Origin of the sequence: Niabella soli DSM 19437 (assembly GCF_000243115.2) — a bacterium.
Lineage (GTDB): Bacteria > Bacteroidota > Bacteroidia > Chitinophagales > Chitinophagaceae > Niabella > Niabella soli.
The window spans coordinates 1,499,026-1,556,458 of sequence record NZ_CP007035.1; the positions used below are offsets into that span (position 1 = coordinate 1,499,026).

General features: G+C 45.2%; 55 protein-coding genes and 2 tRNA genes (2 of these 57 running past the window's edge). 33 read left to right on the forward strand and 24 right to left on the reverse strand.

The genetic code is table 11. From position 1 onward, the window contains the following. Together NIASO_RS06420 and NIASO_RS06425 are read right to left on the reverse strand one after the other, a co-directional pair. Nucleotides 1-1,238, reverse strand: partial view of a tetratricopeptide repeat-containing sensor histidine kinase gene (locus tag NIASO_RS06420; protein ID WP_008585074.1) — the 5' portion only. It extends 697 nt beyond the left edge of the window; only the first 1,238 of its 1,935 coding nucleotides appear in the window; the start codon lies at nt 1,236-1,238; the stop codon falls past the left edge of the window. A 183-nt stretch (nt 1,239-1,421) separates the two neighbouring features. Beyond that, a complete protein-coding gene (locus tag NIASO_RS06425) occupies nt 1,422-2,612 on the reverse strand; it encodes a pyridoxal phosphate-dependent aminotransferase (RefSeq protein WP_008585072.1) in 1,191 nt (396 codons plus the stop codon). Between the two features lie 276 nt (nt 2,613-2,888). On the opposite strand from NIASO_RS06425, the gene secDF reads away from it, so the two are divergent. Both secDF and NIASO_RS06435 read left to right on the forward strand, forming a co-directional pair. Next, a complete protein-coding gene (secDF, locus tag NIASO_RS06430; protein WP_008585070.1) occupies nt 2,889-6,032 on the forward strand; it encodes a protein translocase subunit SecDF in 3,144 nt (1,047 codons plus the stop codon). A gap of 119 nt (nt 6,033-6,151) precedes the next feature. After that, nucleotides 6,152-7,189, forward strand: a complete 1,038-nt coding sequence (locus tag NIASO_RS06435) for a DUF6807 domain-containing protein (RefSeq protein ID WP_008585067.1) — start codon at nt 6,152-6,154, stop codon at nt 7,187-7,189. Between the two features lie 440 nt (nt 7,190-7,629). Here the strand turns inward: NIASO_RS06435 and NIASO_RS06440 are convergent, their stop codons facing one another. Continuing rightward, nucleotides 7,630-8,628 (reverse strand): hypothetical protein, encoded by a 999-nt coding sequence (locus NIASO_RS06440; RefSeq protein WP_008585063.1) that lies wholly within the window; start codon nt 8,626-8,628, stop codon nt 7,630-7,632. A 476-nt stretch (nt 8,629-9,104) separates the two neighbouring features. Here NIASO_RS06440 and NIASO_RS06445 point away from each other — a divergent pair, with 476 nt between their 5' ends. Both NIASO_RS06445 and NIASO_RS06450 read left to right on the forward strand, forming a co-directional pair. Further along, nucleotides 9,105-9,773 (forward strand): metal-dependent transcriptional regulator, encoded by a 669-nt coding sequence (locus NIASO_RS06445; RefSeq protein WP_008585061.1) that lies wholly within the window; start codon nt 9,105-9,107, stop codon nt 9,771-9,773. Next, nucleotides 9,766-11,661: an Nramp family divalent metal transporter gene (locus NIASO_RS06450; protein WP_008585058.1), complete on the forward strand. Its 1,896-nt coding sequence runs from the start codon at nt 9,766-9,768 to the stop codon at nt 11,659-11,661. Before NIASO_RS06445 ends, NIASO_RS06450 begins: the two co-directional genes overlap by 8 nt. Before the next feature lie 339 nt (nt 11,662-12,000). Here the strand turns inward: NIASO_RS06450 and NIASO_RS06455 are convergent, their stop codons facing one another. The 5 genes from NIASO_RS06455 to NIASO_RS06475 form a co-directional block, all read right to left on the reverse strand. Continuing rightward, complete coding sequence (locus NIASO_RS06455; protein ID WP_008585056.1) at nt 12,001-12,414, reverse strand: DsrE family protein; 414 nt, start codon at nt 12,412-12,414, stop codon at nt 12,001-12,003. Between the two features lie 12 nt (nt 12,415-12,426). Beyond that, nucleotides 12,427-13,398 carry a c-type cytochrome gene (locus tag NIASO_RS06460; protein ID WP_008585054.1) on the reverse strand — a complete coding sequence of 324 codons (972 nt, stop codon included), beginning with the start codon at nt 13,396-13,398 and terminating at the stop codon, nt 12,427-12,429. Between the two features lie 36 nt (nt 13,399-13,434). Further along, nucleotides 13,435-14,067 carry a hypothetical protein gene (locus NIASO_RS06465; protein WP_245605235.1) on the reverse strand — a complete coding sequence of 211 codons (633 nt, stop codon included), beginning with the start codon at nt 14,065-14,067 and terminating at the stop codon, nt 13,435-13,437. A 139-nt stretch (nt 14,068-14,206) separates the two neighbouring features. Further along, a complete protein-coding gene (locus tag NIASO_RS06470) occupies nt 14,207-14,845 on the reverse strand; it encodes a rhomboid family intramembrane serine protease (RefSeq protein ID WP_008585050.1) in 639 nt (212 codons plus the stop codon). Between the two features lie 77 nt (nt 14,846-14,922). Then, nucleotides 14,923-15,396, reverse strand: coding sequence for a 23S rRNA (pseudouridine(1915)-N(3))-methyltransferase RlmH (locus tag NIASO_RS06475; RefSeq protein WP_008585049.1), 474 nt, complete (start codon nt 15,394-15,396; stop codon nt 14,923-14,925). A gap of 107 nt (nt 15,397-15,503) precedes the next feature. Between NIASO_RS06475 and NIASO_RS06480 the strand changes: the two genes are divergently transcribed. Further along, nucleotides 15,504-15,577 (forward strand) — tRNA-Arg (locus NIASO_RS06480). A gap of 148 nt (nt 15,578-15,725) precedes the next feature. On the opposite strand, the gene NIASO_RS06485 is transcribed toward NIASO_RS06480, so the two are convergent. Next, entirely contained in the window at nt 15,726-15,944 is a 219-nt protein-coding gene (locus tag NIASO_RS06485; protein ID WP_008585047.1) for a helix-turn-helix domain-containing protein, read from the reverse strand. 308 nt (nt 15,945-16,252) lie between these two features. On the opposite strand from NIASO_RS06485, the gene NIASO_RS06495 reads away from it, so the two are divergent. Both NIASO_RS06495 and NIASO_RS06505 read left to right on the forward strand, forming a co-directional pair. Beyond that, nucleotides 16,253-16,612: a hypothetical protein gene (locus NIASO_RS06495; protein ID WP_008585045.1), complete on the forward strand. Its 360-nt coding sequence runs from the start codon at nt 16,253-16,255 to the stop codon at nt 16,610-16,612. A gap of 455 nt (nt 16,613-17,067) precedes the next feature. Next, nucleotides 17,068-17,436 carry a hypothetical protein gene (locus tag NIASO_RS06505; RefSeq protein ID WP_008585041.1) on the forward strand — a complete coding sequence of 123 codons (369 nt, stop codon included), beginning with the start codon at nt 17,068-17,070 and terminating at the stop codon, nt 17,434-17,436. Nucleotides 17,437-17,541: 105 nt separating this feature from the next. On the opposite strand, the gene NIASO_RS06510 is transcribed toward NIASO_RS06505, so the two are convergent. Next, nucleotides 17,542-18,894: a 3-keto-disaccharide hydrolase gene (locus tag NIASO_RS06510; RefSeq protein WP_008585040.1), complete on the reverse strand. Its 1,353-nt coding sequence runs from the start codon at nt 18,892-18,894 to the stop codon at nt 17,542-17,544. A gap of 206 nt (nt 18,895-19,100) precedes the next feature. Here NIASO_RS06510 and NIASO_RS06515 point away from each other — a divergent pair, with 206 nt between their 5' ends. From NIASO_RS06515 to tnpA, 4 genes are read left to right on the forward strand one after another with little or no spacing between them, the layout of a single operon-like run. Beyond that, nucleotides 19,101-20,420: a Gfo/Idh/MocA family protein gene (locus NIASO_RS06515; RefSeq protein WP_008585039.1), complete on the forward strand. Its 1,320-nt coding sequence runs from the start codon at nt 19,101-19,103 to the stop codon at nt 20,418-20,420. Between the two features lie 26 nt (nt 20,421-20,446). Further along, nucleotides 20,447-20,863 carry a hypothetical protein gene (locus tag NIASO_RS06520; RefSeq protein ID WP_008585037.1) on the forward strand — a complete coding sequence of 139 codons (417 nt, stop codon included), beginning with the start codon at nt 20,447-20,449 and terminating at the stop codon, nt 20,861-20,863. 2 nt (nt 20,864-20,865) lie between these two features. Further along, nucleotides 20,866-21,261, forward strand: a complete 396-nt coding sequence (locus tag NIASO_RS06525; RefSeq protein WP_008585035.1) for a thiol-disulfide oxidoreductase DCC family protein — start codon at nt 20,866-20,868, stop codon at nt 21,259-21,261. A 12-nt stretch (nt 21,262-21,273) separates the two neighbouring features. Further along, nucleotides 21,274-21,714: an IS200/IS605 family transposase gene (tnpA, locus tag NIASO_RS06530; RefSeq protein WP_008585033.1), complete on the forward strand. Its 441-nt coding sequence runs from the start codon at nt 21,274-21,276 to the stop codon at nt 21,712-21,714. A 146-nt stretch (nt 21,715-21,860) separates the two neighbouring features. On the opposite strand, the gene NIASO_RS06535 is transcribed toward tnpA, so the two are convergent. From NIASO_RS06535 to NIASO_RS06545, 3 genes are all read right to left on the reverse strand, one after another. Further along, nucleotides 21,861-22,238: a VOC family protein gene (locus NIASO_RS06535; RefSeq protein WP_008585031.1), complete on the reverse strand. Its 378-nt coding sequence runs from the start codon at nt 22,236-22,238 to the stop codon at nt 21,861-21,863. Between the two features lie 101 nt (nt 22,239-22,339). Next, entirely contained in the window at nt 22,340-22,762 is a 423-nt protein-coding gene (locus NIASO_RS06540) for an acyl-CoA thioesterase (protein WP_008585029.1), read from the reverse strand. Between the two features lie 4 nt (nt 22,763-22,766). Beyond that, nucleotides 22,767-23,177: a DoxX family protein gene (locus NIASO_RS06545; protein WP_008585027.1), complete on the reverse strand. Its 411-nt coding sequence runs from the start codon at nt 23,175-23,177 to the stop codon at nt 22,767-22,769. A 200-nt stretch (nt 23,178-23,377) separates the two neighbouring features. Between NIASO_RS06545 and NIASO_RS06550 the strand changes: the two genes are divergently transcribed. Beyond that, nucleotides 23,378-24,010: a hypothetical protein gene (locus tag NIASO_RS06550; RefSeq protein WP_008585025.1), complete on the forward strand. Its 633-nt coding sequence runs from the start codon at nt 23,378-23,380 to the stop codon at nt 24,008-24,010. A gap of 1 nt (nt 24,011) precedes the next feature. Here NIASO_RS06550 and NIASO_RS06555 read toward each other — a convergent pair whose 3' ends face one another. From NIASO_RS06555 to NIASO_RS06570, 3 genes are all read right to left on the reverse strand, one after another. After that, entirely contained in the window at nt 24,012-24,314 is a 303-nt protein-coding gene (locus tag NIASO_RS06555) for a hypothetical protein (protein WP_008585024.1), read from the reverse strand. An 11-nt stretch (nt 24,315-24,325) separates the two neighbouring features. Further along, on the reverse strand, nt 24,326-24,784 hold the full coding sequence (locus NIASO_RS06560) for a hypothetical protein (protein WP_008585022.1): 459 nt from the start codon (nt 24,782-24,784) through the stop codon (nt 24,326-24,328). 409 nt (nt 24,785-25,193) lie between these two features. After that, nucleotides 25,194-25,280, reverse strand: a tRNA-Leu gene (locus NIASO_RS06570). 515 nt (nt 25,281-25,795) lie between these two features. On the opposite strand from NIASO_RS06570, the gene NIASO_RS06575 reads away from it, so the two are divergent. Both NIASO_RS06575 and NIASO_RS06580 read left to right on the forward strand, forming a co-directional pair. Beyond that, nucleotides 25,796-28,480, forward strand: a complete 2,685-nt coding sequence (locus tag NIASO_RS06575) for a 4-alpha-glucanotransferase (RefSeq protein ID WP_008585018.1) — start codon at nt 25,796-25,798, stop codon at nt 28,478-28,480. Nucleotides 28,481-28,508: 28 nt separating this feature from the next. After that, complete coding sequence (locus NIASO_RS06580) at nt 28,509-28,994, forward strand: GNAT family N-acetyltransferase (RefSeq protein WP_025298763.1); 486 nt, start codon at nt 28,509-28,511, stop codon at nt 28,992-28,994. A 139-nt stretch (nt 28,995-29,133) separates the two neighbouring features. On the opposite strand, the gene deoC is transcribed toward NIASO_RS06580, so the two are convergent. Together deoC and NIASO_RS06590 are read right to left on the reverse strand one after the other, a co-directional pair. Further along, nucleotides 29,134-29,802 (reverse strand): deoxyribose-phosphate aldolase, encoded by a 669-nt coding sequence (gene deoC, locus NIASO_RS06585; RefSeq protein WP_008585014.1) that lies wholly within the window; start codon nt 29,800-29,802, stop codon nt 29,134-29,136. Nucleotides 29,803-29,859: 57 nt separating this feature from the next. After that, on the reverse strand, nt 29,860-30,099 hold the full coding sequence (locus NIASO_RS06590; RefSeq protein WP_008585011.1) for a GDCCVxC domain-containing (seleno)protein: 240 nt from the start codon (nt 30,097-30,099) through the stop codon (nt 29,860-29,862). A gap of 207 nt (nt 30,100-30,306) precedes the next feature. Here NIASO_RS06590 and aspS point away from each other — a divergent pair, with 207 nt between their 5' ends. The 17 genes from aspS (at nt 30,307) to NIASO_RS06675 (ending at nt 50,042) form a co-directional block, all read left to right on the forward strand. Then, the gene (gene aspS / locus NIASO_RS06595) at nt 30,307-32,136 is read left to right on the forward strand and encodes an aspartate--tRNA ligase (RefSeq protein WP_008585009.1); all 1,830 of its coding nucleotides are present in this window, start codon (nt 30,307-30,309) and stop codon (nt 32,134-32,136) included. Between the two features lie 489 nt (nt 32,137-32,625). Further along, entirely contained in the window at nt 32,626-33,333 is a 708-nt protein-coding gene (locus NIASO_RS06600) for a DUF4397 domain-containing protein (protein WP_008585007.1), read from the forward strand. Nucleotides 33,334-33,423: 90 nt separating this feature from the next. Beyond that, nucleotides 33,424-33,984, forward strand: a complete 561-nt coding sequence (locus tag NIASO_RS06605) for an RNA polymerase sigma factor (RefSeq protein ID WP_008585005.1) — start codon at nt 33,424-33,426, stop codon at nt 33,982-33,984. Between the two features lie 9 nt (nt 33,985-33,993). Further along, nucleotides 33,994-35,316, forward strand: a complete 1,323-nt coding sequence (locus tag NIASO_RS06610) for a hypothetical protein (RefSeq protein ID WP_008585003.1) — start codon at nt 33,994-33,996, stop codon at nt 35,314-35,316. A 227-nt stretch (nt 35,317-35,543) separates the two neighbouring features. Further along, nucleotides 35,544-37,043: a bifunctional ADP-dependent NAD(P)H-hydrate dehydratase/NAD(P)H-hydrate epimerase gene (locus tag NIASO_RS06615; protein ID WP_008585002.1), complete on the forward strand. Its 1,500-nt coding sequence runs from the start codon at nt 35,544-35,546 to the stop codon at nt 37,041-37,043. A gap of 153 nt (nt 37,044-37,196) precedes the next feature. Then, nucleotides 37,197-39,437, forward strand: a complete 2,241-nt coding sequence (locus NIASO_RS06620) for a sodium-translocating pyrophosphatase (RefSeq protein WP_008585000.1) — start codon at nt 37,197-37,199, stop codon at nt 39,435-39,437. A 384-nt stretch (nt 39,438-39,821) separates the two neighbouring features. Next, nucleotides 39,822-41,303: a Fe-S cluster assembly protein SufB gene (sufB, locus tag NIASO_RS06625; protein ID WP_008584998.1), complete on the forward strand. Its 1,482-nt coding sequence runs from the start codon at nt 39,822-39,824 to the stop codon at nt 41,301-41,303. An 88-nt stretch (nt 41,304-41,391) separates the two neighbouring features. Further along, complete coding sequence (locus NIASO_RS06630; protein WP_008584996.1) at nt 41,392-41,796, forward strand: four helix bundle protein; 405 nt, start codon at nt 41,392-41,394, stop codon at nt 41,794-41,796. A gap of 39 nt (nt 41,797-41,835) precedes the next feature. Further along, nucleotides 41,836-42,585, forward strand: coding sequence for a Fe-S cluster assembly ATPase SufC (gene sufC / locus NIASO_RS06635; protein WP_008584994.1), 750 nt, complete (start codon nt 41,836-41,838; stop codon nt 42,583-42,585). 133 nt (nt 42,586-42,718) lie between these two features. Next, nucleotides 42,719-44,023 (forward strand): Fe-S cluster assembly protein SufD, encoded by a 1,305-nt coding sequence (gene sufD / locus NIASO_RS06640; RefSeq protein WP_008584990.1) that lies wholly within the window; start codon nt 42,719-42,721, stop codon nt 44,021-44,023. Nucleotides 44,024-44,181: 158 nt separating this feature from the next. Further along, the gene (locus NIASO_RS06645) at nt 44,182-45,426 is read left to right on the forward strand and encodes a cysteine desulfurase (RefSeq protein WP_008584988.1); all 1,245 of its coding nucleotides are present in this window, start codon (nt 44,182-44,184) and stop codon (nt 45,424-45,426) included. Nucleotides 45,427-45,516: 90 nt separating this feature from the next. After that, nucleotides 45,517-45,957: a SufE family protein gene (locus tag NIASO_RS06650; protein WP_008584986.1), complete on the forward strand. Its 441-nt coding sequence runs from the start codon at nt 45,517-45,519 to the stop codon at nt 45,955-45,957. A 122-nt stretch (nt 45,958-46,079) separates the two neighbouring features. Continuing rightward, nucleotides 46,080-46,391, forward strand: a complete 312-nt coding sequence (locus NIASO_RS06655; RefSeq protein WP_008584984.1) for an SUF system Fe-S cluster assembly protein — start codon at nt 46,080-46,082, stop codon at nt 46,389-46,391. A gap of 51 nt (nt 46,392-46,442) precedes the next feature. Further along, complete coding sequence (locus NIASO_RS06660; protein WP_008584983.1) at nt 46,443-46,910, forward strand: RrF2 family transcriptional regulator; 468 nt, start codon at nt 46,443-46,445, stop codon at nt 46,908-46,910. 147 nt (nt 46,911-47,057) lie between these two features. Beyond that, on the forward strand, nt 47,058-47,270 hold the full coding sequence (locus tag NIASO_RS06665) for a hypothetical protein (RefSeq protein WP_008584981.1): 213 nt from the start codon (nt 47,058-47,060) through the stop codon (nt 47,268-47,270). Nucleotides 47,271-47,422: 152 nt separating this feature from the next. Next, a complete protein-coding gene (locus NIASO_RS06670; RefSeq protein WP_008584980.1) occupies nt 47,423-49,417 on the forward strand; it encodes a tetratricopeptide repeat-containing sensor histidine kinase in 1,995 nt (664 codons plus the stop codon). Then, nucleotides 49,404-50,042, forward strand: coding sequence for a response regulator transcription factor (locus NIASO_RS06675; RefSeq protein ID WP_008584979.1), 639 nt, complete (start codon nt 49,404-49,406; stop codon nt 50,040-50,042). Before NIASO_RS06670 ends, NIASO_RS06675 begins: the two co-directional genes overlap by 14 nt. Here NIASO_RS06675 and NIASO_RS06680 read toward each other — a convergent pair. From NIASO_RS06680 to NIASO_RS06690, 3 genes are all read right to left on the reverse strand, one after another. Further along, nucleotides 50,039-50,971 (reverse strand): NAD-dependent epimerase/dehydratase family protein, encoded by a 933-nt coding sequence (locus NIASO_RS06680; protein ID WP_008584978.1) that lies wholly within the window; start codon nt 50,969-50,971, stop codon nt 50,039-50,041. The genes NIASO_RS06675 and NIASO_RS06680 overlap by 4 nt on opposite strands. A 6-nt stretch (nt 50,972-50,977) precedes the next feature. Further along, nucleotides 50,978-52,060 (reverse strand): 3-phosphoserine/phosphohydroxythreonine transaminase, encoded by a 1,083-nt coding sequence (gene serC, locus NIASO_RS06685; protein WP_008584977.1) that lies wholly within the window; start codon nt 52,058-52,060, stop codon nt 50,978-50,980. Between the two features lie 128 nt (nt 52,061-52,188). After that, a complete protein-coding gene (locus tag NIASO_RS06690; RefSeq protein WP_008584976.1) occupies nt 52,189-52,434 on the reverse strand; it encodes a hypothetical protein in 246 nt (81 codons plus the stop codon). Nucleotides 52,435-52,613: 179 nt separating this feature from the next. Here NIASO_RS06690 and NIASO_RS06695 point away from each other — a divergent pair, with 179 nt between their 5' ends. Then, on the forward strand, nt 52,614-53,063 hold the full coding sequence (locus NIASO_RS06695) for a SufE family protein (RefSeq protein ID WP_008584975.1): 450 nt from the start codon (nt 52,614-52,616) through the stop codon (nt 53,061-53,063). Between the two features lie 11 nt (nt 53,064-53,074). Beyond that, entirely contained in the window at nt 53,075-53,830 is a 756-nt protein-coding gene (locus tag NIASO_RS06700) for a class I SAM-dependent methyltransferase (protein WP_008584974.1), read from the forward strand. Between the two features lie 92 nt (nt 53,831-53,922). On the opposite strand, the gene aqpZ is transcribed toward NIASO_RS06700, so the two are convergent. The 3 genes from aqpZ to NIASO_RS06715 all read right to left on the reverse strand — a co-directional run. Further along, nucleotides 53,923-54,636, reverse strand: a complete 714-nt coding sequence (gene aqpZ / locus NIASO_RS06705) for an aquaporin Z (RefSeq protein ID WP_008584973.1) — start codon at nt 54,634-54,636, stop codon at nt 53,923-53,925. 131 nt (nt 54,637-54,767) lie between these two features. Further along, a complete protein-coding gene (locus tag NIASO_RS06710) occupies nt 54,768-56,297 on the reverse strand; it encodes a sulfatase family protein (RefSeq protein WP_008584972.1) in 1,530 nt (509 codons plus the stop codon). 298 nt (nt 56,298-56,595) lie between these two features. After that, nucleotides 56,596-57,433, reverse strand: the 3' portion of a protein-coding gene (locus NIASO_RS06715) for a vWA domain-containing protein (RefSeq protein WP_245605237.1). Its footprint extends 104 nt past the window's final position; only the last 838 of its 942 coding nucleotides appear in the window; its start codon lies beyond the right edge, outside the window; the stop codon is at nt 56,596-56,598.

The following is a 57,433-nucleotide window of genomic DNA, read 5'->3' on the forward strand; positions in this document are numbered from 1 at the left end:
AGCACCAGCATCCCCAGGAAAAAGAAGCGCTGGTTTTTTATTTTCACCAGTTCTGTTTGCCGGTCTGCCTCCAGTTTATCAACGCGGGCGCGCTCTTTTTCGGTAGCGTATAAAGCTTCCATTTCCCGCACATGACGATTGTTACTTTCGATAACAATACTATCATTATAATTCTTAAAGAGCTTACTGTATGCCAATGCAGAGTCGGGCCTCCCCGCCCGTTCATTCAGTTTCATCAATCCTTCATAGGCTGTTTTTTGCTGCCCCAATACGCCAATGGCCTTTGCTATTGCTATGGCATTGAAAAACATCTGCCGGGAACTGTCGAACTGTTTGGATTGCAGGTAGGCGTTGCCCAGGTTATTGTAGGTATCTGCCTGGTACAACCGGTCCTTTATTGCATCTGTAATTGCTTTTGCTTTTTTAAATAACGTGATGGCTTCCGCCACCCGGCCCTGCTTCCTGCGCACACTTCCAATGGAGTTATAGTTGATGGCAATCCCTTTAAGGTCCGCTATTTTTTCATCAAAAAGCAACGACTCCTGGTAGTATTTAATGGCAGAGTCAAACTTGCCGGTAAACTCATATACCTCGCCAATATTATTGTAATTCATGGAAATGCCTAAATAATTATTGGCTTTTTCCGACAACACCAATCCCCTCCGGAAATAAGTGATGGCATCCGCATAGTTGCCCAGCACCGTATGAATGTTACCGATGCTGTTTAAGGAAACGCTTGCGCTGAAATCATCCCCGATCTTTTCAGCAAGTCTTAAGGCTTCAAGATGTTTGGTGAGCGCTTTTGCATTTTCGTCAACCCGGCGATACACCACGCCCAGGTTATTTAAAGCAAAAATTTCCGTTTCGGTATCGTTATGCTGCTGCGCCAGTTCCAGGCTTTTGGTGTGGTTGTCCAGCGCTTCTGCATATCGTGAAAAGTCCCGGTTATAAACCCCGTATGCATTTAACAGTCTGGCTTCACCGGATGTATATTTCAGCTTTGTTATTAAGGCAAATCCCAACTTAAAAAGCGTATCAATCGCCGTGTTTTTTCGGTTCCTTTTTGCAAAAGCAATTATCGTGTCCACCTTCGCCTTGCTGTCCGGCATTTTCAGAATATAAGCCACTTCCTGTGGAACGCCGCTCCCCGTCTGCGCTTTCGCCTGTCCGCAATCGGCAAGCAGCAGTTTCACCAACACCGTGGCAACCAGCACAAAAAAATATACCCAGGCTCTCATGTTTTTGTAAAGCAGAAATTTTCGAATAGCCAATCCGGTCTTAAAAAAACCCGGCAACACTCACCTTGCCGGCAACAGACAATCAACCCTCTTCACTTTGTTATCTACCTAAAGTTACAAAAAAAGGATGCTGACTAAATCAGCATCCATAAAAAATAAATATTATATAATACGTTTTGCTTTTTATTTAAGCGCGGCGAGGGCCTTCTTAATCCGCTCCCAGCCTTGTTCTATCTTTTCCAGGCTGTTTGCAAAAGAGAAACGCACCCCGTTGGGCTCTCCAAATGCCGCGCCCATTACGGAAGAAACATGTGCTTTGTTCAATAAATACATACAAAGATCTGCGGAGTTGGCAATCGTAGTTTCCCCATCCGATTTACCGTAATAATAGCTCATATCCGGGAAAATATAAAAAGCGCCATCCGGCTCGGTACAACTGATGCCGGGAATGTCTTTTATCAGTTCCATTACGCGCTGCTTTCTCCGGGTGAATTCTTTTGTCATTTCCACAGACGGAGCAAGATCCTGTGTAAGCGCCGCCACCGTTGCTTTTTGAGCAATGGTATTGGTACCGCTGGTCATTTGCCCCTGCAATTTTTCCATTCCCTTTGCTATTTCAACCGTTGAGGCGGTATAACCGATCCGCCAGCCGGTCATCGCAAATCCTTTCGCCAACCCGTTAACAAGGATCACCCGGTCTTTTATTGCATCAAACTGGGCGATACTTTCGTGTTTGCCTACGTAGTTGATATACTCATAGATCTCGTCAGAAATGATATAAATATTCGGGTGCTTTTTGAATACTTCCACCAGGCCTGCCAGTTCTTCTTTACTGTAAACGGCCCCGGATGGATTGCAGGGAGAAGAGAACAGGAATGCTTTTGTATTAGGAGTGATCGCTTTTTCCAGCTCATCCGGCGTGATCTTCAATTTATTCTCGACCGTGCTGCGGATCTCCACCACTTTGCCCCTCGCGATTTTTACCAGTTCGGAATAAGTTACCCAGTAAGGAGTAGGGATAATTACCTCCTCTCCTTCGTCCACCAGGGCCAGGATCACGTTTGCAAGGCTTTGTTTAGCTCCGGTTGAGATAACGATCTGTTCGGGTTTATAATCCAGGTTATTATCTCTTTTCAGCTTTGCACAAACCGCTTCACGGGCATCCAGGAATCCCGGTACGGGAGAATAGTGGCTCCAGTTGTCGTTAATTGCTTTTATTGCCGCGTCCTTTATATGTTGCGGAGTATCAAAGTCCGGTTCGCCAAGACTTAAATCGATCACATCAATACCCTGGGCCCTCAATTCCCGGCCCAGTTTGGCCATTTTTAAGGTTTCTGGTTCGCTAAAACGTTGTAAAAGAGAAGATAACGCCATTTTCTTTTTTTAAAGATTTATTTTTTAAAACAATTCCCGCCCGTAAAATGTATCCGGGCAGACCCGCCCCATGGATCGGGCAGGCAAATTTACGGTATGCAAAGACAGTTTCGAAATGAAAAGGCGGAAAAATCGAAATATTCTATAAAAACCCGCTATCATTAGAAATTTATCAGTAGAAAAACCGTGCATAAAACGAAAATCAATTTAACCCTATATACCTTATATTTGCAGCCTTTAAAATCCTAGAGGACAAAGATTAAATAACAAAAACGTATGCAACTTAAAGGACTGGTTAGATTTTTTACAATCTTACTTATTATCTATTCACTCTACCAGCTATCATTTACATGGTTTGTTCGCAATCACGAAAAGAAACTGGAGACGATTGCCAACCGGTATGTAAATACCAATTACGCAACTGCTGCCCAAAAGTATCCTTCCAACAAAGATTCGCAGGAAGTATACCAGGAAAAACTGAACCACATTTATAACGATCGCTTAACCCGCCTGAAGGATAGCACCAAAGACGAAACCATTACCTATGGTATCACCGGTGCTATCAGCTATCAGAAAGCAAAGGAAGAAGAACTGAACCTGGGTCTGGATCTGCAGGGGGGTATGAACGTAACACTTGAAGTGGAAATGTCGGGCCTGTTAAAAACACTGGCCAATAACTCCAACGATCCTAATTTTCTGAAAGCCCTGGAAAACGCAGACAAGCGCCGGGCCAACAGCAATGCCAACTTTATTAACCTGTTTGTTGAAGAGTTCAAAAAATTGAGCCCCAGCACCCCATTGGCGGCTGTTTTTGCAACGGCCAATCATGAAAGTATTAAGGTTACGGATAGCGATGATAAAGTGGTCCGTTTTCTGCAGGAGCAGGCAAGAGCAGCCTTCGACAATACTGCCAAGCTGATCACTACCCGTATCGATAAATTCGGTGTGGCGCAACCCAGCATCAACCCCGACCCGGTAAAGCAGATCATTAATGTGGAATTACCCGGTGTGCAGGATAAAGAAAGGGTTCGCAAGAACCTGCAGGCTTCCGCCAATCTCCAGTTCTGGGAAGTGTATAATATTTCAGAATTATGGCCTAACCTGCAAAAAGCCGATGAGCTTTTCTTTGCACAGAATTCCGGCAAAGCGGCAACCGACAGTACTGCGAAAACAGATTCCGCTGCCACTCAGCACGCTGGTGCTGATTCAGCAAAAGCTTTGGCAAGTGATACTTCCAAAAAACTGGAAGACCAGTTAAAACAATTAGCAACCGCTGATAAGAATGCAAATAAACCGGCAGCAGCAACCACTAACCAGGAAGCCGAAGCCAAGAAACACCTGTGGGGCTGGCTGTTACCGGCAATGGACCAACAGGGCCGCCTGGCCGACATGGGGCTGATTGGGCAGGTGAACATTAAAGATACTGCCGCCGTAAGAGAGATCCTCGAAAGCGCGGCATTAAAAGCCCAATTCCCTTCAGAAGTAGCCTGGATGTACGGTATCCCCGAGCGCGTAGGCACCGGCAATAAAAAAAGTAATATGGTGGCGCTGTATGCCATCAAAACTTATGGAAAAGACAAGGCCAAACTGGAAGGCGAGCATGTTACGAACGCCGGGTATGATTTTGACCAGACCGGTAAAACAAATGTTTCCCTGGAAATGGACGCCCTCGGTAGCCGTATCTGGGCAGACATGACAAGGGCGAATATCAAAAAACATATTGCCATTGTGGTGGATAACCAGGTGTACTCAGCACCGGTAGTAAATGATGCCATTGAAGGAGGCCGTTCCAGTATCTCCGGGAATTTCACCCAGGAAGAGGCAAAGGATCTGGCCAATATCCTGAAGATCGGTAAACTGCCCGCTCCTGCCAAGATCGTTTCCGATGAAACCGTTGGGCCTACATTGGGACAAGCGGCTATTAAGGGCGGACTGATGTCCTTTACCCTTTCATTCATCGTAATCTTTATCCTGATGCTGATTTACTATAACACCAGCGGATGGATTGCCAATATTGCGCTGATCCTTAACCTGCTGTTTACCGTTGGAGTACTGGCCGGCTTGGGGGCCACACTTACTGCACCGGGTATTGCCGGTTTGGTGCTGACCATTGGTATGGCAGTGGATAGTAATGTAATCATCTACGAACGTATTAAAGAAGAGTTGACAAAAGGCAAAGGATATATTACCGCCATCAATGAGGGGTACAGCCGTTCGCTTGCGCCGGTACTGGATGGGCACGTTACCACGTTAATTACGGCATTCATCCTGTATTATTTTGGATTAGGTCCTGTAAAAGGATTTGCAACCACTCAGATCCTGGGTCTGCTGCTCTCCTTGTTCTGTGGAATTTTGGTGAGCCGCTGGGTGACCGACTGGTTTACTAACAAAAACCATCACCTGAAATACTTCACCAGCCTTAGCCGCAGTATCTTCAAACACAGCGCTTTTAAATTTATCGAGTTCAGAAAAGTAGCTTATGCCATTTCTGTGGTGATCCTGCTGCTTTCGGTAGGTACCATCTTCCACGGATTTGACTATGGCGTTGAATTTGATGGGGGCCGCTCCTACCGTGTTGATTTTGGTAAAAAGGTAAACGTAGAACAGTTGCGCGATGACCTGAAGAAAACCTTTGACAATGAGAATCCAAGCATTAAAACGGTTGGTGATGAAAGTGCCCTGGATATCACCACCTCTTACCTCATCAAAGACCCCAATAGTCAACGGGCCGATTCTATTGTAGTGCAAAAACTATACAACGGGTTGAAAGCCTATCTACCGGCCGGCACCAGTTTTGCGCAATTCGACAACCAGTATAAATTAAGCTCAAAAATTGTACTGCCCACGATATCCGACGACCTGAAGAAGGGTGCCGTGCGAGCTACAATTCTTGCGCTGATCGCGATCTTCCTGTACATCTTCCTGCGGTTCCGCGACTGGCGGTATTCCCTTGGAACGATCTTCTCCCTGTTGCACGATGCGTTGGTGGTATTGATCGTATTCTCCTATTTCAGGGATCATGTACCCTTCCCGCTGGAAATTGACCAGCATTTTATTGCGGCGATACTAACGGTGATCGGTTTCTCTATGAACGATACGGTGGTAGTATTTGACCGTATACGGGAAGACGGACGATTGTACCCCGGCCTGGATCAGAAGCAGTTGGTGAACAAAGCGATCAATGATACGTTAAGCCGAACCATTATGACCTCCCTTACCGTATTCATTACAGTATTGATCCTGTTTATATTCGGGGGCGAAGCCGTAAGAGGATTTGCCTTCGCCATGCTGATCGGTGTGGTAACCGGTGTATATTCCTCCATCTTTGTTGCGGCGCCGGTTCTGGTTGACCTGAAAGGCGGCTTAAAAAGAAACAAGCATAAAGCCGTAACTGCCAAGGTTCGCCCGGAGCATAACTAAATATAAATTCTTACATATTTTGCAAAGAAAGCTGTCTCTTAAAAGGCAGCTTTTTTTTATTGCCCTTTCATAATTATCATATATTATATTTGCCCAACACGATTGATAAAATCTTTTATATGAAATATCTTCTTTCAGCACTGCTCACAATTTTATCGTTTATGGGGAACGCCCAGTCCGGCAAAGGGTTCCGGCTGGTCGCCGAGCCTGCAAAAAAACAGGTGAACGTATTGTACGATGGTAAACTACTGACGGCTTATTGTTATACTGATAGTATTGCCAAGCCCTTTTTATATCCGGTGAATACACTCAACCATATTACCGTTACCCGGGGCTTTCCGGTAAAATACATTCCTGGTGAAAGTACCGATCATCCGCACCATGTGGGCATCTGGTTAAATTATGAATCCGTAAACGGCATCGATTTCTGGAATAATTCATCCGCTATTCCTGCCAGTAAAAAAGACCATTATGGTACGATTATTCACAACCAGATCATCAGCCAGTCTGCCGCACAGAATAAGGCGCAATTACAGGTAACCGCTACCTGGGTCAATCATTCCGGCGAACAATTTCTTAAGGAAGCCACCACCTATTATTTCGAAGTGCAAAACGGTGTTTTTCTTATCACCCGCTCCACCACCTTAACGGCGCTGAATAAGCCCGTTGTTTTTAAAGACGTAAAGGACGGGTTCTTTGCCATCAGGGTAGCCAAGGAGTTGGAAATGCCCGCTACGGAAACCAAAACATTTACAGACAACCAGGGAAATGTTACCAGGGTTGCGGCCTCCGGGAAGAATGTGGCTACGGGGATGTATTATGCCTCCAATGGATTAAAAGGTGATGCAGTATGGAGCAGCCAGGGTACCTGGGCGATGCTGAAAGGCGTTAAAGACGGCTCCCCTATTACCATAGCGCTATTGGATCATCCTTCCAATACCGGCTACCCCACCTACTGGCATGCCCGCGGTTATGGCCTGTTTGCCCTGAACCCTTTGGGAAGATCTGTTTTCAGCAATGGAAAAGATTCGCTGAACCTGACGATGCAGCCGGGGGAAAGCAAAAAATTCATCTATCGGATCCTGATCGCCGGAAAAGATTTAAATGAGACCGAAGTAAAAAAATCAGCCGATGCTTTTGCTAAAAGCCGCTTTTAATTCCTGGGATGCTGTTATAGTAATAAATGCTCAACGCCATCGCGATAGAATTATCGGAACACGAATACGCGCCGTTGGCACATTGGATTCGTGACTATTCCCACAGCTAACGCTGCGGGCTATGTACATTATGCCCTCCGGGCACTTTAGCACCAACTACGGAAAGATCAGTTGTGTCCACACGATAGGCCACGGCGGGGAACATAGCTAATGTATTTTTATGGCCCCTTCTATCTATAAAATTCTATGTGCCTATCCGCTGTGCGGGACAAGTTATGGTTAAACATTTCGTTGTATCCTTAAATCATCCTGCAACGCAGAACGATGGAACGGTGCCCGCCTCTGGAGGATTCGTGGCAGCTTTTAATCTTATGTGTCTTCACTGTCTATCCATTAAGGAAGACCGTTAATTTTACATTCAGTTTTCAACATTTATTATTTCACTTCGTTTTCTTGGCTTTGGAAACAATTTGTTCGGATTGCGGTTCTTTCTTTTTCTCTTTCTTTTTTGGGTAGGTTCCATTGAAAGAGCACTGCAGCGCGCCCATTCTTGAGCCACAGCCCTCTACTTCCTGGAGCGACACATTATTATCCTCAAAAATAAATTTCAAAACACAGGGATCGCCGCCCTGCCGGTATTCTGCTGTTGTAGGACTGGTGAAGCGAGCTTCCCCTTTTAACTCCCCAATACATTCCTTGTTATTCTTTTCAAGATGGATAAAGAAATAAAAGCGGCCCTCCCTTTTACTGTCCCGTATCGCAATCAGGTTCATTTTTCCTTCTCCGTAATCACCGGAATATTTTTCCTTTCGCGCCAGCGTGTCAATCGGGTTCATAAGATCGGTAGCGCCATCACCCAGGCTGTCTGTCATGATCAGTATAAATTTCCTGGCAGCCTTATTAAACACATAAACATCATTGCCTGTAATTTCAATACCATTGGGTAATTGCTGGCGCACACTTTTACTGATATTCAAACGCGGGTCAATCGTCACCGTAATGGACACATCTGTATTTTTGGTGATCCTCATTACCGGCAATCCGGCTATAAATTTCTTTTCTTTATCATAGGCTGTAAGCAGCAGGCTTTTTTGTGTATTGGTGATACCGCGCGACAGCAGGTAAAAATCACCGTTGCCCGCTTCGATCGTTCCCACAGGATAAAATTTAGGGCGGCCGTTTTTGCCAAATACTTCCGTTGTCAGTGAGTCCGGCACAAACTGGCTGAAAACCACCGGGGCGATCAGCAGCGAATCATTTTCTTTTCCAGGAAACGAAGAGTCCGAATAAGAAAACGGCAGCGTCAGTTTGGGATAAGCAGCCATAAACTCTTCCATATTCACCTTATCATCCCCTGCCATACTTTTCTTCTTTTTCCCACCGCACGCCAATGTAAACAAGATTGTAATCAGCAACACGCCATATAAAGGTCTGTTCATATCCAACAATTATATAACAAAATAACTAAAATCCCCGATCATCGCCGTAAAAATACAGGGACGGACGCATAAATTTAAAAGATTGCCACAAATACCCGCCTGAACGGACGAGCAGGCCCAAATGAATCAACTGTTGTCCCTGAATAGATTAATCATTTTGTTCGTGTACTCTGTACAACAAAACCGTTGAAATTAATTTTTTTGGCCCGCAGATTACGCATCCCGATAAATCGGGAGCCAACGGCGCGGCGCGGATTACCCTTCATTCTTCGGCGATATTCTGCGGGAGACCTTTGACCCGCTGATCTGCAGGGATCATTTTCGTTGTATCCTTAAATCATCCTGCAACGCAGAACGATGGAACGGTGCCCGCCTCTGGAGGATTCGTGGCTTAGCCAACTTATTCGCTCGCCCTGCGTAAAATAAGTTTTCACAGATGATCATAATTATTTAGATTTGTCTAAATTTTTATTTAGATGACATTAAATATAACCTCCACGGAGCAAAACTATATAAAAGCCATCTACCACCTGGAGCGGAACGGGCGGCCTGTAAATACCAATGACCTTGCTACGCAACTCGCCACTACCCCCGCTTCCGTCACCGACATGATCAAAAAGTTAAAACAAAAAAAGCTGATCAACTACAAAGCCTATTATGGTTGTACCCTAACGGAAAGCGGCCGGAAACAATCGCTGCTCATCATCAGAAGGCACCGGCTATGGGAATATTTCCTTTCAAAAAAATTGGGATTTAACTGGGACGCCATCCATGAAATTGCGGAGGAACTGGAGCATGTGAGCAATACCGAGCTCATCAATAAGCTGGACGCCTTCCTGGGCTATCCCGAAGTGGACCCGCACGGCGACCCCATCCCCGATGCAAACGGGAACATCGCAACAACGGAGCACACTGTCCTGGGCGGCGGCAGTTTAGGCAAGCGTTATGTGGTGGCGCAAATCGGGAGCCAGTTACCCGCAGTACTGGAACTATTAGACCAGAAGCACATCAAAATAGGGACGGTTATAGAAATAAAAAAACGTTTCGATTTCGACCAGTCGCTTGAAATAAAAACAGGCAACAAGCAACTCACACAGATCTCAAAAGAATTAGCGCAACATATTTTAGTAAAAGAACATGAATAAGCAGCATTCCGACCTCTCATTGAGTGAAGTACACGAATCAGTTGACACCACCGGCAAACCGCGGTGGCGGCGCATCCTGGCCTTCTTTGGCCCGGCCTACCTGGTAAGCGTGGGCTACATGGATCCGGGCAACTGGGCCACCGACCTGGCCGGGGGCAGCCAGTTTGGTTACAGTCTTTTGTGGGTGTTACTTTTAAGTAACCTTATGGCCCTGCTCTTGCAAAACCTGTCGTCCAGGTTGGGCATCGTGCGTCATAAAGACCTGGCCCAGGCCAACAGGGAGGCCTATCCAAAGGGTGTTAATTTTATTTTATACCTGCTGGCAGAGATCGCCATAGCGGCAACGGACCTGGCAGAAGTAATAGGCATGGCCATCGGCTTGCAATTATTATTTGAGCTGCCGCTGATGTACGGCGTGCTGGTAACTGTATTGGATACGTTCCTTTTGATGTTCCTGCAGCGCTTTGGTATGCGCAAACTGGAAGCCTTCGTAATCGGGCTGATCTTTATCATTGCCGTATCTTTTCTCATACAACTGCTCGTTGCCCAGCCGGATCTTAAAGAAGTCGCTTCCGGCTTTGTACCGCGGCTGCAGAACGATACCGCGCTTTATATTGCCATTGGCATTATCGGCGCCACGGTAATGCCACATAACCTGTACCTGCATTCAGCATTAGTACAAACAAGGAAATTCAAAAACACGGAAGATGGTATCAAAAAAGCGTTAAAATACAATTTATGGGATAGCACAGTGGCATTGAATATGGCCTTCCTCGTTAACGCTGCTATTCTTGTTTTAGCCGCAACGGTCTTTTTTAAAACGGGCCGCACCGATGTTGCCGAAATTAAACAGGCTTATGAATTATTACCCAGTCACCTGGGCAGCACTGTGGCATCAAAACTTTTTGCAATTGCCCTGATCGCCGCCGGGCAAAGCAGTACGGTAACCGGCACGCTGGCGGGGCAAATCATTATGGAAGGCTACCTGAAATTGCGCATCAACCCATTGGTACGCCGCCTGCTGACGCGCCTGATCGCTATTGTACCCGCTGTTTTAGTGCTGGCGCTTTATGGAGAAGAGGAAGTGAACCAGTTGCTCATTTTCAGCCAGGTAGTGCTGAGCCTGCAACTGGGCTTTGCCATTATTCCGCTGATCCACTTTGTAAGTGATAAAAAAACCATGGGAACCTTCGCCATCCGCACCTTTACCAAAGTCATTGCCTGGCTGATCACGGTTACATTAATCTATCTAAACGGCCGGATGGTAGTAGAACAGCTTCGCAGTTTCTTTGCCTCCTCCTCATCGTTAGGGTGGAAAGCAGGCATTATTCTGGGTGTTTCAGGTGTTGTATTTTTATTGGTATACACTATAGTTTATCCTTTCACCAAAACAGCCAAAAGGGCCAGCTCTTCGCCCGTGCACCCGGAACCGGCGCCGCTGGAGCTCCCCGGCAACCTGCAATCATTTCCCATAATTGCCGTGGCGGTCGATTTCGGGAAAAACGACAGCCGCCTTATCGGACAGGCGCTTAAACAAGGAACTACCGATACAAAATTTGTTTTAATACATGTAGTGGAAAGTGTTGCAGCCCGGTTTATCAATAAAGAAATAAAAGATGAAGAATCCAAAACAGATAAAATATATCTTGATAACTATGCCCGGCAGATGAAGCAAAAGGGATTTAAAGTAGCCTGGGAACTGGGCTATGGCATTCCATCAAGAGAGATCCCCCGGATCGTAAAAAGCCAGGAAGCGGACCTCCTGGTTATGGGCGCCCATGGCCACAAAGGATTAAAAGATTTTATTTATGGCAGCACCATCAATAATGTGCGGCATAATGTGCAGATCCCGATACTGATCGTTAATAATGACCAGAACGTTTTTTAAAAAATCATTCCCGTAAAAAATAAGCGCAGTGAGAACTGTCCAACAATCAGAAAACAGTGTTCTCAACTTTTCTCTTCGTTTAGGCTTTGAGGCCGCTTTTCCACTTGAGTTTTCATGTGCGTGGCCGGTCAAACGGCCGGAGGCGTTCGTTTGACCCTGACCTTTTTGCTCTGCTTTTGGTCCCGAATGCTTTCGGGAAAAAAGCAGAAAAATATAAAAAAGAATATTTTTGTATCCACACGGTAAGGCAACCATCGGAATGACAGTACTCCGGAAACATTCCGGATGGTCGCTTGCGGACATTCAGCCGATATTACAAAAACGGAGATTGGAGCAATATCAGTGCGACACTTTTATATACCCCCAGCCTTCCCGCTGTTTTGATATAATTTCATAAATGCCATCCGGTACCATTTGCACGCCGGAAATTAATGAGGAACCCTCCATGTTGTTTCTCTTTAATGTTTGCTGGCAAACTTTAAACGATATACCTTTTTCATTTGCCAGTTCACCGACTTCTGTTTCCTGTTGTGATTTTCCCTTAACCACCAGATCCAGCCCCTGGCCATAGATCACAACTTCTAATTGCGCAGCCGGGTTTGCTTTTTTGATCAGGGCAAGTTCACGAATGATTGCCCGTTGATTAATGGTATCCTTATTTGAAAAGTCGAATACCACATTATAGTTTTTATATTGTGCCTGCATTGATCCGGAGAGCATCAATAGCGACATGAGTAAAAGTGCTGCTTTCATTGTAACTCTTTTTTAGATGAATGATTTCTTTTTCCGCGTCAATTGAATAGGGCCAAAGGGTCCGTATTTATGTTGTTGTTCCGAAAAGCTGTCAGCGTAGGGCCCAAAAGGATAGTCAACAGGTTTACCGGCAATATCGGGCCAGTCTTCTTTAAATACTTTTACGGGGCGGGGCTGTGCATTAATGAATGCCGCTACATCCCAGGCCTCTTCATCCGTAAGCCGGCGAATGGTGGCAGACGCATCGAAGGGCATATTTTCCCGCACATATCCCGCAAGCCTCGTAAGCCGGTATAATCCGGCAGCAGTAGTGTAACTGTGTTTTCCCCATAGCGGCGGATAGAGATACCCGCTGCCATCTGCATTGCTAACACCTTCCCCTTCCGGACCGTGGCAGCGCCGGCAATGCTGTGCATATATGTTTTCGCCCCTTCCAGGATCAGCGGCTCTTTGCATAAAAGCAGGGGTTTTTATGCCGGAACCTTTGGGTACAACTCCCTTCGGCACTTCTTTTCCCACCCAATTAATATAAGCAACGATGGCTTGCATTTCATGACTATCAGTGTCCAACGCAAATCCGTTCAGGCTGCGCTGAAAGCAGTCATTTACACGCTTGTAACTATTCTCTTCAGTTCCGCTTCTTTCACGAAATTTTGGATAGGTTGAAGCTACTGCACTGTAATTATTTCCCCATTGCTTTGTGCCTGCATTTAAATGACAGTTTTGGCAATTCATCCCATTCGTAACAGCGGCTATTTTCCCTTTCGGCCCCAGGTATAAGGAGGTGTGCGCAATCAAATCTTTTCCGTAGCGGACCAACGCATCTTTTTCGCTAAACGAAAGCTGCATCGTATCCGGCGGTTGCCAGGTAAATTCCTTCTTGTTGTTGCTCCGCCCCCCCGCCCCGCCTTGTTTCTTATATGGGACGATCCGGATCGCCATTATGACGGCAATGACCAGTACAACGGCACCTGGCCCCTTCATTTTTTTAAACGGGAACATGGTTTCTATACAGCGTCATTACCCGGCAAAGCAATATGCACAACCGTGCTCCTGTGCGCGACCAACGGCCCACACTCCTGACGGAACGAGTTGCACCTCAGGCAGCAAGCCGCTTTTCCAATCGTTCAACACCTCCTCGGCATTTAGCTTCATGGCATCTGCAACTCCCGCGCTGAAAACCGTCATAGCAGCCTGGCAAACACAAAACAGCACGCCCTCGCTTTGCAACTGATCAATACCAATTTCCACTTCACCAAACCCCGGAACTTTATAAGCGCCTTTGGCGGGTTTCCAGAACGGATTCCGGACAGATGGCTTACCTGTAGCGGGGTCATCGGCCTTGAACACTTCACCTAGCTTGTACTTGCTCCACAACCTGTCTTCAAAAGCATAGCCAATACCGGTATGACGCAGGATAACCACCACGCCATTGTCCTTAGCAGGTGTTCCTGTGGCGTCATTAGTTAATAAAAAAACTTTGGGCCATGCGAAAGGGAAAATTTCGTGCGGCTGCGTCACGTCAAATACAATGCGGTGTTTCCCTTTGATATTGTTAAACCATTGATCCGGATCGGGACCGTCAGAAAATACCGGATTTGCTTTAAGTTGTTGTAGAGGAGCTGCAAGGCCGGCCATGCTCAAGGTTGCCATACCAGTTGTTATGGTTCCCAAAAATGACCGCCGATTCGTTGTTAATTGCGACGACCTTTCCATAAAAAAAATTTACCTAAAAGTAAAGTAGATTAACCGGGCAAGACAATCCCTTATTTGAGGTATTTTTTTCAGAAAATTAATGTCTTATTTGTTGAACAAAATTATCAAATACATTAAGCTGCCCCTTAAGGCTTACAAATACGATCACAAATACGATCCCGAAAATCGCGCCCCATAAGTGGGCGCCGTGATTAATACGCCCGCCGCCCTGACGGTTGAGATAGGCCGATATCAAAAGATAGATACCCCCAAACATCCATCCCGGGATATCGATAGGAATAAAAAAGAAACGCAGCGGCATCGTTGGGTACAGAATGATACTTGCAAAAATAACAGAGGATACGGCCCCTGAAGCCCCCAGGCTGCGGAACTGGTAGTCATCGCGGTGCTTATAATAATCCGGTATGCTGGATATCAGCAGGCCCCCCACATATAAAACAATATAATAGATCGCTCCGTCTGCACCAAAGACCACAGGGCTGGAAAAGAACATTTCGAGCAGGCCGCCAAAAGAATAGAAGGTGAGCATATTAAAGGCCAGGTGCATCAGATCTGCATGGATCAGCCCGTGCGTAATAAACCGGTAGTACTGGTGGTTCTTTGAAATGGCCGGACCAAAGAAGATCAGTTCATCAATAACTTTGGCGCTGCTGAACCCCCATACGGAAACCGCCACGGTAATAACAGTAATAATTAAAGTAATGCTTAATTCCATCGGCTAAAAATAATTACAATTCGCGATTTTTTCATGCTCATTTTCCATTCAATGCGCTGCATTCAATATTTTACTTTTCACTGGTGATGGTATTTTTCATTTTTCATAATGGTACAGGCCCGGTACACCTGCTCCGCTAAAATAAGCCGTACCAGTTGATGCGGGAAAACCAGTTGTGAAAGGCTCCAGGTAGTATTCGCCCTTTTTTGCACGCTTTCATCCAAGCCGAAAGCGCCGCCAATTAAAAATATGATCCTTCGGGTGCCGGCGTTAGCGCGGCTCTGTAAAAAGCCTGCCAGTCCTTCTGAGGTCATTTGCCGCCCCCGCTCGTCCAGCGCTACCAGGTAATCTTCTTTTGCTATTTTTGGCAGAATAAGTTCCGCCTCCTTTTTCTTCAATTCTTTCGGAGCCAGGTGCGCTGCTTCTTTGGGCACAGGGATCAGCTCCCATTCCAGCTTAAAATAATTCACGATCCTCCCCGAAAATTCCGCCACGCCCTCTTTCACGTACTCATCGTGCCCCTTGCCTACCGCCCAGAATGCAATTTTCATTTTCTTGGAAATTTCTGTAAAACTAGGGGGCAGCGGGAATTAATGACTGGTTTTTTTTGATGGATTTTGAAAAACCAAAGAAAACCCGTATGTTTGCTGCCCCAAAAGGCCCCGTAGCTCAATTGAATAGAGCATCTGACTACGGATCAGAAGGTTTCAGGTTTGAATCCTGACGGGGTCACAAAGCCCCCCGCGTAAGCGGAGGGCTTTTTTATTTGAAAGCGTTTAAAACCCCGTTTTCAAAAGCGGTCAAATAAAAAAAGGAATTAATCTTTAAACTGCAATCAGATTTTATGCAGCACAATAATGAACTTAGAGAGGGAAGTCCATCAATCCAAATGAACTAAATCAGAAAGCGGAATTTCCAATGCTTTGGCTACCCTGAAAAGGGTACCAAATTTTGGATTAACATTTCCTGCTTCCAACCGGGAAACATTTGATTTCTCCATATTAATTTCCAAACCAAATGCATTCTGTGACCAGCCTTTCTCAGTCCTTAGCTGCTTGATCTTCAAGCCTAATTTCTTTAAAAGCTGCTTTTCTGTCACCTGTTATCGTTTGTGATAACAAATTTCAAAACAAGTCATATCTTTGAGGTTATCATAAACAACATCAATCTGGCATCCGATAAAAGAATGCTATATGACGGCCATTCGGAAAATAGAAAAAAGATCATCAGGTCAACGTCCGGTTCTGCCATATTTGTTTTTGCCAAAACAGTGTAATATGACTGCGCCGGCTGTTGATTCCTTTTACGTTGACCAGGATTCTTTGTTTTACCCACCTTAAATTTTTCGGCAACCCCAATTAATGAACCGAAGGGGAAATAAAGTATAACCAAAAAACAAAAACCAATATGAGAATAATTTTAGCGTTGGTGATTGTCGCAACAATTAGCTTAGCCGCTTGCCGTAAGAGAACATCGAACAGCAATACAAATGCAAACAGAGACAAATATTATGTTCAATATGTAGTAACGGTAAACTATGCAGATACTGTAAACATAAAAAATGAAAGTAATCAGTTTATACATCTACCTCTTCCTAATGGGTATTATTACGCATCCTCAACAATAATTGGAACTGTACTCAAAGAATTTGTGGCTAAACTAACTATTAACCATAAATATTATTTTGAAGATGCTCCTTCCGGTGATGAAGTAATAATACTTGTTAGTAAGAATAATAGTCCCTTTGTGCAAAAGCACATGGTATAGAGGATATAATTAATTGTATTACTTATTTTTTGGAATACAAAATAAATTACTAAATAATCAGCGGCTTTCTTCGTAATCTATAAACAAAAAATTAATGAGAGAAACATTACTCGTTTTGTACTATGTAATAATATTCGGGCTTTTTCTATTAGGGGTATTCCTTATAATAAGAGGGATAAAGAAAGACAGACCCCTTTTTACCGCTATTGGTGTAACAAGTATATTAGTCAGTTTATACTTAATTCGTGCAGAGTTGATAGCTTACAACGCTCAGGACTTTATGGATGAAATTCACGAAAGGATAAAGGGCTCTACGCCCGATTAACAAATTTAAAATGCTACTGCCTGAAAAATAAATGCAAAAATCATAAGACTAAACTGTTTCCGCCCGAAGCCTCATAACCTGGGTTTGCACATAGCGGACTTTATACCAGATAAAATTAAATCTGACAAAAATGATTAAATCAACTAAACTAAATCTGCTCGGAGTGATTCTATTTTTTATTTCTTGCGCTCCAATGCCCCCTGCCAAAGTAAATACAACACTACCTGCTTTAACAAAATCAAGATTCATTTCTCTGTCACAAGCAGAAGAAATGACAAAAACAGGTAAATGTAAATATCTGGTTAAGAATAGAAATTATGCTGCTCCGATGGCACTTTCTGCAAAAGGCGATTTAAAACAATGCGCCAAAGGTATTGATGAATGGGTAAAACTGGATGGAGGTAATGCTTATGTACTAAAAAACTATAAATGGGTTTCAGTAGATGGTTATGGCTCGGCTCAACTCCATCTTGAATTTGACACTATGCTTTGTGAATAATAATCCCGAAAACCAATAATATAGAACTTGTAAAACCATTGACCAAAACAAAAAAACCACCGTTTCCGGTGGCTGTATTGTTACTTCAGATGCTTTGTTGTTGATCTACTTCAGCTCCTTAATCTTAATACTCCTGAAAGAAACCCTGTTGCCATGATCCTGCAATAAAATATGCCCCTGCGGTGCCATGCCAAAATCCGGCCAGTTCTTATATTTACTCTTTGCAACAAGCGCTTTATATTCAGCGGACCCCCGCTTATATTCCAGCATCTTCCAGCCATTGAGCCAATGCTGCACCGTATTATCCGGATAAACAATAACCATTCCTTTATTCCACTGGCCGATGGGTTTGCGTGCTCTTTTTTCACGGTTAGAAGTGATCAGATCATACAGGGACGCCAGGGTCCGGTCTCCGTTCACGCCCATCTTTGCATCAGGGTGCCGCTCGTCATCCAATACCTGGTATTCCAGCCCGATGGCAGAGCCGGGCGTTTGTTCTTTTTCAGTTACAAAATACTTTACCCCGCTGTTGGCCCCTTCTGTCAGTTTAAAATCAAATTCGAGTATGAAAGCGCTGTATTGTTTATCCGTAACAATATCACCGCCGTTTTGCGCCTCTCTTCCTCCCGAAGCCAGCACGGTCAGGTCGCCATCTTTAATTTCCCAACCCTTTGAAGGAAACGCATCCTTATGCGCCCCCCTCCAGCCCTTGCTGGTCTGTCCGTCAAACAACAATTTAAAGCCGTTCCTTTTTTCCGCTTCCGATAAATTATTGGGGATCATATTCACCACAAAAGTGCCGTCAAGCGGCGCCGGCTTCAGGTTGGTTGTTTTAATACGTATATTTCTCCACCGGATCTGCCTTCCCTCCTCTTTCCGATCCCGGATACCATGCACCTGCAGGGCAATAAATCCCTTCGGGGTCATATCATCCACCAGGTACGCGCAGGGAATGCCATTCACCCAGGTACGCATCGTATTACCCATACATTCCAGGCGGATCTTATTCCATTGCCCCTGTTTAAACGCCTTCTGTGCGGAGGGGTTCAGATCGAGCGGGTACAACCAATCCCTCCGGGCCTCATCATAAATGCCACCCGTCCAGGCCCTTGATGAAGGATCAATTTCAAACTGGTACCCATGTACCCTGCCGTTGTTATAGTCCGGCTTGCTTTCGCTCCGGAACTGTATGCCGGAATTCATCGTGCTGTCTACTTTAAATTCCAACTCCAGAATAAAATCGCCGTAATCCTGATCGGTTACCATAAACGAGTTGGGTTGACCATATACAGTAGTTCCAACAATCTCTCCTTTCTCAACAGTATATTTTGCTTTACCATTCAACTGTTTCCAGCCCGTAAAATCTTTGCCGTTAAAAAGATTTCTCCAACCGGGGGATTGGGTATAACCCGTTACAAAACTCAACAGGCAAAAGGCAAGTATCCATCTTTGTTTCATATGCATATTAATTTAAATTACTTTTATGGCAATAGGGTCCGTTGTTTTTTAGCTGATGCAAACAAAGAACACCTGCTAAATTAAACGCTTTGCGATAAATGCAACGATCTAACTATTCAAACGTTTTCGTAAAAAGGATTTTGCTTTAAAAAAGCGTTTAAATTAATTGCTTATATTCGTCAATCATACATTTAATTATTGCCATTATGAGTACGAATAGAAGGATCTTTATTAAAAATACAGGACTGGCTGCTGTTGCAGCAGGCTTAGGCACTGCGCTTCCCCTGGAGTTGTTAGCAAGTATAAAAAAAACCGTTTCGCCCAATGATAAGATCGGCATTGGGCTTATTGGTATGAAAGGCATGGGTTGGTCGGACCTGTCCTCAATGCTGCGCGTACCCGAAACCCAGTGCGTTGCAGTATGCGATATAGACGATACCATTATACAACAGCGCCTCGCTGATCTGGCAAAGATATCACCGCTGAAACCCGCCATATACAAGGATTACCGGAAATTATTGCAGAATAAAGACGTGGATGTGGTAATTGTAGGCACCCCGGACCATTGGCATTGCTTGCAAATGACCGATGCCTGTGCGGCCGGAAAAGATGTGTATTGCGAAAAGCCGCTGGCTAACTCTATTTTTGAAGTACAGCAAATGGTAAAAGCGGCCGCCAAATACAACCGCATGGTACAGGCCGGACAATGGCAGCGCAGCCAGCAGCATTTTAAGGATGCCATCGCGTTTGTGCAATCGGGCAAACTGGGACGGATATCTTCTACCAAAACCTGGATGTACCGGGGCGGCTCTACACCGTTACCCGTTGTACCTGATTCCCCTGTTCCCGCAGGCGTGGATTATACGATGTGGTTGGGACCTGCCAAAAAACGCCCGTTTAATAAGAACCGCTTTCATTATGAATTCCGTTGGTTCTGGGACTATGCCGGCGGCCTGATGACCGACTGGGGCGTGCACCTGATTGACATTGTGCTGATGGGAATGAAAGCCGATGCTCCAAAATCCGTAATGGCTACCGGTGGCAAATTTGTATTCCCTGATGATGCACGCGAAACCCCCGACCTGCAAACCACCCTGTACGACTTTGGCAACTTCCAGATGAGCTGGGAACATAACCTGGCAACAGGTGTAGGCTTATATAACATGCAGCACGGGATTGCTTTTATTGGTGAAAACGGCACACTGCTGTTAAACAGGGCCGGCTGGGAAGTGCGCCCTGAAAAGAAAAAAATTGAAGCGGTGGAATGGAAAAAATCTGTTGACAATGGATTAGATCTTCATACAACTAATTTTATAGGCGTTGTAAAATCAAGAAAAAAAGAAGACCTCCATTGCCCGGTGGAAGCGGCTGCCAAAGTGGCTATCGCCAGTCATATGGGTAATATTGCTGAACGCACCGGGCAAAAAATATCCTGGGATAAAACAAAAAACCAGTTTGATGTGGCCGCAGCAACCCAACTGGTAAAGCCCGTTTATCAGAACGGCTGGAAATTACCGGTTTTTTAAAAGCCGTACCTTTATAAAAAGGTATAGTGAAGCGGAAAGTTTTTTACATAGCAATAGTTTTTGTTGCGCTGGCAGGTTGTGCCCAAAAATGGGCAAGCGGCCGACCGGCAGCCTATAATCTTGCGAAAGGCACAAGCGCTTCTTTTAATGGGATCATTATTACTATAACCGACATTAAAGAAAGCCGCTGCCCTATGAATGCAAGGTGCATCCGGGCAGGGGAAGCTATCGCGCAATTCACCATTCACCATAAGCAACAAACACAGACATTTGCTTTATGTACCGGCGCCGACTGTAAACAGACACAAGGAGGCCCAAAAACTATTATTAGTTTTAATGGCACTCAATATGAATTTGACCTAAAAGACATAACCCCCAACCCCACCCGCACGCTGATACAACAGGAACAAAGAGTGACATTCAGCATAAAAAAAGCCGGTTAGTTATGCAGCAACACCCGATAATATTATTTGATGGGGTATGTAATCTTTGCAATGGCGCGGTACAATTTATTATAAAAAGGGATAAACGCGCTCTTTTTAAATTTGCTTCATTGCAGTCTGAAACCGGTAAAAAATTACTGGCGGAATATCATATTCCTGAAAAGTACGATTCCCTGGTATTGATTGAAGATAATAAGGCCTGGTTAAGATCAACGGCCGCATTGCGGCTCTCGCGCAAGTTACCCGGTGGCTGGCCCTTACTATATTTATTTTTAATTATTCCCCGTTTCCTCCGTGATCCTGTTTACGGTTTCATAGCGCGCAACCGTTACAAATGGTTTGGAAAGCGGGAAGAATGCTTGGTGCCCACCGCACAATTAAAAGAGCGATTTATTTAACCATGAAAACATATGCTAATGCCATTTGTAAAAGTATATCTCCATTTTGTGTGGAGCACCAAGAACCGTTATCCTTTTTTAAATTCAAAAGACCTGCGGATTAAGGTTTGGGATCACATCCGTGAAAATGCAAAAAGCAAAGGAATCTTTATTGATACTATTAACGGGCATACGGATCACTGCCATTGTTTAGTTTCTCTGGGAGCAGACCAAACGATTCAAAAGACAATGCAATTAATTAAGGGAGAATCATCCTTCTGGATCAACAAAAGCGAATTAACGCCGGAGAAATTTGAATGGCAGGATGAATATTTTGTAGTCTCAGTGTCCGAATCAATAGTAGACAAAGTCAGAGCCTATATTAAAAACCAGGAAGACCATCACAAGAAAAAAACATTTCAGAATGAGTATGAAGATTTTATCGACAAATATGGATTTGAAAAATATGGCTAGACAATTTGGCTGAAGTCAAAAATAAAATTGACTTTTTTTATACCTCCTGCTAAAGCAGGAGGCAATGTTGAAAAGGAGAGATCAATAGGAATGTGGCTTTAGCCCATTCCATATAAAGGATGCTCTACAATTGGCTTTAGCCAAATTTATTTCATTGAAGTTAACCACCACACATTGCCGAAAGGGTCGCGCACACCCGCACTCAGGCCATAATCTCTTTGCGCCAGCTCGTCTATCACTACACAACCATTATCTACTGCTTTGCGCAAAGTCTCGGCCGCGTCTTCTACATAAATAAAAAGATTGGCCGGGGCAGCATCATATCCTTCTGTAACATCGGCAAATAAAATATTGCAGCCGTTGATCTGTACCTCTGCATGCATTATTTCCCTGCTATTTGCATCGCGGTAACTTTTGAACACTTCACGCGCGCCAAACACGCGTTGCGTAAACCCTATAAAATCATTTGCTTTTACAAGGATCAGGTAAGGCATCAGGGGTTGGTGACCGTTTGCTATTTTCATAGAAATATAGAATATTAAATGTAAAATAATAAAAGTAAAACCGGTCGCCCGCTTTACGCATTAAGCGTTGCCTATTCACCGTTCACGTTTCACGGCTCGCACTACTTAATAATATCGGTAAAATACGGCTCCAGGCGTTCCCGCAATTGTCCCGGCATTACAGCCCGTTTCATCGTATGCGCCTCCATAAAATAAAGCACCACATGCCCTTTAGCCAGCACGGCTCCTTTTTCATTAAAAGCTTCCTGGTAAAAAGTGATGCGGTGCCCTTCGGGAAGTTCATGCAGGTTGGCTGTTACGGTAATCAGGTCATCGTAAGTAGCCGGACGAAGATATTTGCAATGTACTTCAATAACGGGCATTATGATACCCATGCTTTCCATTGCAGCATAAGTAAACCCAAGGTCGCGGATCGACTCCGTACGTGCCACTTCAAAATAGTTAATGTAGTTGCTATGATACACCACTCCCATTTTATCGGTATCTGCGTATCGTACCCTGATTTGTGTAGATGAAGTAAACATAAACTTATTTTCCGATTGCCTTGTCCATACTATATTTTCCTGGTCCGATAATTAAGAGGGTCAGGAAAATGGCCAGGTAAACCCCCGGAAGCTCTCCCTGCCCGAAAAAATCACCTCCATGTGCATGGAAAAGCGCAACCGACATGGCAATGATCAGGGGAATTGCTGCCAGGCGCGTCAATAATCCCGCAATCAATAACAAAGCGCAGAAGAGTTCCGCAAATAATGTAAGGCCCAGTGATAGTTTTACGCCAATATGAAAAGGATCGGCAAAACCTTTGGAGGCTATCTGGTTAAATCCTGTAAGCTTTTTTATCCCGTGATTCATCACCATAGCTGCTCCCGAGGTTACGCGCAGTAACAGCAATGCCACCGATACATTCACCTCTTTATATTTTGAACTTAACAATTTCATTTATACAATTTTAACAACAAACATAACATTAATTACCGGATGCCGGATATTTGATACCCGATACCGGATACCGGATATCGGGTATCAAGCAACCAGTATCAAGAATCAAGCATCATCCATCCCTTAAAAATACTTTTAACGAATTTTAACCTGATATAAATTGAGGAATTGTATATTCGTTTCCTGTAAAATAAGTACCCATGTTTTCGATATTAACCACCTATCTCTATCAGCATAAAAAACTGGCGTTGCCCGGAATTGGAAATTTTGAGTTGCAGCCCCAGTCCGCTTCAACAAGTTTTGATACGGTGGCAGCCCCAGGGTGGAATATCGTTTTTTCGGAAAACAAATCAGCTACTGCTGCGGATAATCCGGATAGCTTTTATGACCTGCTGGGGTTAAAAGAATCGTTATCCAGGGCAAACGCTCAACAACAGTTTGAGGAATTTGCGAGAAACATGGTGGTAAAGCTTAACGATAACGAAACCATCGACTGGGAAGACGTGGGCCTGCTCCAAAAACCAGATCACCACATCAGCTTTACACCAAAAGCACCAACAACTTCCCTTTTCAGTAATGTGGCCGCCCAAAGAGTGATCCGGGAACACGCCGACCATCAGTTGCTGGTAGGTGAAAAGGAAACTACCAAAAATGCGGCGCTGGAAGAAATGCTATGGGAAGAACGCTCCAATCGAAGAAAAACAATTACCTGGGTAATAGTAGCTGCCGTTGCGGTTATTGCGGCCCTCTTTTTCTTAAAAAATGGATGTGCTTCGGGTAATCAGCAGCAGGTTACTATACAAAAACCAGCGAGCACCTACAACTTAAAATGATTTAAAAGCGGCGGCCCAGGCCTATACTCACACCATATAACAGGGCTGGCTGGTAGCTATAATGATTAGCGGCTAATACTTTGTTCTGATTTTTAGCATTGACAACACTTCCTATATTGAACCGAAGCATGAGGCTCCATGCAGGTGTAAGATTACCGATCAGTTTCCCCGAAAACGAAATAGCCGAAGTTTTCAGGTAGCCGCTATCCAATTTGCGCGCGTCAAATTCGTACTCCGGGCCAAAACCAAATTGCCATTTATAAGAACGGGTGCTATAAAATCTGGGAGCAACAACCAGCCCCATAGCCTTCCGGTTTATCCCGATATTGGGCCCCACCTCAAGACCAAACCGCTTGTTGACAAAAAATGTTCATATGAGAAAAGAACGGCGAAAACAGGTTCAAAATCTTTGGCATTTACCACATATGTTTTTAGAAAAGGATCCCGTTCCAGTTTATACCTTCCCAGGCCGGCCCAAACAATATTATCTTTCCAATCAGTATAGGATTCCCTCTTCTCAGGCTCCGAACCTGCCCGTCGTCTGGTAAAATATTCCGTTGTGCCGTTCTCATAAATAATTGAATCTATCAGGCGTTTATCGGTTATACCGTTTTTTGCTGCATCCGGGTAGCGGCGATACCAGAGGTATAAGGCATTTTTTCTTTCTACTGTTGCCCTTACGGGCGATGAGCTTCCTTTAAAATAAAGCATATCCTGCGCATACGACTGACTTACAATAAACCACAAAACAGCAAGCAAGGTGATCTTATTCATTTCACAGATAATTAAAGGTTCAGTTACTCTTATACGTAGCGGATATTATAAACGCAACAAATAGTTGCGGGCCATTTTGTCAAACAGGAGGTTCCAGCTATATAACCAGTCCTTATCTGTTACCCGGACCCGCTTTTTTAATGAGGAAATAAATCCCGACAGGGATTATATTAAAAATAAGCACTGCAATTATTGCCAGTACTTTCAAATGCGGCGGCAGTAAATTGTCACGAACAATCATCCTTATTCCAAACACCACAATCCCCACATATAAAAGCGCTGCCAGAAAAATGATGAAGGGACTCATGATACTGCTTGTTTACTGTTTTTGTTTGACCAATGTACACGCTCCGTAATGAATTTCTAAAAATAAAAAACCGTCTCACAAATAAATGAGACGGTTTATTTTTGGTGCCCGGGACTGGATTCGAACCAGCACATCCTTGCGAACGCTGCCACCTGAAGACAGTGCGTCTACCAATTTCGCCACCCGGGCGGGAGCGCAAATATAGAGTAAAAATTGAAAACTCAAACAAATTGTTTTATAGCCCTGATATAATTGACAACATCCCTCAAAGGTTAAAAAATAATTGCCTGGGCGGGTAATAAAAAAGCCGCGCTGAAGCAAATCAACGCGGCCTTTTACTATCGTTAAAAAACTCAAATAATATCCATCGCTTTCACAAAGAAAGTTGTCACGAACGGTAAAATAAGGGTCAACCAGGGCCAGTGTGTAAAAATAGCAATCAAAAGCGCCGCAGCAGAGATAAAAAACAGTATCCACATTAAACCTTTATTCTTTGTACCTTCTGACATTGTTAAATAATTTTCAGCAAAAATAAGGGAACCTGCTTATAATAAAAAGATTCCGCTTCGGTTTTTTAGCTGCGAAAAATTTTAAAGAAAGTTGTCTTTTTTTTTGAACGTGTATTAAACACACATTATCTTTATACCAAATAGTAACGATTTGGCCGAACCAGTTTCCCGCCGTACATTGGAAAACAGAAATTCATGAAAATTCAGTTTAATATCCGTTTTCATACAAGATATGGAGAAAGCTTATGGATCAGCGGAAACTGCAAATCACTCGGGGCAAACTGCCCGGTGCCCATGCTGTTGATGAAATATGCTACTTACGATTATTGGAGCATTGAAGTAGACCTCGACGAATCCTGCCTGGAACGGCCGCTCTCCTATGGGTACATTTTTAAAAATGGCGCCGGCGAAACTATTTACGAACAAAAAGACTGCCGGCAGTTGTTCCTGCCAAAACAATCGGGCTCAACCCTTACCGTATACGACACCTGGATGGCAACAAGCGCCATTGAAAATACTTTTTATACCGCCCCCTTTAAAGAAGTGCTGCTGCCTGAATACTGCAACAATCAGGCACCTTCTATAGCGGACGAAGCTTCCCATACATTTATTATCAAAGCGCCTTTATTAAAGGAAAATGAAGTCGTTTGTTTATTAGGAAGTGCGGAAGAGCTGCACCATTGGAAAACAGATGCGCCGGTCTTAATGGAAAAACAGGGCGACAGTTGGGTAACTACTGTGGCACTAACCAAAAACCTTTTGAGTTTTCAATACAAATACGGTGTTTTTAATACGGATAAAAAACGGTTCATTGGTTTTGAAGAACAGGAGAACCGGTTGCTTCCTCATCCCTCCCTGCAGGACAGCAAAATAATTTTACAGGATGGATTTATCCGTTTGCCAAACAATGACTGGCGCGGTGCAGGAGTGTCTATTCCGGTGTTTAGCCTCAGGAGCGAAAACGGGTTGGGCATTGGCGAGTTTAATGATCTGAAACCATTGGCGGATTGGGCGCGCGAAACGGGGTTGAAACTGATCCAGATCCTTCCCGTAAACGATACCACTGCTACTTTTACCTGGCGCGACTCCTACCCTTATGCAGCCATTTCTGCGTTTGCCCTGCACCCCATCTATCTGAACATAGAATCAGTTGCCGGCAACGCCGACCCTGCGCTTGCCGCAGAACTGGACATTGAAAAAAAGCGATTAAACACCCTGGCCGCTATTGATTATGAAGCAGTATTAAAGGCTAAAATTACGCTGTTAAAAAAGATCTTTGATTCCGCGGGAAAAGAGCAATTAAAGACACCCGGCTATACCGCTTTCTTTAAAATCAACCAGCATTGGCTGCAACCTTACGCGGTATTTTCTTACCTCAGGGATAAATACAAAACGGTAGATTATTCAAAATGGGAAGATCATGCTGTTTACACGGAAGCGGCTGTAGCAGCTCTTTTTAAGAATAATCCGGTTGTTGCATTTTATTGCTTCCTCCAATATCACCTCCACTTACAGTTAAAAGATGCTGTTGCCTACGCACATAAAAAGGGAATCGTGATCAAAGGAGACATTCCCATCGGTGTTTTCCGGTACGGAAGCGATACCTGGACGGCGCCAGAGCTCTACCATATGGAGTTACAGGCAGGCGCCCCGCCGGATGACTTTGCCGTAAACGGGCAGAATTGGGGTTTTCCTACCTATAACTGGCAACGTATGCAGGACGATCAGTTTGCCTGGTGGAGCAGCCGGTTTAAACAAATGAGCCACTATTTTGACGCGTTCCGTATTGACCATATCCTGGGCTTTTTTAGGATATGGAGCATTCCGATAACAGCCGTCCAGGGAATTATGGGCTATTTTGATCGGGCCATTGGCATTACCGCCGATGAATTTTATGAACGGGGGATCCAGTTCAGCGAGGACCGTTTTTGTAATCCTTTTATGAACAACATTGTGCTGGGGCAGTTATTCGGGGACAACGCCGCGGATATAAAAAGCCGGTTCTTTCACACCGAAAATGGATTCGACTATGTTTTCCTCCCTGAATTTGATACGCAGCGAAAAATAGAGACCTGGTTCACCCATCACCCCGCTGTTCACGGGGAGCCCAACTTAAAGGAATCGCTATTTCAATTACTATCGAATGTATTACTGTTAAAACAGTCATCCGGAGACGGTGTTTTTTATCATCCCCGTTTTGATCTGCAGAAAACAGCCAGTTTTCAGGCGCTGCCTTATGAGCAGCAGCAAAAGCTTACCGAATTGTATAATGATTATTTTTTCCGGAGACAGGATGCCTTCTGGAGAAAAGAATCGCTGAAAAAACTGCCCCAATTAAAAGCCGCAACCAATATGCTGGTTTGTGGAGAAGACCTGGGCCTGGTGCCTTCCAGTGTGCCGGAAGTAATGAAAGAACTGGGTATTTTAAGCCTCGAGATCCAGCGTATGCCCAAACAACCGGGGATCCGCTTCTTTGATCCGGCAAAAGCGCCTTACTTGTCTGTTGTATCGCCCTCTACCCATGACATGAGCACTATTCGCGGTTGGTGGGAAGAAGATAGCGCTGTAACCCAGGACTTTTACACCCACACGCTGCACTTGCAGGGAGAAGCGCCCGTTTCCTGTGAAGGCTGGATTAACCGGGAAATTGTGAAGCAGCACCTGTCGTCTCCCGCCATGTGGAGTATTTTCCAGTTACAGGACCTCCTGGGCATGGATGAACAGTTCCGCAGGGAGCACCCCGCGGAAGAACGGATCAATATTCCCGCTAACCCGCAACATTACTGGCGTTACCGTATGCACCTGCCGTTAAGCGCGCTCCTCGCCAACACTTCTTTTACCGCCCTTTTAAAAGAAATGATTATGAACAGCGGGCGATAATTTCAATTACTGCAACTATTTTTGCTGGGTGAATAATGTATTGATCAGACCCGTCGAAGCAACCGATAATGCTTCCCTGGCAAAAATAATCCGGAGTGCTTTTTTTGATTTTGGAGCTCCTACAAAAGGTACCGTTTTTGAAGATCCCACAACCGATGATCTCTTTGGGCTTTTCGCTGGTGCCGGTGCTGTTTTATGGGTGGCGGCAACGCCCGAAACGCTATTAGGTTGCTGTGGAATTTACCCTACAAAAGGGCTTCCGGAAGGATATGTTGAGGTTGTTAAGTTTTATCTTTCCGCTACGGCCCGGGGAAGAGGCATCGGCAGGCTTTTGCTGGCTAAGAGCCTGGAATCCGCAGCAGCACTACATTACAGGGGCGTGTACCTGGAAAGTTTACCGCAATTTGACACAGCGGTAGGTATGTATGAAAGGCTCGGCTTCAAAAGACTGGAACACCCCCTGGGTTGCTCCGGGCATACGGGTTGTACGATCTGGATGGCAAAAGAGCTTTGAGGAAAGGGTGCTGGATGCTCGATGCTGGACTCGATACAGGATATCGAAAATCAAGAATCCAGTATCAACAATCAAACAACGGGTATATACACGTTTTAAACAATGTTAAGAAACCGCTGTATCCGGCGGCAATAACGCGTTAATACCCCTCCGCCCCTCTTTCACCCTTTACGATGGCCACGCCGGCGCTGCAACCCAGCCGGGTAGCCCCCGCCTCTACCAGTTCCTTTGCAAAAGCATAGTCACGAATGCCGCCACTGGCTTTTATTTGCACTTGTTGCGGTAAATGTTTTTTGAACAGCTCCACCGCATGCACACTGGCGCCCTTTTCAGCATAGCCGGTTGAGGTTTTCAAGTAGTCGATGCCCGCAGCGCCATATAGTTCACAACATTTGATGATCTCTTCATCCGTTAAAATGCCGCTTTCAATAATGATCTTTATCACCTTCCCTTTTTCTTTTATAACCGGCATCAGGTGATTGATTTCATTGGCCAGGTATTGCCAGTCGTCATTTTTTAATGCAATCAGGTTAATGACGATATCCAGTTCATCTGCCCCATCTACCAATGCCAGCACCACTTCCGCCAGCTTGGCTTCAATAGCGGAATAGCCAAAAGGGAACCCGATAACCGTAGCCGTTTTTACACCGGAGCCCGCCAGTAATTCTTTGGCTTTTTTTACAAAAGGCGGGGGAATGCAAACCGCAGCAAAGCCATATTCTTTCGCTTCATTGCAAACTTTTTCAACATCGCTTATCAGTGTAGTGGGTTTCAGGATCGTGTGATCAATATATTTAGCAATATCCATAAACGGTCTTTTAGGCGCAAACCTAAAGAATTAAACAGTGATGATTGTAAATTAAAATCATTTATTTCCGAGACCCGCACTGCCGCAGCAGGGCTGTTCCGTTTGAACCGGCGGGCATTTCACCGTTCCGTAACTGCAAAAAACACAGCAATCGCCCGGCTGGGGCCTCAACCGCCGCTCACACCCTTCGCATACATAAAAATACTGGCAGGCATCCAGGGGCATCAGCTCTTCTTTCGAAAATCCGCAATGAGGACAGGTGATAACCGATTTTTGTGTAATGGTAGTTTCAGACATGGTTGTAATTTGTTCAATCAAAAATAGTCATTATTTCATGACCCCCTGTCCGCTTATTATCCTCCGGCGCAGGCAGTAACCCGGGCTGGAGAAGCGATCAGTGCAGGGCGTTTCCCTTTCCTTTCTTTATCCGTTCCCGCTGTTTTTCAATCGCATTTCTTCCCTATATCCTGCCTGCAACCCTTATCTTTGCCGAAATTTTTAAGCATGTTTCGTACACATACCTGTGGTGAATTAAGAACCGCAGCTATAAATAAAGAAGTAACCCTGGCTGGCTGGGTGCAAACCGTTCGCAAATTTGGAAGCATTACGTTTATTGACCTGAGGGATCGCTACGGCATTACCCAGCTATTGTTTTCGGAAGCGTTAAATGCCAAATTAGATGCCAATCCCATTGGCCGCGAATATGTGCTGCAGGTGAAAGGGAAAGTGAACGAACGCAGCAATAAAAATAAAAATATTCCTACCGGCGATATTGAAATACTGGTGGAAGATTTTACGACCTTAAATAAAAGCATTACCCCACCCTTTACCATCCAGGATGATACAGATGGCGGCGAGGACCTGCGGATGAAATATCGTTTCCTGGACCTGCGGCGTAATGCGGTGAAGAAAAACCTGGAGCTACGATACGCGGTGAACCGAGCAACACGGGATTACCTGCATCAGAACGGTTTCATGGATATTGAAACACCGTTTTTGATTAAATCCACTCCCGAAGGCGCGCGGGATTTTGTAGTGCCCTCCCGCATGAACCCTGGCGAGTTTTATGCCCTGCCTCAGTCGCCGCAAACCTTTAAGCAACTGCTGATGGTAAGCGGGTACGACCGGTATTACCAGATCGTAAAATGCTTTCGCGATGAAGACCTGCGGGCCGACCGCCAGCCGGAATTTACCCAGATCGACTGTGAAATGGCCTTTGTAGAACAGGAAGACATTTTAACCATGTTTGAAAGTCTGATCAAATATATTTTTAAAGCCGTTAAAAACATCGATTATACAGAAAGCGTGCAGCGCATGAGCTGGGAAGAAGCGATGTGGCAATATGGGAACGACAAACCCGACATCCGGTTTGGCATGCAACTGCTGAATCTTAAATTCCCGCAGCACTTTTTTACGCAGAAGGAAAGCAACGCTCATTTAATTGATGGAGCAGGCTTTGGTGTTTTTGATGACGCAGAAACCGTTGTTGCCCTTGCCGTTCCGGGCTGCAGCGACTATACCCGCAAACAAACAGACGAGCTGACGGAATGGGTGAAACGCCCGCAGATCGGTATGAAAGGGCTGGTGTTTATCAAATACAACACGGATGGCACCTTTAAAAGCAGCGTTGATAAATTCTACACTGAAGAAAAATTGAAGGCCATCGCAGCGGCGGCCGGTGCCAATCCCGGCGATCTTATTTTAATATTGGCAGGGCCGGAAGAGCGTACCCGCAAAGCGGCGAGCGAGCTGCGTCTCGAAATGGGCAAACGCCTGGGACTGCGCAAAGAAGATGAGTTTAAACTGCTGTGGGTGCTTGACTTCCCCCTGTTTGAATATGCTGAAGAAGAAAATCGCTGGGTGGCGCGCCATCATCCGTTTACCGCTCCCAAGCCGGGCGATATCCAAACGATGATCGGCAATGATCCGAAAATTGAAAACGCGGCAGACTATCTGAAACATCCTTATGCCTCCATTAAAGCCAATGCCTATGATATGGTATTGAATGGCAATGAGATTGGCGGCGGCAGCATTCGGATCTATCAAAAAGCCTTACAGCAAAAAATGTTTGAGGCCTTAGGGATGGACGAAGAAGAGCAACTACATAAATTCGGGTTCCTCCTGGGCGCCTTCGAATATGGTGCCCCACCGCACGGCGGTATTGCCTTCGGCTTCGACCGGCTGTGCTCGATCCTGGGCGGCAGCGAAAGCATCCGCGATTTTATCGCCTTCCCTAAAAACAACTCGGGAAGGGATGTAATGCTCGATGCCCCGGCTTCCATCGATGCCAAACAATTGAAAGAACTGCAGATCCGGCTCGATCCACAAGGCTGATCATTACAGAACGGCTGTCTTTTATATCTTTTTGTCATTGAAGCACAGAACCCCTGAGGGGTCGCGGATCACCTGACAAGACGGGGCGGTTTTAGCTCCGTCAGGAGCATCGCGTTTATAGAGTGATTGTCGTTGAAGGGTGCGGCTCCGTCAGGCAGCCGCGTAAACACGAGGCTCCCATGGAGCCCATATCTCCTGCGCCCGACATGCTATAAACACGGTACTCCGCTTTGCTGTGCAAAAAATGCTTTTAACCAACTCCCACCTTTCAGGCAGACCGGGGTAGCGCAACCTCTTTCTTGTCCCACAAGTCACCCGGTTGGGGCCTGTAGGACCAGGGCAACAAGTCCCAACCTCTTATTTTTTTAATGCAAAAATTCATGGGACAATAATCAAAAAAACTTTTTCTACCAACCCTGTTGCGTTTTTGCTATTCCCGGCGTTACTACTATCAGAACAAAAATAATAGTGCTCAAAATTTATAATAAGATGAAAAAAGATACGTTGGTCGGTAGTTCCTTCCTGTTACTGATAGTTATTTCCCTTAGTTCCTGTTTAAAAAATCATGACAATTATTGGAATAATCCTGATATTCAAAATACGTCGCTGGTAAGTGTGATAAATGGCGCGCCCCTTTCCATGCCGTTAGACATTCAGTTCAACGGAACACAGCGCTGGTACCTGAACGATTTTAACTATACGTACCGTACCTCCTATACCCCGGCCTACTCCGGTGACCGGAAATTTTATGTTTTTAACCGGGGGAAATCCGACACACTGGTTGCTAAAGCCATCACCCTGGGGGAACTTAAACGCTACTCCATTTTCATAGTGGATACCTTAAGTAAAATGGATGCGGTACTGGTAAGGGACAGTGTAATGACACCCGGTGCAGATTCCGTACTGGTGCGCTTTGCGAATATGAGTCCGGACGCCGGGGCTATTGATCTTTATATTCAGGGGCAATCCGGGCCGGTTGCCAGAGGTATCAGCTATAAAAATGTTAGTACATTTTCAGGGTTAAAATCGGCAGGCAATGTCGTTTTTGAAGCAAGGGCTGCAGGTACCGGCACGGTGCTGGCTACCTCCGACGCAAAAAACTTGTACAGCGGATATCAATATACTATTTGGACAACAGGATTTAAATCAATGAATACTACCAACGGAAAACTTATTGTGGAGGCGATCCGGCATTAGCAGATCCTATAATCCCGTCAGCCAATTACCCTTCCGGTAGCTGGCTGATTTTTGCTATATTTAAAAAAGGTAAAAAAACAAAAAGAAAATTTGGGAATACAGGACGCCGGGCTTGAAGAGATACTGAAAGCATGGGAACAGGATTCAGTATTGCATAAAAAAGCGCTCTATAAAGGCTACTATGGCTTTTTAAGAGGCGTAATAAGGCGTTATGTAAATGATTATCATGCAACGGAAGAACTTATTAACGACTCTTTTATAAAGATCTTTAGTAACCTGCATACCTTCAGGGGGCCTGGGTATTCAACCAATCTCCAGCAATCCTTTAAAAGCTGGGTGGCCAAAATAGCTTCCAGAACGGCTATTGATTTCCTGAGGAAAAAGAAGATGGATTTTCTGCAGGAGGAACCTTCGGAAAACCATTTTCCGGACCAGCACCCCGCGGGGGTTTACACCAGTGAGGTGAAAGATATTATGGCGCTGCTGGATCAGTTGCCGGAAACTCAAAAAACGGTTTTTAATTTATACGAGATAGAAGGATTCAGTCATGAGGAGATCTCAAGGCTGCTAAACATATCTGAAAATGTTTGCAGGGTATATCTCTCCCGGGCAAAGAATAAATTAAAAGCACTTTATATAAAACATTTTTAATGAAAGATCATGGAAGAACCTAAAGATGATTTTTTTGAACATATAAAACAGGTCCTTCGCAACCACGAGGAAGACTACCGGGAGGGAGCCTGGGAGCAATTCTCCGGTGCACACCTGTCGGCTCCCGTAAAAAAGATCAGAGCCTGGAAATGGGTGGCTGCGGCTGCCGTTATCGCCGGCCTCCTGTTGGCGGCTCCCTATTTATTCACTAAACACGATACGGCTCCATCAACTGAGACCGTTACCACAACTGAACCTAAAAACAATACAATAACGGCTCCGGACAGCAATACCCTACTACTGCCGGCCACCCCTGCACAGCAACTGGTAAAGAATGCTCAAAAGCAAACAGAACGATCAACAGGAACATCCGCTGCTGCCAACCATCCGGTTGCTAAAGATATGATCGCAAAGGCACCCTTAGTGGCTGCGCCTGCACCCGAAATTAACCCACCCAACACGATGGCCGTTGCACCCAAACAAAACACCACTATAGCGCCTGAACAACCGGTAAAAGACAAACCGGCGCCCAATTTCTGGCAGCCCCATACCGTGCCCGACCGGGAAAGCAACCTTTCCCCGGAAAGCAACAATAGCCCCCAGGTATTGGCCCATAACACACCCCCGGAAGAAGCAACAAAAGAACGGAACCGGTCAAGACGGTGGATCCCCAGCCTATACGTATCGCCCATGTTTGCCGAAAGCGGTGTTAATATGGGCTATGGTGTTGCGCTGGCTTACGCCGTCAATGACCGGATAAAAGTCAGCGCCGGTATTGCGCATAATAAAATAAGCACTTCAAAAAATTATGATGTCGCTGCCGGCAATGCAGCCTTAAATACCCCTACCACCTTTTCACTAGCTTCCAAACGCATGGCCCTTGCTGCGCCTGCCCCGGCACCCGCGCTGAAGAGCGTACAAGGCATCTTGTCCGGGTTCGATATCCCTGTAGATATCAGCTATGCACTTTCAAAAAAATTGTACGCCACTGCAGGAGTTTCCGGGCTGGTAGTGGTCAATGATAATACAAATTATACCCTGGTTACCAGCACCAATACACAGATATCGGTAGTCAACAGCCAGGGGGTATTGCAAGAGGACAAGCGTATTGTAAACAGCTCCTACGCTTTTTCAACGGCACTTCCCGGAGAACTGAACCACGACAAAACTACTTTCCTCGGTTTTTACAATCTTTCCTTGGGATATAAACAAAAGATCACTCCCAAAAACAACGTTTCTATTGAGCCTTTTTTAAAAGTTCCGGTGAAAACAGTTACCAACCAGGGGCTGAATTATAAAGGCATGGGCATTCGGTTAAAATTTGATTTTTAAGCCCCGCTGATTTAATCAATCACTTTTGGGGGTTCCTGAGCAATAAGTCTCCCGCAGATTTACACTGATACTTTTCGCTGATTAATTTCATTCCGCGCTATATCCGCACCAATCTGCGGAATAAGATCTGCGCCGGTCTGCGGGCCAAAATCACTCCCCGTCTTCGCACCTTCCCGGCCTGTTTTCTTTGAAGAGATTGATTGGTATTCATTATCTTTAAAAGAAGAATGAAACTACTCAACGCCGAACAAATACGACAATGGGACGCTTTCACCATCAAAAATGAGCCCCTGTCCTCTTTAGAATTGATGGAGCGTGCAGCTAATGCCTGTGCGCGCTGGATCGTTCAAAATACGCTTGCCGAATCTTATTATATTTTTTGTGGTAAAGGAAACAATGGCGGCGACGGATTGGCTATCGCCCGCCTGCTATACAACGCCAACAAGAAAGTAGCCGTTTATATTTTGGAATCGGATGCAAAAGGCTCAGACGATTATATCTCCAACTTCAATATCCTGCATCACCTCTCCGCTATCCCTATTTTTATGATCCGCGGGGAGCGGGACTTGCCGGAGCTCCCCTTCAATTGTATTATTATCGATGCACTTTTTGGCACCGGTCTCAATCGCCCGTTAACCGGTCTTGCGGCTAAAATGGTTGATCATATCAACAATAGCATTGCCCCCGCCATTGCAATTGATATCCCCAGCGGTCTGTTCGGCGATCATTCATCGGCGCATAATACTATTGTGAAGGCAAGACACACCCTTTCTTTCCAGGTTTTAAAAACCGCATTTCTTGTTGCAGAAAATGAGCCCTGGATCGGGCATGTGCATATTATGGACATCAACCTGCACCCCGCATTCCCGGATGAAGTAAGCACCCCTTTTTCCATTATCAATAAATCGCTGGCTTCCCGTGAATACCGGCCGCGCAATGCTTTTGCGCATAAAGGCAATTTTGGCCATGCATTGCTTATTGCCGGCAGTTGGGGCAAAGCAGGCGCCGCAGTTTTATGCAGCAGGGCCTGTCTTAGAACGGGTGCCGGTTTGGTAACCGCACATGTACCGCAATCGGGTGTCACTGTTTTGCAAACCGCAGTGCCCGAAGCAATGGTATTTCCGGATAAAGAAGCGGAACAGGTTTCTGGCTTGAATTACGATCTGAACCATTTCACCGCCGTGGGCATCGGGCCGGGTATTGGAACGGGTGTTAAACAGCAATTGCTGCTGAAGGAGCTGCTGGAACATATTCAACGCCCCCTGGTGCTGGATGCAGATGCATTAAATATTCTCTCGGAAAATAAGGCGCTGCTCAACCTGCTTAAACCGGATACCATACTAACGCCGCATCCAAAAGAGTTTGCGAGATTGTTTGGCGAAGCCGCCGATGATTTTAAAAGAATTGAACTGGCGCAGACCAAAGCCATGGAATTAAGTATTTTTATTGTACTTAAAGGGCATCACAGTTTTGTGGCCTGCCCGGACGGAACCGGGTATTTTAACATCACGGGGAATGCCGGTATGGCCAAGGGCGGCAGCGGCGATGCCCTCACCGGCATGGTTACCAGTTTACTGGCACAAGGGTACCTGCCCAAAGAAGCCGCCCTGCTTGGTGTGTTCCTTCATGGCCTGGCAGGGGACCTTGCAGCAGCATCCGGCGGCATGGAGGCCCTGCTGGCGTCTGACCTGATTGACCATATCGGAAATGCTTTTAAACAATTATAAAACACCGCCATTTCTGCAATCCGTTTTTTAAATATTTCGCATTTTTACTCCCTTTTTTTAGAAGAAATAACATTTTTGGTTTTAAAAGCAACACTTATATTTGCAGCCATTGCTTATGGCATGGTCACATTTTAATTATTTGTCAAATTTTATATGCAACATCTCATTTATTTAGTGCCTCTTATGGCGATTATTGGCCTTATTTACACCTTGCTAAAATACCGGTGGGTTGTTAACCAGGATGCAGGCACACCAAGGATGCAGGAGATAAGCAGGCACATCAGTGAAGGCGCCATGGCTTTTCTTAAAGCGGAATGGAAGATCCTTGCTTATTTCGTTATCATTGTAGCCATCCTGCTGGGCCTGCTGGCCAATGCCAACCCGCATTCTAACTGGATGATCGCTATTTCATTTATCATCGGATCCGTATTGAGCGCCACAGCGGGTTATATAGGCATGAAAGCCGCCACGCTTGCCAATGTACGTACCGCTAATGCAGCCCGCAGCAGTTTAGCCAGGGCCTTAAACGTATCCTTCGGCGGAGGCGCCGTAATGGGCGTTGGCGTTGCCGGACTGGCGGTTTTGGGCCTGGGCGGATTATACATTGTACTGAAACATTATTTCGCTCCCGATGCTGCCCTGAATTCTGTAGAAATGCTTAAGACCATTGAAGTACTGACCGGGTTCTCGCTGGGGGCAGAATCCATTGCCTTGTTTGCGCGCGTGGGGGGAGGTATTTATACAAAAGCGGCCGATGTTGGCGCCGACCTGGTGGGAAAAGTAGAGGCAGGTATTCCGGAAGATGATCCCCGTAACCCCGCAACTATTGCGGATAACGTGGGCGACAACGTAGGCGATGTAGCCGGGATGGGCGCCGATCTCTTTGGATCTTATGTGGCCACGGTTTTGGCAACGATCGTACTGGGACAGCAGATCAATGTTCCCGAGGGTGCTGATTTCCTGGGCGGCTACTCCCCAGTAGTGTTGCCGATGCTGATCGCGGGCGTGGGCATACTGTTCTCGATCATTGGAACCTTCTTTGTAAAAATCAGCGAAAACGCCGGCATCAATACTAAAACAGTTCAGAAAGCGCTGAACATGGGTAACTGGGGCTCTATTATTCTGACGGCCGTTGCTTCTGCGGGGCTGGTGTACTGGATCCTTCCCAACCAAATGGAATTACGCGGTTTTACCTTTACCAAAACCGGGGTATTAGGCGCCATCATTGTTGGACTGCTGGTAGGCGCGCTCATGACGATCATTACAGAATATTATACGGCCATGGACAAACGGCCGGTAAACTCGATCATAAAAAAATCTTCTACCGGGCATGCTACCAACGTGATCGGCGGGCTGGCCATTGGTATGGAATCTACCTTCCTTCCTATCTTGGTGCTGGCAGCCGGTATTGTGGCCTCTTATAAATGTGCCGGTCTGTATGGTGTTGCCATTGCAGCGGCAGCGATGATGGCCACTACTGCCATGCAACTGGCTATTGATGCCTTTGGCCCTATTGCGGATAACGCCGGCGGGATCGCAGAAATGAGCGAGCTGCCCAAAGAAGTGCGCGAGAAAACAGACGTGCTGGATGCCGTTGGAAATACTACCGCCGCAACCGGCAAGGGCTTTGCCATTGCTTCAGCAGCATTAACGGCCCTGGCGCTTTTTGCCGCTTTTGTGGGTATTGCCATGCCGGACAACCAGCATATTGATATTTACAAAGCGAACGTACTCGCCAGTCTTTTCTTAGGAGCCATGATCCCGTTCATTTTCTCCTCTCTTGCAATACGTGCCGTTGGGGAGGCCGCTATGGCGATGGTGGAAGAAGTAAGACGGCAGTTCCGTACCATCCCCGGGATCATGGAAGGTACCGGCACGCCTGAATATGATAAATGCGTGGCGATCTCTACAGAAGCCTCTATTAAAAAAATGATCATTCCTGGAGCGATCGCGATCGTATCCCCGATTATCATTGGTTTTCTTCCTGGTTTTGGGGCGGAGGCCCTGGGGGGCTTCCTGGCCGGCGCTACCGTTTCGGGCGTGTTACTGGGTATGTTCCAGAATAACTCCGGAGGCGCCTGGGACAATGCAAAAAAATCTTTTGAAAAAGGCGTGGAAATAAACGGCGAGATCTTTCATAAAAAATCCGATCCGCATAAAGCTTCTGTTACCGGTGATACCGTGGGAGATCCGTTTAAAGATACTTCCGGCCCGTCTATGAATATCCTCATCAAACTGATGTCGATCGTTTCGTTGGTGATCGCTCCCACACTTGCCCAGATCGGGGGCAGCACGGCAAAGCAAAATCCCGTGCCTGTTAAACAGGACACTACAAAAACAACCGTTCACAAAACAGGAAGCGCCGCCTTGGTTAAGGCTGTGTCTTATAAGTAAGAACTGTACAATACTTTTAAAAAAGCCGGGAAATTCAATCCCGGCTTTTTTTTATGTAGCTGCTTTATAAAGAAAGATAATGTTGATGCCGGAGCTCCATCCTTATGGGGGCCGGCTGCATGTTCTTTTACCGGTAACGCAAATGAAGGATCCGGAAAGACCGAAGGTTTTGTTTTCAATCGCTACCTTACCGCTTCACCGACTTACCGGCAAAAAATACTTTTAGCCCACCCCGTAGGTTACGACGGCATTTATGAAAAAACGGAATATCAGGCAGGATATTCGCCGGCCAATCACTTTTGAACAAACAGAGGATCAGACTTAGCGCTCTAAATTCCTAACCATTTATACTTTTTTGTACAAATAAACTCGTATTTTTGTGCAATGAGTATGGAAACTGATCAATTATTACACAGCAATCTAGCCACAGAACCAGATGTTATTGAAAATCACGTAAATAGCGAGTATAAGTATGGTTTTGTTACAGATATTGAAATGGAAGCAGCCCCCAAAGGGCTGAATGAAGATACCATTCGTTTTATCTCTGGAAAGAAAAATGAACCCGAATGGATGCTGGAATGGCGCTTAAAAGCTTTTGCCCAATGGCAAAAAATGAACCCACCGCATTGGGCCAACCTTACCTACCCCACCATCGATTTTCAGGACATTATTTATTATGCGGCGCCCAAACAAAAAATAAAGCCCAAAAGCCTGGATGAAGTAGATCCGGAACTGATCAAAACTTTTGAAAAACTGGGCATCTCCCTGGATGAACAAAAACGCCTTAGCGGCGTTGCGGTGGATGCAGTGATCGATAGCGTATCCATTGGTACTTCCTTTAAAGACCAACTGGGCGAACTGGGCATCATTTTCTGTTCCATCAGCGAAGCCATCCAGGAGCACCCGGAGCTGGTGCGCAAATACCTGGCTTCTGTAGTGCCGGTGACTGATAATTTTTATGCCGCCCTGAACTCAGCAGTGTTTAGCGACGGTTCCTTCTGTTATATTCCCAAAGGCGTTCGCTGCCCCATGGAGCTTTCGACCTATTTCCGCATCAACGCCGAAAATACCGGCCAGTTTGAACGAACCCTGATCGTGGCCGACGAAGGCGCTTATGTAAGTTACCTGGAAGGCTGTACCGCTCCCATGCGGGATGAGAACCAGCTCCATGCAGCAATTGTAGAGATCGTTGCCATGGACAATGCAGAAGTAAAATATTCAACGGTGCAAAACTGGTACCCCGGCGATAAAGAAGGCAAAGGCGGTATTTACAATTTTGTAACCAAGCGCGGTATTTGTAAAGGGATCAATTCAAAAATATCCTGGACGCAGGTAGAAACCGGCTCCGCCATCACCTGGAAATACCCCAGCGTAATTTTACAGGGCGATAACTCCACCGGCGAATTCTATTCCGTAGCCGTTACCAATAATTTTCAGCAGGCGGATACCGGTACCAAAATGTTGCACATCGGCAAAAACACAAAAAGCCGTATTGTATCAAAAGGGATCTCTGCCGGTAAAAGCCAGAACAGCTACCGCGGCCTGGTGCGGGTGGGCAAGAACGCGTCCAACGCGCGCAACTTCTCGCAGTGCGACTCCTTGTTATTGGGCGACAAATGCGGGGCCCATACCTTCCCATACATCGAAGTAAAAAATAATACAGGGGTGGTAGAGCACGAGGCCACTACTTCCAAGATCGGGGAAGACCAGATCTTCTATTGTAACCAACGGGGCATTGATACGGAAAAAGCCGTAGCGCTCATCATCAACGGGTTTGCAAAAGAAGTGATGAACCAGTTGCCGATGGAGTTTGCGGTGGAAGCACAAAAGCTGCTGGCGATCAGCCTTGAGGGGTCAGTTGGATAGGATGTTCAAAGTTCAAGGTTCAAAACCTCACCTGGAACTAAAATCATTTGAATAAAAGCAAATACAGAAAATAGCTTAACCTGGAAAAATGGCCGCAATAAAAAGATTCGAAGATCTGGACATATGGCTGGAGGCACGTGAGTTGTGTAAACAGATACACCTCATCGTAACAAACACCGGTCTCAAAAGCGACTATAAGTTGCGTGATCAGATCAAAGGATCATCAGGTTCTATAATGGATAATATAGCTGAAGGTTTTGAGCGAAATGGCAATAATGAATTCCGGCAATTTCTTTCTATTGCCAAAGGGTCTGCAGGAGAAACCCGCTCACAGCTTTATCGTGTTCTGGATTGTGAATACATTGATGAACAACAATTCACAATTCTAAAAAGCAAAGCGGAAGGGCTTAGTGGTAAAATAAGCAACTTTATAACATATCTAAATAATAATAATTTTAAAGGCTCAAAATTCCAAACGGGTACCAAACCTTGAACTTTGAACCTTGAACTTTAAAACCGTTGAACAATTAACATGTTAAGTATTAAAAACCTGCGTGCAGGTATTGAAGGCAGAGAAATTTTAAAAGGTATTAATTTAAATGTGAAGGCGGGTGAAGTGCACGCCATCATGGGACCCAATGGTTCGGGCAAAAGCACGCTGGCCTCTGTATTAGCGGGCAAACAGGATTACGAAGTAACCGGCGGTTCTGTAACCTTTGAAGGCAAAGACCTTTTAGAACTGGCTCCGGAACAACGTGCCGGTGAAGGCATCTTCCTGAGCTTTCAATACCCCGTAGAGATCCCGGGTTTAAGCACGACCAATTTTATGAAGACCGCGGTGAACGAGGTCCGCAAATACCGTGGGCAGGACGAGCTGGATGCTGTTTCTTTCCTCAAAAAGATGAAAGAAAAAATGGCCCTGGTAGAGATCGATCAATCCATGCTAAGCCGTTCTTTAAACGAAGGGTTCTCCGGTGGGGAAAAGAAACGGAATGAGATCTTCCAGATGGCGATGCTGGAACCCCGGCTGGCGATCCTGGATGAAACGGATTCCGGTCTGGATATAGACGCCATCCGCATTGTGGCAAACGGAGTGAACAAATTACGTACGCCTGAAAATGGTATATTGGTCATTACCCACTATCAACGCCTGCTGGATTATATCGTTCCGGATTTTGTGCATGTATTGTATAACGGACGTATCGTAAAATCCGGCACTAAAGAACTGGCTTACGAGCTGGAAGAAAGGGGATATGATTTTATAAAAAGCGAAGTAGCGTAAACAAATGTGGAAATGTGGAAATATGAGAATGAGGAAATGGGGCTGGCTTGTAACATTGTAACACATTTAAAAACCGGAGTACTAATTTTCACATTTACACATTTTCACACTTACACATTTCTTAAATTAATCAATGGATACAATAACATATTTTAAAGAGCGTTTTGAAAAATTGCAGGGAAATCAGTTGGATTCCAGCCTGAAAACCTTGCGCGACGGTGCGTTCAATGCGTTTGAACAAACCGGCATCCCCACCATAAAGCACGAAGAGTGGAAATATACCCGGATCAATGATTTCTTTAACAAAGATTATCATTTTACAACCGATATAAAAGAAAAACAATTCCAGGCAGCGGAATTAAAACCTTTTTTGTTGCCCGGGCATGAAGAAGCCAATGTAATTGTTTTTATAAACGGCCATTACCATCCCGAGCACTCTGTGCTACGCTCAGAAGAGCTCGAGATCATTTCTTTGTCGGAAGCTGCGCAGAACCAGTATGCCGCCATTGTGGAACAACATCTGGGGCATAGCGCCGATTATCATAAAGACGGCATCAACGCGTTAAATACGGCTTTTATACAGGAAGGAGTATTTGTGCATATTCAGAAAGGAAAAACGGTGAACCATCCCGTTTATATTTATAATGTTACTGACGCCCGCAGCGGCAATATTTTTGCACAGCCCCGGGCCCTGGTGCATGTAGGTGAAAATGCACAGGTAGAAATGCTGGAAACCTTTGCTACCGTAGGCGCCGATGAAAGCTTTACCAACCAGGTTTTTGAGATCGTTGTTGAAGAAGGTGCGGTATTGAACCTGTGCAAGATCCAGAACGACGCGCCCAATTCCACTATTGTGAGCACTACCCATGTGCACCAGGTGGGAAAGAGTGTGGCAAATGTGGTAACCATTTCTTTAAGTGGCGGGCTGGTGCGCAACAACCTCAACATGGTGATGTCGGCTCCCCGGTGCGAAGCCAATCTTACCGGCCTGTACCTGCAAAACGGGCATACCCATGTAGACAATCATACCGTGGTGGATAACCGCCAGCCCAATTGCCTGAGCAATGAACTGTATAAAGGCATTATGGACGGGCACTCCACCGGCGTATTTAATGGTAAAATTTTCGTACGCCAGATTGCGCAAAAAACCAATGCCTACCAAACCAATAAAAACATTTTACTCTCAGAAAACGCATCGGTTAATACCAAACCTCAATTAGAGATTTTTGCAGATGATGTAAAATGCTCACATGGTTGCACCGTAGGCCAGTTGGATGACGAGGCGTTGTTTTACCTGAAGTCGCGCGGTATTTCGGAAGCAACCGCCAGGGCGTTACTGTTGCGCGGCTTTGCATTGGACGTATTGGAAAAAATACAATCGGATGATGTGCGCGCTTATGTAGATGTGCTGGTGAATAAAAGCCTGAACATTCGCTAAGCCGTTCGCGTTTTTAATTAATTGTGCTGACGTTATGTTAATTATAAAATAAAGTAACAGTTGTGTTGTGAGAAGCAAGGCGATCATTACGAGTTCTTCTCATTCACTTTTGACCTTTCACAATTGACTTCCTGCCAGCAATCGATCAAACGAATAATATGATCACAGCAGTTGAAACAAATACCGTATTGGATATTGCGGCCATCCGCAACGGTTTCCCCATTCTGAACAGAAAGATAAAGGGGCATCCGTTGGTGTACCTCGACAATGCAGCCACTTCTCAAAAACCGCAGGTAGTGATTGACGCGTTGGTACATTACTATACCCAATTGAACGCCAATGTGCATCGCGGCATTCATACCCTTGCAGAGGAAGCCACTGCTGCATTTGAAGCCACAAGGGATGCCTTGCAGCAATTCATCAACGCTAAATACCGGGAAGAGATCATTTATACCAGAGGCACTACTGAAGGTATAAACCTGGTGGCCTATACCTGGGGACGTAGCAATTTGAATGAGGGCGATGAAGTGATCATTTCCGGCATGGAGCACCACTCTAATATTGTTCCCTGGCAGATCGTATGTGAAGAAAAAAAAGCGGTATTGAAAGTTATCCCGGTTACCGAATCGGGAGAACTGGAGATGGAAACCTTTTATCAATTGCTTTCCGGCAGAACAAAGATCGTATCCGTAGTGCAGGTGTCCAACGCTTTGGGCACTATCAACCCCGTTAAAGAGATCATTGACGCGGCCCATCAAAAAGGCGCGGTTGTTTTAGTGGATGGCGCGCAGTCTTCCCTCCATTTGGATATTGATGTGCAGGCGCTCGACTGCGATTTTTTTGCACTTTCCGCGCATAAAATGCTGGGGCCAACCGGCGCGGGTGCGCTGTATGGCAAGAAACAGCTGCTGGAAGCCATGCCCGTCTTTAACGGGGGTGGTGAAATGATCAAGGAAGTTACTTTTGAGAGAACAACTTATAATGAACTTCCTTATAAATTTGAAGCAGGCACGCCCAATATTGCCGACTTCGTGGCATTCAAACCGGCGATCGAATACATCAATACACTGGGCAAAAAAAATATGCGGGTGCATGAAGATGCCCTACTCCGCTATGCTACAGACAAAATAAAAGAAATTGATGGCATCCGGATTATTGGCGAAGCGAAAGAAAAAGCCAGTGTACTTTCCTTTGTGATCGATAGGGTGCATCCGCAGGATATAGGTATTTTACTGGACAACAAAGGTATTGCGGTACGCACCGGGCATCATTGCGCGGAGCCGCTGATGAACCGTTTTTGCATCCCCGGAACCATCCGTGCTTCCTTTGCAGTTTATAACACCATGGAAGAAATCGATCAGTTGGCGGAAGGATTAAAAAAGGCGATCGGACTATTAAGGTAAAATCGCCAAAGGCGATAGAATAAAGATGCGAGGCGAAACGCCTCGCACAGCATCAAAAGGCGGATGCAGTACCGTATTAAACAAGTATAAATGAGCGACGTCAAATCCATACCGGAAATAGAAGCAGAAATAGTAGAGGAGTTCTCGTTATTCGACTCCTGGGATGACAAATATGAGTATATTATCGACCTGGGAAAGAAACTGCCGCCGCTGGATGACGCGTACAAAAAGGAGGAGTATAAAGTAAAAGGATGTCAATCTACCGTATGGCTGGCAGCCGATTACCAGGATGGTAAAGTCTCTTATAAAGCGGAAAGCGATGCCATTATCGTAAAAGGGCTCATTAGCATGCTGATCCGTGTATTATCGAACCACACCCCTGATGAGATCCTGGCAGCAGACATGGACTTTATCAATAAGATCGGCATGACCAGTCACCTGGCCCAAACCCGGTCGAATGGATTAAGGGCAATGGTGAAGCAGATGAAACATTATGCCCTCGCATTTAAAAGTTTGAAATTTGACGCTTGATTTTGGATGCATAATGCTGAACGCATAACGCTCAATGCGGTAATAGGTAATAGTCAATGGTTCATTGTTCATAGCGAAAGATTGAACCATGAACTAAAAACTAATAACTAAAAATTTACACAATGGAACCCGATACAATTGAAGAAAAAGTAATTAAGGAGCTACAAACGGTGTTTGATCCGGAGCTGCCTGTAAATATTTATGAGCTGGGACTGATCTATAAAGTAGAAGTGCTGAACGATAATTATGTAAAAATATTAATGACACTTACGGCTCCCTCCTGCCCCGCGGCGCAGTCGCTCCCCGTGGAAGTAGATCAGAAGATCCGCGCCATTGAAGGGGTAAGCGATGTGGACGTGACCATAACCTGGGATCCCGCATGGAACAAGAGCATGATGAGTGAGGCAGCCCAGTTGGAGCTTGGATTCTTATAGTTTTTCATTGCTGTCCTCATACGTAAACGTTAAACGACAAACCTCAAAAAAATGAAGATTACCGCACAGGAAGAATATGGTTTACGAATGCTTATCCGCATCGCGTCCTGCAAAGAGGAAGACGGATTAAGTATTCCGCAATTGAGCGAAGCAGAAGGGCTTTCTACCCATTATGTGGCCAAGATCGCCCGGGTGCTTAGAATGGCCCGTTTTATCCGCAGCACTCCCGGCAATAAAGGTGGCTATATCCTGGCACGCCTGCCGGAAGAAATCGTAATTAAAGAAGTGCTGGATATCCTGGGAGGAGTACTGTTTGATACCAGTTTTTGCGGCGCCCATAAGGGAAATATGCGGTTTTGCACCAATTCCGTCGACTGTTCCGCCCGCTCTTTATGGCAAATCCTCCAACTAACCATAGATAAGTTATTGGTACAGATCACTTTAAAAGACCTGATCGGCCGCGAAGAAGAATCTTCTCAAAAGTTTAATATGCTGGTGCGGCAAAACCCCGTCTTATAATCTTTTTTCTGATTTTTTATACTTTAATTTATAGTTATTTGATTGACAAGGTTTTAATTTTATAATTTTTTTTATCGGTCCGGGTTACCTTTTGTTCATTGCCGTATTAATATCAAATTATAATTTTAAAATTTTAAAAAACAAACAATGAAAAAATTATTTGCAATTGCATTGATCGCGGTTTCTTTCGCAGCTTGTAACAGTGGTGAAAACAAAACAGAAACTACTACTGCAGATTCTTCTGCTACTACAACTACAGCAGCTCCTGAAACTACACCAGCTCCTGCAGTAGATTCTACTAAGAAAGATTCTACAACTACAGCTCCTGCTGCTGCTGATACTACTAAAAAAGCAAAGTAATTTAGTTAGAAGCTTATAGCAAAAAGTTTAAATGACCGGCTGAAATTATTCAGCCGGTTTTATTTTATCTCCCAATTACCGAAACCACATAAGGTTTTTTGAGTACCTTTAGTTAAAGCCACAAACTTTAATCTATTCTGTAACCGGGCCTTATGCGCAAACACATTCTAACGTTAATTGGTGCCTGTTTTTTTTATTGCGTCTTACCGGCGCAATCGGTTATGTTTCCCGGCAGGTATTCAGACAGCCTGCAACGTTTAGCCCTGTTTTCAAAAAATGACAGCATCCGTGCCGTCAACTACTTTCTCCTTTCAGAATATTTCAGCTATTCGGACACCGCCCGTTCTAAATGGTATTTACGGGAAGGAGAACGGTTTGCAAAGAATAACCCTTACCTGCAGGCACTTAATGATTATTATACAGGCTTTTTTCTTTATGATATCGACCGGCAGGCAGCCGCAGCAAAATTCCTGCAAGCGGAACGGGAATTTGAAAAACTACCCAATAGGGAATCCATAAAATTTGCAGCAAAATCCTGGAGAAGCTATGGTACCTTGTTGCAATATAAAGATAATGACCTGGGAATGCTGGATGCGCTGCTGAACAAAGCCTTACCCCTCGCCCAAAAAGCAAATGATACCACGTTTATAGGCTCGCTTTATCATGACATTGGAATGATCTTTATGAATCAGAAAATGTACAAAAAAGCTGAAGAGTTCTATGCCAGGGCGATGGAACGCCTGGAGCTTAAGCAGGATAACCTGGAAGTGCTGATTTACGCATTAGACAACCGGGGGTTGAATTACTGCTATATGGACAGCCTGAATAAAGCGTCTTTGATTGTAAAAAGAGTAGAGTCGATCCTAAAAAACTATGCCCGTTCGGAATATAACCTGGATTTTCTTTTTACAAAAGGCGTTTACCTCCGAAGTGCAGGAAGATACCGTGAATCTATCCAGGCACTTCAACACGGAATAAACCTGGCCGATTCATTGCATACTATACCGCAAAAATTTAATCTGCTGATGGAGCTTCAGAACACCTATATGGCCATAAAGGACTATCAGGCTTCCCTGCAGATATTACAAAATGCTGTAAAAACAGATCAATACCATTATCTGGACGACCGGGTGGAGCTCGCCAAAAAAATGATGGAAACCTATGAACAGCTCCATAATATTCCAAACGCCTATAAATGGATGAAGACCTATGTAAAACTACAGGACTCCGTTCATGCGCGGGATCTGAAGAACAGCATGTTTAGCCTGGAAACACGGTTCCGGGTATCCGAAAAAGAAAAACAGATCGCTTTATTACAGGCTGCAAACAAGGAAACCGCGCTGAAAGCCAAGAACTCAAGACTGAGCAACATCGTCCTTATGATTTTGTGTATGGTTATTTTGCTCATTTTTATGTTCTTTATCATCACCTACCGCACCGGGCGAAAGCTGGCCTTACAAAAGGAAATGAATTTTCAGCAACAATTGAAAGAAATGGAACAACGGCAGCAGATTGTTGTAACAGAAGCATTATTGGAAGGGGAAGAAAGGGAAAGAAGGCGTATTGCAAGAGACCTGCACGATGGCCTGGGAGGAATGCTTGCAGGCATTAAAATAAAACTATCCAGCTATTCCAGGCAACGGGTTGCCGCTACGCCTAAAGAGCAAACAGAACTGGAACATATCACCGGGCAACTGGACAATTCCGTTACAGAACTGCGGCGCATTGCCCGGAACATGATGCCCGAAAGCCTGATCCGCTTTGGCCTGCAGACTGCATTAAAAGAATTATGTGAATCGATGCTATCGCGTGATATTGGGATCAATTTCATCGCTCTTGACATAAACGATCAGATGGATCTTTCCAAGCAGGTAGTCATTTACCGCATCATACAGGAAGCGCTGGCGAATGCCATCCGCCACTCCAAAGCGCGGCATATAATGGTGCAGTGCAGCCAAAACAACGACCGGTTTTATATTACCATAGAAGATGATGGTGTTGGGTTCGACAAAACCACGCTGCCCGGCAAAGGAAACGGATTAACCAATATTGAAAACAGGGTAAAGTATCTCAACGGGACAATGGATGTAATTTCCGGTCCTAATGAGGGAACCACCATAAACATGGAACTGAATGTTGCCGCATAACAGACAACTGACGCTCGCCATTGTGGATGACCATCCCATCGTGATTGAAGGGTTGAAAAACCTGCTGGTTTCAGAAGAGCATTTTACGATCATGAGTTTCACAACCGGAAAGGAGGTGCTTGCCTACCTGAAAACAGATGTTGTGGCCATTTTACTATTGGACATTGCCCTTCCGGACATGAGCGGCCTGGAGCTCTGCAAAGAGATAAAAAAGAAAAACCCCGATACGGTAGTGCTTGCGATAAGTAACCAGGCAGAACGAAGCATTATCATACAAATGCTTCAAAATGGCGCCAGTGGCTATTTATTAAAAAACGCATCGGCAGATGAGTTGCTCGATTGTATAGATAGAGGAATGAAAGGCGAGCAGGCGCTAAGCAGCGAAGTTAAAAAGATCCTGGCGCAGCCTTCGCCCAACCACTGGGAGGGTATTCCCTCTTTAACAAAAAGAGAAAAAGAAATCCTGCGGTTAATTGCCGAAGGATTTTCCAGTACCGATATTGCCGATAAATTATTTCTTAGTCAACTCACGGTGGAAACCCATCGCCGGAATATTATCCAGAAATTTCAAACCACCAATATGTTCTCTGTTATTAAGCTGGCTATGGAACACAGGATAATTTAAGCGGGAACTAAAGTATCCGCCAGCACCTGATCAATTCCCGCTGCGTAAGAGGTTGGCGTAAATGAAAAAGCGCGATTGAATTTGGAACTGTCAAAAAAATAATCGCGGTCATTTTGATATTGCATCTCTCCCAACTCTTTTATCTGCTTCGAGAACAGGCCTGCCAGCGCCAGCAAAAAGGGCGTCAATATAAAATAGCGCGGCTTTACGTGCATTTTTGTTGCAACCAATGCAATAAATTGTTTCCCGGTCAGGCGTTCTGCCAATGTGGGCAGGTGCCATACCTGGCCGTAAGCGCTGTCCGTATTGCCCAATAACGCAGTGGCTTTTGCGGCATCCGGTGTAAACGTAAAAGAGTGGATCTTATCAATGCGGGACTGCCAGTTGGCCCTTTTTCCTTTCCTGTAATTATCAATAAGCAGCAGATTCAAAAAGCCGTTCTTCGCCCCCGGCCCATAAAAATCGGCACTGCGTGCGATCAGCGCTTTTAATCCTTTTGTCTGCATCGCCTCCCGGATCAGCTCTATCAAATGCGCTCTTATCCTCCCCTTTTTTGAAGGCGGGGCTATGGCACTTTCTTCCGTCATATGCGAAATGGCATCTTTTGAATACAGATATACGTTATCGAAAAATACCAGCTTGCAGTTTTGCTGGATGCAGGCATTAATCGTGTTTTCCATAATCACCGGCCATTGCTTTTTCCAAACAGCACGGTCATAAGGCAACCCCATCACAAGATAGGCCACCCCGGCGTTACGCACCGCATTGCTGACGGCACCCGCATCCATCAGGTTGGCTGAAAAGAGCTCGTCATCCGGATTCACCGGCTGTGGGTTACGCGCAACAAGCCGTATCTTATCTGTGTAATTTTTCAGATCCCTGGCCAACAGCCTGCCGATATCTCCGCCTGCTCCAAGAATTACATGCATGTTTTTTTATTTATTTGCCTGTTCAAACTGCTTCATAAAATCGACCAGCTTTTGCACGGTTAACAAAGGCATGGCATTGTAGATACTGGCACGCATCCCCCCGGTTGTTCTATGTCCTTTAAGATTCACAAAACCCTTAGCCGCTGCTTCCTTTAAAAATTGATCATCCAGTTGGTGGCCCTTTGTGATGAAAGGTACATTCATAATAGAACGATCTTCTTTGGCCGCGGTGCCACTAAATAATTCAGAATTATCTAAATACTCATATAAGGCATTGGCTTTATCAATATTCACTTTAGCAATAGCTTCCACCCCGCCCTGTTCTTTCAACCACTCATACACCAGCTTGCACAGGTAAATACCATAAGTGGGTGGTGTATTAAACATAGAACCATTATCTGCATGGTTTTTATAGTTCATCATAGCCGGAGTAAAATCAATCGCATTACCCAACAGTTCTTCTTTTACGATCACCACACATACGCCTGCCGGCCCCATATTTTTTTGTGCCCCCGCATAGATCAAGCCGAAATTTGTTACATCATAATACTTAGATAAAATATCCGAAGACATATCGCCCACCAGGGGTACCTTACCGGTATTAGGCAGTTCATTAAAGCGGGTACCGTAAATGGTGTTATTAGTGGTGATATGAAAATAGTCCGCTCCCAGATCAAATTTTGATTGATCCAGTTTGGGAATATAGCTAAAGGTTTTGTCGGCAGAACTGGCCACCACATTCACTTTCCCATACCGCCCTGCTTCTTTAATTGCCTTTGTTGACCATACGCCGGTATCAACATAATCAGCTTTATTATTCCGGTTCATCAGGTTAAGCGGCACCATTGCAAACTGGCTGGTGGCGCCTCCCTGCAGGAACAATACTTTATAGTTATCGGGTACCTGCATCAGTTCCCGTAATAATTGTTCAGCAGATTCAATAATGGCCATATAATCTTTTGATCGATGGCTCATTTCCATTACCGACATCCCGGTGTTATCGTAATTGAGCAACTCTTTTTGTGCTTTTGCTAATACTGCTTCAGGTAACGCGCCCGGTCCGGCTGAAAAATTATACACTCTTTCCATTCCAAAACTGATTTAAATGAGGTGCAAAATTACTAAGAACCCGGCACCTGCGGGAATGGTTTTATCAATTTCTAATATCAGCACATTCTATTGAAAATTATTCAATAAAGACCTTGTTTCTTCTATTTTTAACAGGAACAATCCGTTTTAAAGACCCCGTTTACGGCCACGATCTTTGCCACATTGATGGGGGCACCTTCATCCAATACCAGGTAGTTTCCCCCATTACTGTTTACTATTTCCGAAATAATGCCTTCGGCCCGCTCCCATCCGTTATCATCTATAATTATGGATACTTTTTGCTGCCGCTCTTTTTCCGCTTTTAATAGCTCCAGAAAACTGTCTGAAGCATCTATAGTACATTTATAATCCATTGTTTATTTATTTTACTGCAAAGTTATTACAAATAAAAAATAATCCATATTCATCAAGGGGCCAGTAATGCACATCAGGGTGTCAATAAAATTGTCTGCACCGGTATACTATTTTACGGGTATTCAGCGTTTTTAGTGTATCTATTTACATTTCACTCACACTTTTAAATCGTACTACCATGGATGTTAATAAGATACAAGACAAAATAATTGCCGAATTTGAGCACATGGCCGAAGCTGCCAGCAAATTCTCCTACTTCAGGCATATACGAAAGCTTTCGAATGACCCTTCTGAACTGGACCCTGCAGAAAAAAACGACCAGAACCTGGTGGCCGGCTGCCGGAAAAAGGTATGGGTAACGGCAAAGATCGACAACGGGAGGATTTATTTCAAAGCTGACAGCGACAATATCATCACCCGGGGAATGGTAAACCTCATATTGAAAGTTTATTCCGGGCAAACCGTTTCCGAGATCACTAATACCGACCTGTATTTTCTGCATGAGATCCGCCTGTTTAATTACCTGTCTGCCGCCTGGCTAAAGGATCTGTTGTCGATCGTTCAACGGCTTAAATCGCTTGCTATTTTTCAGCATCTCAACTTTTCTGCCGCCAGAACCGCTAAATAGCCGCGTGCCTTATGCGTAACAGTACCACCCGTTTTAGCAATAGGGTAGATAATTATGTAAAATATCGCCCGCATTATCCTGAAGCTGTTCTTACTTTTCTTGAAAACGATCTTGGTCTTGCAAAAGAAATGATCATAGCCGATATTGGTTCAGGAACAGGGATTTCTGCCGAATTATTTCTCGAACAGGGATATACTGTTTTGGGTATAGAGCCCAATCGGGAAATGCGGGAAAGAAGTGTGGCGCTCCTAAAAACATTTCCCAACTTTACCGCTATTGACGGCGCTGCAGAAGCCACTACGCTTCCTTCCTCAAACGTGGATGTAATTATTGCCGGCCAGGCATTTCACTGGTTTGACCCTGAAAAAACGCGGGCAGAATTTGATCGGATCGTAAAACCCGGCGGTTATGTAGTACTAATGTGGAACGAGCGGCTAGTGGCATCCGCCTTTGAAAAAGCGTACGAGCAATTCATCATAGCGCACGGCAATCAATACCAGCAGGTAGATCACCGCAATATCGACACCCCTTCTATTGAACGTTTCTTTGCGCCGCAACAGGTATTATTAAAAGAATTTCCGAATCAGCAGGTTTTTGATTTAGCGGGACTGGAAGGCCGGCTGCTGTCCTCCTCTTATATGCCTTCAAAAAGTGAGGCCGGCTATCAAAGTATGATCAGTGATTTACAAATACTTTTCGACAGGTTTCAAAAGGACGATCGCGTCACCATTCATTACACTACCAAGGCATATACTGCCCGTTTGTGATGCGTTGAAATAATACTGGTAAACTACGACACAAAAACAGCGGATGAATGATTCATCCGCTGCACTATTTATCACCATTTGTTCTAAACGGATCAGCTTTCCTTTTTCTCTATCAAAAGATTCCATACAAATGCGCTCAATGCGGCGCCAATAGGGGGCGCAATAATAAACAGCCATACCTGTGAAAGCGCTTTACCTCCTGAAAAAATTGCTGGCGCAATGCTTCTGGCGGGGTTTACAGAAACACCGGTAATTTTTATGCCGACGATATGGATCAGTACCAGGCTCAGTCCAATCGCAATACCAGCAAATCCGCCGTGGATGTTTTTAGTTGAGGTAGACCCGAATATCACTAAAAGAAAAATAAAAGTGAACACTACCTCGGCAACAAATGCAGCGATGGTTTCATACTGATCCAGGTATCCTTCGCCCCAGCCATTGGCACCCAATGCCCATTCTTTCATTACAAAACCAGGATGATGACTTACGATAAGATACAAAATAGCAGAACCAATAAGCCCACCTATGATCTGTGCCACTATGTAGTATGCCGCCTCCCCGGCTTTCATTCGGCCGGCAACCACCATCCCTATTGAAATTGCCGGGTTAATGTGGCATCCGGAGATATGACCGATGGCATAGGCCATAGCCACTACGCTTAAGCCAAACGCAAATGCGATGCCCAATAGTCCGACACCGGTAGTACCATCAGCACCGGCAATTACGGCGCTTCCGCATCCCATCAGTACCAGGACCATCGTTCCCAGCATTTCTGCAAAAAATTTTGACAAGGCTGTTCCTTTCATTTTAAAATAGTTTTAACGTGTTAACATATAAAGGGTTTACCTACTAAAGTTAAGTTAAAACGATTACAGGAATTATGAGGAAAGATCACATTTTTCCCACAACAACTAAACGTTCTACTCAATGACGCAGACTATTCAGCCATTGTTTTTTGCAGCAATGCTTTAAGTGCCGATACCTGTTGCGGGTACTTTGCAGCAACATTAGTTTGCTCACCGGGATCATCGGTTAAATGATATAATTGCTCTTCTTTGCTGTACCCCGATTCAATATTAACTCCTCTCATCAATGCGGGACCGTTAGAAGGAGTTATATATTTCCAGCCATCTTTTACAATAGCCAACGCCTGCTGGTTCCCCGGTTGTTCAATAATGTAATCCCTGTTTTTTGCGCTGGTTCCCAGCAGTGTTGACAGGTAATTCCTGCTGTCTGTAAATTCCGCTGCAGGAAGTTTTATATGCAGCAACGCCGCAAAGGAAGCCATAAGATCGATCTGGCTCACCAAGGCCGCCGATTTCTTCCCGGCTGCAACCTGTTGCGGCCACTGAACAATAAACGGAACTCTTGTGCCGGCTTCAAAAGCGCTGTATTTACCACCCCTGTAAATACCACCAGGCTTATAATTTAATTGTTGTGCTGTTTCCGCAGACTGATCCAGGTAGCCGTCGTTAAGCACCGGACCATTATCACTGCTAAAAATAACAATGGTGTTTTTAAGCAAGCCGCGCTCCTTCAAGCCCTTCATAATTACGCTCACGGTATGGTCCAGTTCTAAAATGGCATCGCCCCTGTATCCCAGCTTGCTTTTGCCTTTAAACTCCGTTCCCGGCATACGCGGCACATGAATATTATGAATGGCATAATAAAGAAAGAAGGGCTTTTGCTCCTTTAAACTATTATCAATAAACGCCAATGCTTTATTATTAAACACATAGCCCAGCTCTTCATCCGTCCACTCACTGCGCTTTCCGCCCTTCATAAAGCCGATACGGCCGATACCGTTATTGATATGCCCGTCGTGCCCCTGATTCGGATCATTAGGCATTTTCAAAAGTTCCGGATGCTCTTTTCCTGTAAGTTCACCCGGATAAGGTTTTTGGTAGTTAACAGCTATCGGATCGCCGGCCTCAAGCCCCAGCGTCCGTTGGTTTTCCATAAATATTGTGGGCACCCGGTCAGCCGTGGCCGGGAAAATGAAAGAATAATCGAAGCCGATCTCGGCAGGGCCCGGCGTTACTTTTTTATTCCAGTCGATAGGCGATCGGGCACCCAAACCCAGGTGCCATTTACCCACCACGCCCGTTTGGTAACCTGCCTGTTGAAATACTTTTGGTAAAGTGGTGATATCGGTGGGGATCACCAGGTTGGCATCTCCCGGAAGAATATTAGTACCTTTCTTTCGCCAGGCATATCTGCCGGAAAGAATGGAGTAACGGGACGGCGTACAGGTAGATGCCGTGGCATGTGCATTTGAGAAACTGATGCCATTTTGTGCCAGCCGGTCGATATTCGGCGTGGCTATGGCAGTGGCGCCATTGCAGCTCAGATCACCATAACCCAGATCGTCTGTATAAAGGATCAGTACATTGGGGCGATCGGTTTTTTGTGCGAATAAGCAATAGGTACAAAGGAGCAATGTGCTGCAGGTAATAAATTTTCTCATTTTAAAAAGGTAATTACTCTTTAAAGATCAGGAGCAAAACAAATATACCGATACAACTTAAAATGCAGCATACCCAATTTAAAATATTGAATGTAAAATACTGAATACACGTTCGCCCCTTTCCGCGCCGCGCCCTCTACGCATTTGTTACCCCTGGCTGCGCCAGGGGCTATGCGCATTACGCCCTTCGGGCATTCTCAGGATGAATACGGTACGGTCGATTCGTGACGACCTGAATGCTGAGGATGTATCAAATTATTTTAATGATTTTCAAGAAATCTGCCCACACGACAGGATATTATGGAAATCTTCTGAAAACCGTATAACGCAGGATAATTTCCAGGAATAAAAGCGCCAGTACCGCCAGCACCAGGGGAAGGAACATCTCCTCCGTTTTTTTGTATTGTATTACCTCCACCTTGGTTTTTTCCAGTTTATCGATCTGGCTGTAAATAGCCTGTAAAGAGTTTCTGTCTACCGCATGATAATAGCGGCCGCCGGTTTCATTGGCGATCTTTTTTAACAGATCTTCGTCAAGAAAATTGCGCACACCGTCTGCCATCTGGTCTTCCGTAAATTCACTTACCCCCAACCCAATGCAATACACCCGTACATTATTAGCCTTTGCAATTTCGAGCGCCGTTTGAGGATCGATAATGCGTGTGGGTGGCGCATCTTCCTTTCCGTCTGTTAATAAAATGATCACTTTGGTTTTGCTGGTTCCCTTCCGGATCCGGCTTACTGCCGTTGCCAGGCCTTCCCCTATCAATGTGCCCGGTTCAATGTAGCCCCCGTCCATCACCTTAAGGTCCTGCAATTGTTCTAAAAGTGTACGCTTATCAAATGTAAGCGGCACTTTAGTAAAGGCCTCGCCTGAAAAGATCACCAGCCCGATCCGGTCCGTGGGCCTTTTCTTTACAAAATCAATTGCTACTTCCTTTGCCACCGTAAACCTGCGGGGTTTGATGTCCTGCGTCAGCATACTTCCGCTAACGTCCATAGTCAGCATAATATCGATCCCCTGTCCTTCGCTCCTGGATAGTTGTTGCTGATGCTGCGGACGTGCCAACGCCGTTATTAAAAGCGCAATTGCCAGCATGCGTAAAATAAACGGAAGATGGCGAAACCGGGTTTTA

What these genes read in the sequence shown, in the direction of transcription:
- NIASO_RS06425 (WP_008585072.1), bottom strand. Translation starts at nt 2,612, where the DNA reads ATGGCGTTATCTTCTCTTTTACAACGTTTTAGCGAACCAGAAACCTTA.
- secDF (WP_008585070.1), top strand. Translation starts at nt 2,889, where the DNA reads ATGCAACTTAAAGGACTGGTTAGATTTTTTACAATCTTACTTATTATC.
- NIASO_RS06435 (WP_008585067.1), top strand. Translation starts at nt 6,152, where the DNA reads ATGAAATATCTTCTTTCAGCACTGCTCACAATTTTATCGTTTATGGGG.
- NIASO_RS06440 (WP_008585063.1), bottom strand. Translation starts at nt 8,628, where the DNA reads ATGAACAGACCTTTATATGGCGTGTTGCTGATTACAATCTTGTTTACA.
- NIASO_RS06445 (WP_008585061.1), top strand. Translation starts at nt 9,105, where the DNA reads ATGACATTAAATATAACCTCCACGGAGCAAAACTATATAAAAGCCATC.
- NIASO_RS06450 (WP_008585058.1), top strand. Translation starts at nt 9,766, where the DNA reads ATGAATAAGCAGCATTCCGACCTCTCATTGAGTGAAGTACACGAATCA.
- NIASO_RS06455 (WP_008585056.1), bottom strand. Translation starts at nt 12,414, where the DNA reads ATGAAAGCAGCACTTTTACTCATGTCGCTATTGATGCTCTCCGGATCA.
- NIASO_RS06460 (WP_008585054.1), bottom strand. Translation starts at nt 13,398, where the DNA reads ATGAAGGGGCCAGGTGCCGTTGTACTGGTCATTGCCGTCATAATGGCG.
- NIASO_RS06465 (WP_245605235.1), bottom strand. Translation starts at nt 14,067, where the DNA reads ATGGCAACCTTGAGCATGGCCGGCCTTGCAGCTCCTCTACAACAACTT.
- NIASO_RS06470 (WP_008585050.1), bottom strand. Translation starts at nt 14,845, where the DNA reads ATGGAATTAAGCATTACTTTAATTATTACTGTTATTACCGTGGCGGTT.
- NIASO_RS06475 (WP_008585049.1), bottom strand. Translation starts at nt 15,396, where the DNA reads ATGAAAATTGCATTCTGGGCGGTAGGCAAGGGGCACGATGAGTACGTG.
- NIASO_RS06495 (WP_008585045.1), top strand. Translation starts at nt 16,253, where the DNA reads ATGAGAATAATTTTAGCGTTGGTGATTGTCGCAACAATTAGCTTAGCC.
- NIASO_RS06505 (WP_008585041.1), top strand. Translation starts at nt 17,068, where the DNA reads ATGATTAAATCAACTAAACTAAATCTGCTCGGAGTGATTCTATTTTTT.
- NIASO_RS06510 (WP_008585040.1), bottom strand. Translation starts at nt 18,894, where the DNA reads ATGAAACAAAGATGGATACTTGCCTTTTGCCTGTTGAGTTTTGTAACG.
- NIASO_RS06515 (WP_008585039.1), top strand. Translation starts at nt 19,101, where the DNA reads ATGAGTACGAATAGAAGGATCTTTATTAAAAATACAGGACTGGCTGCT.
- NIASO_RS06525 (WP_008585035.1), top strand. Translation starts at nt 20,866, where the DNA reads ATGCAGCAACACCCGATAATATTATTTGATGGGGTATGTAATCTTTGC.
- tnpA (WP_008585033.1), top strand. Translation starts at nt 21,274, where the DNA reads ATGCTAATGCCATTTGTAAAAGTATATCTCCATTTTGTGTGGAGCACC.
- NIASO_RS06535 (WP_008585031.1), bottom strand. Translation starts at nt 22,238, where the DNA reads ATGAAAATAGCAAACGGTCACCAACCCCTGATGCCTTACCTGATCCTT.
- NIASO_RS06540 (WP_008585029.1), bottom strand. Translation starts at nt 22,762, where the DNA reads ATGTTTACTTCATCTACACAAATCAGGGTACGATACGCAGATACCGAT.
- NIASO_RS06545 (WP_008585027.1), bottom strand. Translation starts at nt 23,177, where the DNA reads ATGAAATTGTTAAGTTCAAAATATAAAGAGGTGAATGTATCGGTGGCA.
- NIASO_RS06550 (WP_008585025.1), top strand. Translation starts at nt 23,378, where the DNA reads ATGTTTTCGATATTAACCACCTATCTCTATCAGCATAAAAAACTGGCG.
- NIASO_RS06555 (WP_008585024.1), bottom strand. Translation starts at nt 24,314, where the DNA reads ATGGGGCTGGTTGTTGCTCCCAGATTTTATAGCACCCGTTCTTATAAA.
- NIASO_RS06560 (WP_008585022.1), bottom strand. Translation starts at nt 24,784, where the DNA reads ATGAATAAGATCACCTTGCTTGCTGTTTTGTGGTTTATTGTAAGTCAG.
- NIASO_RS06575 (WP_008585018.1), top strand. Translation starts at nt 25,796, where the DNA reads ATGAAAATTCAGTTTAATATCCGTTTTCATACAAGATATGGAGAAAGC.
- deoC (WP_008585014.1), bottom strand. Translation starts at nt 29,802, where the DNA reads ATGGATATTGCTAAATATATTGATCACACGATCCTGAAACCCACTACA.
- NIASO_RS06590 (WP_008585011.1), bottom strand. Translation starts at nt 30,099, where the DNA reads ATGTCTGAAACTACCATTACACAAAAATCGGTTATCACCTGTCCTCAT.
- aspS (WP_008585009.1), top strand. Translation starts at nt 30,307, where the DNA reads ATGTTTCGTACACATACCTGTGGTGAATTAAGAACCGCAGCTATAAAT.
- NIASO_RS06600 (WP_008585007.1), top strand. Translation starts at nt 32,626, where the DNA reads ATGAAAAAAGATACGTTGGTCGGTAGTTCCTTCCTGTTACTGATAGTT.
- NIASO_RS06610 (WP_008585003.1), top strand. Translation starts at nt 33,994, where the DNA reads ATGGAAGAACCTAAAGATGATTTTTTTGAACATATAAAACAGGTCCTT.
- NIASO_RS06615 (WP_008585002.1), top strand. Translation starts at nt 35,544, where the DNA reads ATGAAACTACTCAACGCCGAACAAATACGACAATGGGACGCTTTCACC.
- NIASO_RS06620 (WP_008585000.1), top strand. Translation starts at nt 37,197, where the DNA reads ATGCAACATCTCATTTATTTAGTGCCTCTTATGGCGATTATTGGCCTT.
- sufB (WP_008584998.1), top strand. Translation starts at nt 39,822, where the DNA reads ATGAGTATGGAAACTGATCAATTATTACACAGCAATCTAGCCACAGAA.
- NIASO_RS06630 (WP_008584996.1), top strand. Translation starts at nt 41,392, where the DNA reads ATGGCCGCAATAAAAAGATTCGAAGATCTGGACATATGGCTGGAGGCA.
- sufC (WP_008584994.1), top strand. Translation starts at nt 41,836, where the DNA reads ATGTTAAGTATTAAAAACCTGCGTGCAGGTATTGAAGGCAGAGAAATT.
- sufD (WP_008584990.1), top strand. Translation starts at nt 42,719, where the DNA reads ATGGATACAATAACATATTTTAAAGAGCGTTTTGAAAAATTGCAGGGA.
- NIASO_RS06645 (WP_008584988.1), top strand. Translation starts at nt 44,182, where the DNA reads ATGATCACAGCAGTTGAAACAAATACCGTATTGGATATTGCGGCCATC.
- NIASO_RS06650 (WP_008584986.1), top strand. Translation starts at nt 45,517, where the DNA reads ATGAGCGACGTCAAATCCATACCGGAAATAGAAGCAGAAATAGTAGAG.
- NIASO_RS06655 (WP_008584984.1), top strand. Translation starts at nt 46,080, where the DNA reads ATGGAACCCGATACAATTGAAGAAAAAGTAATTAAGGAGCTACAAACG.
- NIASO_RS06660 (WP_008584983.1), top strand. Translation starts at nt 46,443, where the DNA reads ATGAAGATTACCGCACAGGAAGAATATGGTTTACGAATGCTTATCCGC.
- NIASO_RS06665 (WP_008584981.1), top strand. Translation starts at nt 47,058, where the DNA reads ATGAAAAAATTATTTGCAATTGCATTGATCGCGGTTTCTTTCGCAGCT.
- NIASO_RS06670 (WP_008584980.1), top strand. Translation starts at nt 47,423, where the DNA reads ATGCGCAAACACATTCTAACGTTAATTGGTGCCTGTTTTTTTTATTGC.
- NIASO_RS06675 (WP_008584979.1), top strand. Translation starts at nt 49,404, where the DNA reads ATGTTGCCGCATAACAGACAACTGACGCTCGCCATTGTGGATGACCAT.
- NIASO_RS06680 (WP_008584978.1), bottom strand. Translation starts at nt 50,971, where the DNA reads ATGCATGTAATTCTTGGAGCAGGCGGAGATATCGGCAGGCTGTTGGCC.
- serC (WP_008584977.1), bottom strand. Translation starts at nt 52,060, where the DNA reads ATGGAAAGAGTGTATAATTTTTCAGCCGGACCGGGCGCGTTACCTGAA.
- NIASO_RS06690 (WP_008584976.1), bottom strand. Translation starts at nt 52,434, where the DNA reads ATGGATTATAAATGTACTATAGATGCTTCAGACAGTTTTCTGGAGCTA.
- NIASO_RS06695 (WP_008584975.1), top strand. Translation starts at nt 52,614, where the DNA reads ATGGATGTTAATAAGATACAAGACAAAATAATTGCCGAATTTGAGCAC.
- NIASO_RS06700 (WP_008584974.1), top strand. Translation starts at nt 53,075, where the DNA reads ATGCGTAACAGTACCACCCGTTTTAGCAATAGGGTAGATAATTATGTA.
- aqpZ (WP_008584973.1), bottom strand. Translation starts at nt 54,636, where the DNA reads ATGAAAGGAACAGCCTTGTCAAAATTTTTTGCAGAAATGCTGGGAACG.
- NIASO_RS06710 (WP_008584972.1), bottom strand. Translation starts at nt 56,297, where the DNA reads ATGAGAAAATTTATTACCTGCAGCACATTGCTCCTTTGTACCTATTGC.